We start from the raw sequence: 52,665 nt of genomic DNA, 5'->3' as shown, positions 1-52,665 counted from the left end.
GCCCCCGCCCCCGTCCATCTGCGCCTCCCCCCCGGCCCCCGCCCGGTTTTATCGCTAAAAGGTCAGGTGGTCGGTACCCCGGGGTACCGACCACCTGACCTTTTACCGATCACCCGCGAACAGGCCGTCAGGCGGCACGACCGCCGACGCGCAGCCGATAGGGTCCGGGGGTGCGATTTGTCCATGGCTTCATCTCAGTAGTGCTCTGGATCATCGCGATCCCCTTGCTGGTCGTGGCGGTGGCCAGGGCCCTCCCGTTCGACAACGTCGTTCCCCTGCCGCATCTCGTCGTGTTCACGCCGTGGGCGACGCTGGTGGCCCTCCCGCTCCTGATCGTGGCGCTCTTCTCCCGGCGCTGGGTCCTGACGCTGCTGCTCGCGCTCTCGCTGGCCGGCTACGTGTACTGGATGGCTCCCTTCTTCGTGCCTCCGGACACGTCCACGGTGGCCGACCCCGCGGACCCCGGCACGCTGCGGGTCATGACGGTCAACGCCCAGTACGGGCGGGCCGACGCCGAGAGCATGGTCGACCTCGTGGAGTCCCAGCACGTCGAGGTGCTCGCGGTCCAGGAGCTGACGCCCTCCTTCGAGGAGGCGCTCGCGAACGCCGGCCTCGACGAGCTGCTGGCGCACAGCTTCACGGTGCCCGCTGACGACAGCCCCGCGGGAAGCGGCCTCTGGGCGTCCACGCCGCTCACCGAGGAGGACCAGCTGCGCGGCACGAGCTTCGCGATGCCCTCGGCCCTGGTCGGCGCGGGTGGCACCGACGTGCGCTTCACCGTGGTGCACCCCCACCCGCCGCTGCCCACGGAGGTCGTGACGTGGCGCACGGAGCTCGTCGAGCTCACGGAGGAGGTCCATGCGGACGACGCGCCGCAGATCCTGGCCGGCGACTTCAACGCCACCTACGACCACGCCGGCTTCCGGGACCTGCTCGGTTCGCGGTTCTCGGACGCGACCCGCGAGTGGGGCGCCGGACCCGCCGTGACCTGGCCGGAAGGCAGTCAGGTGCCCGCGCTGTTCGCGCTGGACCACGTGGTGGTGGAGAAGGACATGCCCGTCTCCGACGTCGTCACCATGCAGGTTCCGGGCACCGACCACCGGGCGTTGCTGGCCACCGTCGTCGTCGAATAGCACAGCGACGCCGCGCGGGGAGCGCGGAACCGGCCTATGTTCGCAGTTGTGCCGATTCGTCAGATGCGCCTCGCGCCCGCCGCCCCCGACGATGTGAGCAGTGCCCTCGCGGCGCTCCGCGCCGAGGTCGGCCTGCCCGCGATGTTCCCGCAGGATGTTCTCGAAGAGGCGCGTTCGGCCGCCGAGCAGGACTTCTCCGCCGGCCGGGCCGACCGCCGCGGCATCGAGTTCGTCACCATCGACCCGCCGGGTTCCATGGACCTGGACCAGGCGGTGCACGTGGAACAGTCCGGCGAGGGCTACGTGGTGCACTACGCGATAGCGGACCTGGGCGCCTTCGTGGTGCCGGGTGGCGCCGTCGACGAGGAGGTGCGCAGGCGGGGGATGACCGTCTACGGGCCGGACGCCCGGACGCCGCTGCACCCGAAGATCCTGTCCGAGGGGGCTGCGAGCCTCCTGCCAGGGGTGGACCGCCCGGCCGTGCTCTGGACGGTCACCCTGGACGCGCGCGGCATCATCACCGGCGCCTCGCTGGAGCGGGTGCTGGTCCGCAGCCGTGAGCGGCTCACCTACGCGGAGGTGCAGTCCGGCCTCGACGCGGGCACGGCGAGCGAGTCCCTGCAGCTCCTGGCCGACGTCGGGCGGCTGCGCCAGTCGCTCGAGCTCGCGCGCGGGGGTGTCTCGCTGGAGGTGCCCGAGCAGGAGGTGGAGCGCGGCGAGGACGGCACGTACACGCTGTCGTTCCGTCGCAACCTGCCGGTCGAGGAGTGGAACGCGCAGATCTCCCTGCTCACCGGCATCGCGGCGGCACACCTCATGCGGGAGGCGGGGGTCGGGATCCTGCGCACCCTCCCCGAGGCCGACCCGCGCGACCTGGCACGCCTCCACCGCACGGCACGCGCGCTCGGTATCGACTGGCCCGACAGCCTCCCGTACGCGCGCCTCGTCCCGACGCTCGTCTCGCGGATCCCGGAGCACGCCGCGTTCCTCAACGAGGCGACGACGCTGTTCCGTGGCGCCGGGTACGTCGCGTTCGGCATGCCGGGGCCCGACGGTGTCCCGGTGCCGCCGCCCGAGAACACCCGGCACTCCGCCATCGCCGCCGACTACGCGCACGTCACCGCGCCGCTGCGGCGTCTGGTGGACCGGTACGCGACCGAGGCCTGCCTCGCGATCTCTGCCGGGGCCGCCGTGCCCGGATGGGTGCTGGAGGCCCTGCCCGCCCTGCCTTCCGTCATGGCCGAGACCGGTCGCCGGGCCTCGTCGTTCGAGCGCGAGTGCGTCGACATCGTCGAGGCGTCGCTCCTCGCCGACCGCCTGGGCCAGGAGTTCGACGGCGTGGTGGTCGACGTCGACGACGACACCAAGGCGGAGCAGCGCGGCCAGGTGGTGCTGCGCGAGCCCGCCGTCCGCGCACGCGTGACCGGCCCGCGGCTCCCGCTGGGCGATGCCGTCCGGGTCACGCTCGCCGAGGCCGACGTGTCCGAGCGCCGCGTCATGTTCACCCTGCCGGGAGGCCGGCCGACCGACCGGACGGCGGACGCCGCTGCGTCGACCGGCTCGACCGGCTCGACCGGCTCGACCGGCTCGACCGGTGACGGCAGTGCGCGCCGATCCACTGCCGGACCGCGTTCCGCCGCCGGTGTGGCGCGCCGTGCGGCCCCTCCAGCGCACTTCGGAGCCCTCGCCGCCGACGGACCGGTCCCCGCGCACAGGAGGATGCGCTCGACGCCCGACCCGCAGCCTGGTCCGCGGCCGAGCCCGAGCCCGAGCCCGCAGCCGAGCCCGAGCCCGCAGCCGAGCCCGAGCCCGCAGCCGAGCCCGACTCCGACGCCGACGCCGACGCCCGCTCCGGAGCCGCAGCCGCTGCCCGACGGCGATGCCCGGTCCTCCGCCGCGTCGCCGTCCGCCGCGCAGCACCTGGACCACGGCGTCGGCTACCCGCCGGTCCGGCGGCCGGTGCGGCCACAGGTGCGGGACGAGGTTCCGCTGTCGCAGCCGTGGCCGCGGCACGCTGTCCCGGCGGCCTCGCCGCGACGGCTCGCTCCGCAGTCGGAGCCGGTGCCGGCCGTACGAAGGGACCACCTTCCGGACGGCATGCAGGTGGCGGAGTATCCGGCCGTGGCCTCGCTCGAGCTACCGATGGTGGTGGCGGCGGACCTGCTCGCGGTCGAGGGGCAGGCCACGGAGGTCTACCGCTTCTGAGCCGGCGGTCCGTGATACTGGCCCCATGATCGACGCAGCTCACGATGTCCTGGCGGTGCGGTAGTGCCCCCGCGGCGCAGGACGGATCCCGCGGCCGGGCGAGCCGCGGTCGCCGCCTGGGTACGGGGTGAGGCGGAGCGGCGTGACGTGACCACCGCCGTCCGGTACACGCTGGAGGAGCTCGCGGACGGCACCCCCGGTAACTCCGTGGAGGTGCGGGTGCCGCCGTCCGGTGCCGTCCAGGCGGTGGCCGGGCCGCGGCACACGCGCGGGACGCCGCCGAACGTGGTCGAGACTGATCCCGACACCTGGCTCGGCCTGGTCACGGGCACCCTCACCTGGGCGGACGCCGTCGCGGACGGGCGGGTACGCGCATCGGGCGAGCGTTCCGACATCTCCCACCTGCTGCCGCTGACGGCTGGGCGCCGGGCGGCGTCAGGCGCTCGCGGCGAGCCGGAGCCACCGGCCGTACCAGGGTGAACCGGGCACCGACAGCGTGTGCGGGGTAACAGATGTCAGGGACACCCGCTAGCCTCGGCGTCGACCTCGTGGCTCGGCTGCGGGCAGGTTCACCCGCTGCGGGGATGGCAGTTCTCCCGGCGGGTGTTCGGTCGTAACCGCCGGTTCACGATGTAGTGATTGGTTGGTGCGGCCCGTGCCGGACCGCCTGCGCAGCTGATGCGCGCCCGGCCGCGGCGATGCCGCCGAACAAGACGTCCACCAGCAGTGCACTCCAACCCGGTCTACAGGCCGGCTATTGCAGAAGGAGTCAGCGTGAGACCCAGCACGCTCCGGTCCCCCCGACCGCACCCCCGACACCGTGGGAGGGCCGCGGTCGCGGCTGCTCTCTCCGCAGCGCTCGTCGTGCCCGCGACGGCGGCTTTCGCCGCGCCGGCGGCCACCGAGGACGGCCCGGACTCCGGGCACGTCGTCATCAGCGAGGCCTACCTCGTCGGTGGAAGCTCCGGCCAGCCGTACCGGAACAAGTTCGTGGAGCTGTACAACCCGACCGACGAGCCGGTCAGCGTCGACGGCTGGTCGGTCCAGTACAAGTCCGCGACGGGCTCGTCGTTCTCCGGCGTCACCGCGCTGAGCGGCACCATCGCCGCGGGTGGCCACTACCTGGTGCAGGGCGGCTCGAACGCCGCCAACGGTGAGCCGCTGCCCGCCCCCGACGTCGTCGGCAGCCTCAACCCGAGCGGTACGGCCGGTGTGGTCGCACTCGCCTCGCAGGCCACCGCCGTCACGCCCGCCAAGGGCTCCGTGCCGGCGGAGGGCGCCGCGGGCGTCGTCGACCTGCTCGGCTACGGCACCGCCGACACGTTCGAGACCGCCCCGGGCCCGGCAGGCCAGGGCACCCGCGTGGTCGGGTCGCTAGAACGCACCGGCGACGCGGGTGACAACTCGGCGGACTTCGTGTTCACCGCAGAGGTGACGCCCACTGGTGGCGAGGGTTCGGAGCCCGAGCCGGACCCCACGCCGTCGGAGCCGACCGAGCCCGGTGAGGTCACCCCGATCGCCGAGATCCAGGGTACCGGCGACGCCTCGCCGCTCGCGGGCGAGACGGTGACCACCCGTGGTGTCGTCACCGCCGTCTACGCGACGGGCGGGTTCAACGGCCTGTACCTGCAGACCGCCGGCACGGGCGGCGGCGAGGACCCGACGCCGGGCGCGTCGGACGGCGTCTTCGTGTACTCGGAGGCGGCCGCGGCGGACCTGTCGGCCGGCGATCACGTTGAGGTGACCGGCGCGGTCTCCGAGTACAACGGGCTGACCGAGCTCACCCCGTCGTCGGGCGGCTGGACCGTCCTGGACGAGCCCGCGACGGTCACGCCGACGGCGACCGCCTGGCCGGCTACCGCGGCGGAGCGCGAGGCGCTCGAGGGCATGCTCCTCGCGCCCGAGGGCGACTTCACGGTGACCGACAACTACGACACCAACTACTACGGCTCGGTGGGGCTGGCCGCAGGTGACAGCCCGCTGGTGCAGCCCACCACCGTGGGCCGGCCGCTGTCGGCGGAGTACGACGCGCAGATCGCGGACAACGCGGCACGCGCCGTGCTGCTCGACGACGGCTCGTCGGTCAACTTCAACTCGTCGTCGAACAAGTCGAAGCCGCTGCCCTACCTGACCGGTGGCGAGCCGCTGCGCGTGGGCGCGGCGGTCACGTTCACCACACCGGTGGTCCTCGACTATCGCTACGACGCGTGGGGCTTCCAGCCGCTGACCCATCTGACGCCCGACGTCGCCGAGACGGTCCAGCCGGCCACGTTCGAGAACACGCGCGAGGACGCCCCCGCCGAGGTCGGTGGCGACCTCCAGGTCGCCACGTTCAACGTCCTGAACTACTTCAGCACCACCGGTGACGAGCTCACCGGCTGCACCTACTACACGGACCGTGCGGGCGACCCCGTGACGGTCCGCGGCGGCTGCGACGCACGCGGTGCGGCCGAGGAGGAAGACCTGCAGCGGCAGCAGGTCAAGATCGTCGCCGCGATCTCGGCGCTCGACGCCGACGTGGTGGCGCTCCTTGAGATCGAGAACACCGCCGCGTTCGGCGGCTCGCGGGACCAGGCGCTGAGCGACCTCGTGGACGCCCTGAACGCCGCGGAAGGTGCCGGGACGTGGGCCTATGCGGCTTCTCCCGCCGAGGTGCCCTCCGCTGAGGACGTCATCCGCAACGCCTTCATCTACCGGACCGCCACCGCCGAGCCGGTTGGCGACTCGACCATCCTGGTCGGCGACGAGGCGTTCCAGAACGCCCGTGAGCCGCTGGCCCAGACCTTCCAGCCCGTGGGCGGGGACGCGGCTGCCGGTGACGACGTCGTCGTGATCGCCAACCACTTCAAGTCGAAGGGCTCGGCAGGTCCGTGGCCCGGCGACACGGACCAGGGCGACGGCCAGGGCTCCTCGAACGAGTCCCGCACGCGGCAGGCGACCGCGCTCGCGAGCTTCGCCGAGGCCCAGGCCGCGGCGGCGGGCACGGAGAACGTCCTGCTGGTGGGCGACTTCAACGCCTACGAGCAGGAGGACCCCATCAAGGTCCTGACCGACGCTGGCTACACCGACCTCGGACCCGCCACGGGCGAGTACACGTACAACTTCGGCGGCATGGTCGGCTCGCTCGACCACGTGCTGGCCTCGCCGACCGCGGCGGAGATCGTGACCGGCACCGACATCTGGAACATCAACGCGTACGAGCCGGTGGCGAACGAGTACAGCCGGCACAACTACAACGCGACGATCCTCTACGACGAGACGCCGTTCCGGTCGTCCGACCACGACCCCGTCCTGGTCGGCCTGGACCTCGGTGGCACGACGCCGGAGCCCGGCTCCGTCGACGTCGACCTCGTGGCCATCAACGACTTCCACGGCCGCGTCGACGAGAACACCGTGAACTTCGCGGGCACCGTGGAGGAGCTGCGGGCGCAGAACCCTGAGGGCACGGCCTTCATCTCGGCCGGCGACAACATCGGTGCCTCCCTGTTCGCGTCCGCGCTGCAGCAGGACCAGCCGACCATCGACGTGCTCAACGCGCTGGACCTGACGACCTCCGCTGTGGGCAACCACGAGTTCGACCAGGGCGTGGCGGACCTCACCGGCCGGGTCAGCGACGCTGCCGACTGGGACTACCTGGGCGCCAACGTCTACGACGTGGCCACCGGCGAGGCCGCGCTGTCCGAGTACCAGGTGGTACCGGTGGGCGGCGTCGACGTCGGCTTCGTCGGTGTCGTCACGCAGGAGACGCCCACGCTGGTCACGCCCTCTGGCATCGAGGGGCTCGAGTTCGGGGACCCGGTCGAGGCGGTCAACCGCGTCACTGACGAGCTGCTCGACGGCGACGCGGCGAACGGCGAGGCTGACGTGGTCGTGGCCCTCGCGCACGACGGCGCCGGTGCGGGCACGCCCGACGGTGCCACGCTGGAGGAGGAGGTCGCCGCCGGCGGCACCTTCGCCGAGCTGGTCCAGGACACCGACCCGCGCGTCGCGGCCATCTTCACCGGCCACACGCACAAGCAGTACGCGTGGGACGCTCCGGTCCCTGGCGCGGAGGGGGAGACCCGGCCGATCATCCAGACCGGCAGCTACGGCGAGTTCCTCGGCCACGTGTCCCTCACCGTCGACACGGAGTCGGGCGCCGTCACGGACTACGCCGTGGAGAACGTCCAGCGCACCGAGACCCCCGCTGCCGAGCTCATCGAGACCTACCCGGCGGTCGCAGAGGTCGACTCGATAGTCTCCGCCGCGCTGGCCGAGGCCGAGGAGATCGGCGCACAGCCCATCGGTGCGGTGACCGGGGACGTCACGACGGCGTTCTCGGGCGGCACCTACACGGACGGCGTCTACACGGGCGGCGACCGGGACGACCGTGCGTCGGAGTCGGCGCTCGGCAACCTCGTGGCGAACTCGCTGCGCTCGTCGCTCGCGAGCGACGAGCGGGGCGGCGCCGACATCGGCGTCGTGAACCCGGGTGGTCTGCGCAACGAGCTCTACTTTGCTGGTTCGGCGGATGGTGAGGCCGACGGTGTCGTCACGTACGCCGAGGCCAACGCTGTCCTGCCATTCGTCAACAACCTGTGGACGATCACGCTGACGGGCGAACAGCTCGACACGCTGCTCGAGCAGCAGTGGCAGACGGACGCGAACGGCGACCGTCCGTCGCGTCCGTTCCTCGCGCTGGGGTTGTCGGACAACGTGTCGTACACCGTGGCCACGGCCGACCCGAACGCGACGCCCGGCGACAACGTCTCGTCGATCACCATCGACGGTGTGCCGGTCGACCCGGCCGCCGAGTACCGGATCGCGACGTTCTCGTTCCTGATCTCCGGTGGTGACAACTTCCGGGTCTTCACCGAGGGCACCGACGGTCGCGACTCGGGCCTGGTGGACCGCGAGGCCTGGATCGACTACCTCGAGAACGCCTCGCCGATCACACCGAGCTTCGCCCGTACCCGCACGGTCGCCGAGACCCTGCCGGGTGCCGTCGAGGCCGGCGCCTCGACCGAGGTCAGCCTGTCCGGCCTGGACCTGACCTCGCTCGGCGCGCCGCGGAACACCGCTGTGGAGACCTTCCTCGTCCCGACGGGGGGAGCGGCAGCGGACGGTGTCTCTCTCGGCACCGGCACGGTCACCGACGGCGCCACGACCGCCTCGGTCACCGTGCCGGCCGACACGGCACCTGGTGCGTACCAGCTCCTGGTGCAGACGTCGCCGTCGGGCACGACCGCCCGGCTGCCGCTGACCGTCGAGGAGGCGGCTCCCCAGGAGCCGGAGGCGCCCGCGTGGCAGCCGTGGAAGCTGTACTGGTGGGGAGACACGGTCTCGTACCGGGGTGAGGTCTACGTGGCGTCCCGTCCGACGATCCTGCAGATCCCGGGCGCGTGGCGGCACAGCCCCTGGAAGCTGGTCGACTGACCCACCCCCTCCGCCGAGATAGAACTGTGGCGAAGTAGAACCGCAGCGAAGTAGAACCGCAGCGCAACCCTCGACGGGTGCGCTGCGGTTCTACTTCGCCACAGTTCTACTTCGGCACTCCGGGCGGCGCGTACCCTGGTTTCGTGAGTGAAACCCAGACATCGAGCGACTCCTCCGACGACGTCGAGGTGCGCGACGTCATCGATCCGGCGAGCGTGCGCCGGGCTCCGCGGTACAAGGCGTTCTTCTGGACGGGTGCTCTGGTCGGGATCGTTCTCGGGCTGGCCCTGTCGCTCTACCTCGTGAGCTCGCCCTCCGGCGCGGCCATGATGAAGCCCGGCGTGTACGTCACCGTGCTGACCGGGTTCGTCACGATGGTGACGACCCTGCTGGCCGGCCTGTTCGCGGTGATCGCGGACCGCCGGAGTCTGCGCGGGCGCTGACACAGAGGTCACAGGCCGGGCTGACACCGTCGATCCGGTCGCATGGGATACTCGGAACATGCCTCTGCGCGGAGATGGCCGCCTCAACCACGACCTCATACCCGGCGAGAAGGGCCCCCAGGACGCATGTGGCGTCTTCGGGGTCTGGGCACCCGGCGAGGAGGTCGCCAAGCTTGCGTACTTCGGCCTGTACGCACTACAGCATCGCGGGCAGGAGTCCGCGGGTATCGCCACCAGCAACGGTGAGCAGATCCTCGTCTACAAGGACATGGGACTCGTCTCCCAGGTCTTCGACGAGACGGCCCTGAACGCTCTGACCGGCCACATCGCCGTCGGGCACTGTCGATACTCCACCACTGGTGGAGTGACCTGGGAGAACGCCCAGCCGACGCTCGGCGCGACGGCGTCCGGCACCGTGGCCCTCGGGCACAACGGCAACCTGACCAACTCGGCCGACCTGGTCAACCTCGTGGCCGAGCGCTACGGCGCGCAGCGCCGGGGCGAGCTCGCGCGCGGCAACACCACCGACACCGCGCTGATCACCGCCCTGTTCGCGGGTGACGCGGATCACACGCTGGAGGCCACGGCGATGGAGGTGCTGCCGCGTCTGCGCGGAGCCTTCTCCCTGGTCTTCATGGACGAGAACACCCTGTACGCGGCGCGCGACCCGCAGGGTGTGCGCCCGCTCGTGCTCGGTCGGCTCGACCGTGGCTGGGTGGTGGCCAGCGAGACCCCCGCTCTGGACATCGTCGGCGCCTCCTACGTGCGTGACGTCGAGCCGGGCGAGCTGATCTGCATCGACGCCGACGGCATGCGCTCGGCACGCTTCGCCCCGACGGAGCGGGCAGCCTGCGTCTTCGAGTACGTCTACCTGGCCCGCCCCGACAACACCATCAACGGCCGCTCCGTGCACTCGGCGCGCGTCGAGATGGGACGGACCCTGGCCCGCGAGCAGCCCGCCGAGGCCGACCTGGTGATCCCGACGCCGGAGTCCGGCACGCCGGCCGCCGTCGGGTACGCCGCGGAGTCCGGCATCCCGTTCGGGCAGGGCCTCACGAAGAACGCCTACGTGGGCCGTACGTTCATCCAGCCGTCCGACACCCTGCGACAGCTCGGCATCCGGCTGAAGCTCAACCCGCTGCGCGAGGTGATCAGGGGCAAGCGCCTGGTGGTCGTCGACGACTCGATCGTGCGCGGCAACACCCAGCGCGCTCTGGTCCGCATGCTGCGCGAGGCCGGCGCGGCCGAGGTGCACGTGCGCATCTCGTCGCCGCCGATCAAGTGGCCCTGCTTCTACGGCATCGACTTCGCGTCGCGCGCCGAGCTCATCGCCAACGGCCTGGGCGTGGAGGAGATCGGCCAGTCCCTCGGCGTGGACAGCCTCGGCTACATCTCCACCGAGGGCATGATCGCCGCGACCGAGCAGCCCAGCTCGCAGCTCTGCGCCGCGTGCTTCACGGGCAAGTACCCGATCGAGCTGCCCCCGGACGACCAGCTGGGCAAGCACCTCCTCGAGCAGGCGGAGCTCCCGCTCGGCCAGCCCGAGGACGGGCTCAAGCAGCTCGCCGTGCGCACCGGCGGCTCGACCGCCCTCGACCACCCGTGACGACTTCCCGTCTCACCAGCACCGACCACTCCATGGAGCACCAGTGACATCCGAAGGCCTGACGTACGCCGCCGCCGGCGTCGACACCGAGGCGGGCGACAAGGCCGTCGAGCTCATGAAGGACGCCGTGCGCCGGACGCAGGGTCCGGCCGTGCTCGGCGGTGTGGGCGGCTTTGCCGGCCTCTACGACCTATCGGCCTTCCAGGGCTACCGCGCACCCCTGCTGGCGACGTCGACGGACGGCGTCGGTACCAAGGTCGCGATCGCACAGGCGATGGACAAGCACGACACCATCGGGTTCGACCTGGTCGGCATGGTCGTGGACGACATCGTCGTGATGGGCGCCAAGCCGTTGTTCATGACCGACTACATCGCCACCGGCAAGGTGGTGCCCGAGCGGATCGCTGACATCGTGCGCGGCATCGCGCAGGCCTGCGAGGTGGCGGACACCGCCCTCGTGGGTGGCGAGACCGCCGAGCACCCGGGCCTGCTGGAGCCGGACGAGTACGACGTGGCCGGCGCCGCGACGGGCATCGTGGAGGCCGACAAGGTGCTGGGCCCGGACCGCGTGCAGCGCGGCGACGTGCTCATCGCGATGGCGTCCAGCGGGCTGCACTCCAACGGGTACTCCCTGGTGCGCGCGGTGATCAAGCAGGCAGGCTGGGCTCTGGACCGCCACGTGGACGAGCTGGGACGGGCCCTGGGCGAGGAGCTGCTCGAGCCCACGCGGGTCTACGCGGCTGACTGCCTGGCGCTGGCCGACGACGAGGCGGCACAGGTGCACGCGTTCACCCACGTGACCGGCGGCGGGCTTGCCGCCAACCTGGCACGCGTCCTGCCCGCCGGACTCGTGGCCACGGTCGACCGTGCGTCATGGGACGTGCCGGCCGTGTTCCGCATGGTGCGGGACCTCGGTGGCGTGCCCGACCGCGACCTGGAGAACACCCTGAACCTCGGGGTGGGCATGGTGGCGATAGTGGGTGCCGGTGGCGCAGACGCGGCACTGACCCGACTGTCCGCGCTGGGCGTGCCCGCGTGGACGCTGGGAAGCGTCGACACCCTGGATCCGGCTGCAGCGCGCGATGACCTCGTCGCAGGCACGAAGGGTGTGTCTGGTGGTGCGGTCCGGCTGGTGAACGACTACCGCGGCTGACGCGGTGGCAGGGCCTGGCCGAGGACCGGGCGCGGGGCCGGCGCAGACGCGCCGGCACCCTCAGCGCGTGTTGCCGTCCTGCTCTGCCCAGTCGGAGTACCTGTTGTCGTACTCCTCGTCCTCCGGGGAGTCCCACCGCGACTGTGTCGCCACATCGGTGCGAGAGTCCCCCGTGAGTTCCTGCTCGAGGGCGTGATAATTGGTGTCCGGGCTGTAGTACTTCAGCGCGCGAGCAACCTTGGTCTGCTTTGCCTTCTGACGGCCGCGGCCCATGGCTCCGACCCCCTCTACGTAGGAGCGGGGCGGCACCGTGCATAGACGTGCGGCCCCGTGGCGTTTCGTCTGTCCAGGTTCCAACGTTACATGCTGGTACGGCGTTTCTTCCAGTCCGTGAGCGTGATTCGTCCCATCCTCTGATGTGACATTCGGATCTGCCCGAGTTCGTCACCACGTGCAGACACATCCGGGCACTTGGCTGTAACGTGGTGAAGGGTTTGCCATCAATGGACCTTCGCTGCGGCGCCGACCGGGAGCGCCGACCGACGGCCGCGCCTCGGGTTCACCTGTCCAGGGCAACCTTCTCCGGCACTTTGCCGACACCTGGCTGATGTGTGGAGGTCTGCCGGACGCGGTCAGGGGATGCGTGCCGAGCACCGGTGCTCAAGTGGTGGATAGCGCCGTCGGCGTGTCGCACGTGTCCGAGACTCGCCCGAAACGGGCGCGCGTGGCGCACAGGGGAGAAAGTGAGGAAATAAACCCCGTCCCCAAGTCGCCTAAATCCCGTTTGCTGCTAACAATGGTGCAAGAGCGGGTGTCGTCAACCGCCTGGTACGGCCAGGCCGGCACCGTTCCGGAGGAGGTGCGGGGATGTCCATCCACGGAGAATCCGAGGTCCTGCTCACGCCTGCCGAGGTAGCGAGCTTGTTCCGTGTTGACCCAAAGACAGTAACGCGTTGGGCAAAAGCGGGAAAGCTCTCGTCGATCCGGACACTTGGCGGTCACCGCCGCTACAAGGAGTCCGAGGTTCGGGCGCTGCTCGGTGCGGCAGCGGACAGCTCGGGCGACTCTGACAACTAGTCGGACGTCGTTGACAGATTGGTCGGCAAGCAGGACGAAGGCGCGCCGGGTGCTGCCCCCCAGCTCAGCCCCGCGCGCGCCTGAGTACAGCGGTCACGGCAACAGCCGTACCGAGGACCACTAGACCGAGCGTGGCACCTATCAGGACTTTGGCGTTGCGGGCCCGGCGCGGATCTTGCGCCGGGCCGTTCTTGTCGCCGAACTTCCCGGTCGCCATGGCGCCGGCGTCGCTCGCCGCCTGCTTCGCCTCGTGCGCGATGCGGGAGGCCTGGTAGCCAGGGCTCAGGCGGGTCGTCAGCTCATCGATGGCCGCAGCGAGGTCCGCACGGGTGCGGAGTACCTCGGCCTCGAGCGCATGGCTGCTGGGCGGCGGGATCTGAGTGCTCATCGGTGCAGCCCCTCCTTGATCGACGCGATATCGTCCTTCACGCGCTGGACGCTCTCCGGCTGGGTCGTGCCCTTCTTCAGCAGCTGCACACCCACCAGCGCGAGGATGATCGTGACGAGCAGCATGAAGCCGCCGATGGCGAGCGCGGAGAGCCAGAGCGGCCACACCGTCCCCAGGCCGTACACGGCTGCCAGGAGCAGCACCCCGGCGGCGTAGGCGAGGATCAGCAGCGCGACGACGAGCAGTCCGATCCCGATGCCGGACTTCTTGGCCCTGTCGGCGAGCTCGGCCTTGGCGAGCGCGATCTCCGCACGCACGAGCCGGGAGGCCTGCTCGGAGATCTGTTCGACGAGCTTGCCCAGCGAAGCGGGCTTCCCGGGCTCCGGGGTGACTGCCGGGGTGCCACGTGGCACCTCTCTCTGGCCGTCGATCTTCACGTCCTCGATCATTTGCCCTCCCGTGCCGCCGGTTCGGCCTGTGCCGCTGAGGACAACTCAACAGGCCATGAGCGCATGGGGCAATTCCTGGGGCGGCGTGGCCCCGAGGAATATGAGATGAAGGAGACCGATCGTGAATACGCAAATACTGGAAGGAATTGCCTCGGCGGTCGCTGAGAGCGATGTTCCCGCAGGCAGAGAAGTGCGGTTACCGGGTGATCCGTGCCGGTGGCCGGAAACGCCGATGGGCCGCACTTCCGATGAAGTGCGGCCCATCGAGATCGCAGGATCCTGCGATCCTTTTTGCTGTGGCTCCGACCGGCGTCGATCCGGTGACCTTTCGATTTTCAGTCGAACGCTCTACCAACTGAGCTACAGAGCCCTAGCGCGAACGCCCGGATAGTCGAGACCGACCATCCGGGCGCCTCTCGCGCGACCCTGACGGGACTTGAACCCGCGACCTCCGCCGTGACAGGGCGGCGCGCTAACCAGCTGCGCTACAGGGCCTTGGACGCTACCCGCGACCGGGGGGCTCTTTCGAACCGTGAGGATCTTAACCCACCGTGGGCCCGAATCTGAAATCAGATTCGGTCTCCGGGAGGATGACCTGCCTCACAGCCGTCAGAACGTGGCTCTGACGAGCCACTGCGTACCCCCAACGGGATTCGAACCCGTGCTACCGCCGTGAAAGGGCGGGGTCCTAGGCCGCTAGACGATGGGGGCTGGGACCTGGCAAGTCTACAGACGGTTCGGGGCTCCGCTGGCCAGTCCGAGGAGTGGTCCGCGCGACACCCCCACCTGGCCGGCGTCAGGGATGATGTGCGTGTGGTGGAGATGACGCGCGAGGACTTCGAGACAGCTGTCAGCGAGGGGCTGGACCTCGTTCCGGCCGACCTCGCGGCGCAGATGGACAACGTGGTGGTGCTCGTCGAGGACGACGCGCCGGCGGACGATCCAGACCTGCTGGGCCTCTATGAGGGCGTCCCGCTCACGGAGCGTGATCACATGTGGGCCGCCGGTGCCCTGCCGGACCGCATCACCATCTTCCGGAACCCGACGCTCGCGTTCTGCGAGTCCCGCGAGGACGTCGTCGAGGAGGTGGCCGTGACCGTGGTGCACGAGATCGCCCACCACTTCGGGATCGACGACGACCGGCTGCACGAGCTCGGCTGGGCGTGACGAAGCCGGCCCCGCGAAGCAGCGCTTCACGGGGCCGGCTCGGGCAGGAGGGTCAGTACGAGGTCCCGTACTCCCAGTGCCAGGCCTCCGGCTTGCTGCCGCCGGCCTGTGCCCAGGCTGGCAGCTTCCAGCCGTACTTGCCGGCGTTCGCGACCATCCAGGCGTGCTCGGCCGTGCCGAACGACTGGATGCCGCCCGACAGGTCGACCGCCTGTCCGAGCCCGTGGTTCGAGGTGCCGGGCACGGCGGCCAGGCCGCCCTTGGACGCGGCGACCGCGAGCTGCGCGGCGTAGGAGCGGTAGCCGTCCGTCAGGTCCAGGTTCCGGCCGAACTCCGCACGGTAGGCGTCGTTCAGGTCCTCGAGCGACGCCGCGGCGTCACACCGCAGCTGCTCGCCCTTGGCCCAGCTCAGGTCGCAGAGCACGTTCGACGGGATCTGACCGTTGCCGTAGCGCTCCGCGGCCTTGGCCATCTCCTTCGCCTCAGCGGCGCGGGCAGCGGCGGCTTCCTGCGCCCTGTCGGCCTTGCGCTCTGCGGCTCGTGCCGCGCGGGCCTCGGCCCGCTCTTTCGCGGCCTCCTTGGCGGCGGCGATCTCCGCCGGCGTCGGGCCCGCCTTGACGGACACGACCGCGTCACCGTCGGTTTTGGTGATGAGCCGCTGGAGCGACGTCGTCACCTTCTCGATGTCGGCGGCCGACGGCGTTGCCGTGGCGGCCGACGCCTTCTTGCCCGACTTCTTGCCCGACTTCTTGCCCGACTTCTTGCCTGCTTCCTTCGCGGACTTCTCGTCCGCTTCCTTCGCCGCGGCGGTGGAACCGACCGACAGGGCGAGCGGGGTGTCGAGGACAGGGAGGCCGGTGGCGTCCTGCTCGCTGATCGCGGTGCTACCCGTGGCGGTTCCGGCCAGGTTGGTCGGCTCGGTGGCGGCAGCCTCAGGCGTGGGCTCGGCGGCGCCCGCCGGGGCTGCCTTCCCCGCGCCGTCCGCCACCCGCTCGTCGAGCGGGGTGCGCTCGGCGTTCCGGGAGGCGGCTGTGGCCGGCCGGGCCTCGGCGACGGTGGTGCCGGCGGCATCGCGAGCCAGCTCCAGCATCGTCCGCAGGTCCCGGGCTGCCGCCCGGACCCGCTTGCGCTCCTTGGCGCCGAGGTCGCCCTCGCGAGCCACGTAGTCGGCGTCCGTCAGTACCGCGTCCGCCTTCTCGGAGGCGGACCGCACTTCCGGGTCGGTGACGACAGCACTACCGACGACCACGCCACCGGGCTGTGCGGTCCGCTCAGCGGCGGCCGCGGCGCCCGGGGCGCCGTCGTTCCCGGTGACGCTGACCGCCGCTGTGGTGGTCAGCGCTACCGAGGTCAGCGCAGCGGCCACCGCGAAGGACGACCGGCGGACCATGGCGTGGGGGACGTGTCCTGCAACGGCCGCATGTGCCCCGCGTGTGCCCGGGCGTCGCGTACGACGAAGGGCGAGGGCGTGGTCGCCGCGCGTCAAGGAAGCTCCTGACACTCGGGGGCTGGGACAAAGCGCGCCGTACGGGGCGCGACGGGGTTCGGCGTCTGGGGCACGCTGAGCTTCCGTTCTGCGGCTGGGCACGGGCGCCACCGTGAGGGCTTGTTCCCTCGGACGGACGGTGACGGGATGCGCCGGCTGCTGTCGGGCCACGGTGCGCGACAGGTCGCGGCGGTCATGGCGATCGCCGCAGAGAACCGGCGCGAAGGCCCAGGGGGATGGTTCTCTGCGGCAATATTCAATGCTGAACGTCTGTCCAAGTGTTGCGAAACCCCCTCCACGGAGGCGTGCCTCACAATTACTGAGCGCAAACCGTGGCGTAGCCGTGAAGGGCCGACAACCTGGGGTGTGCGCGCTCACATTGAGGGTCGCGAGGCCATGCGTGAGACTTCGAGCATGGCCCACCACGACCAGGCCGCGAACGGATCCGTGCCCACCCCCGCCGGACAGTCCGTCACCGTGTCCATCCATCGCATCGTCCGTCCCGAGCACATCCCCGAGGTCACCAGCTGGGTGCAGTCGGGCGTCAACCTCGCCAACCGGTGGCCCGGGTTCCTCGGCTCGGGCTGGATCCGTGCCGCCGAGGGCTCCCGCGACTGGCACATGCTCTACCGCTTCGCCGACGCCGACCGGCTAGCCGCCTGGGAGCAGTCCGCCGAGCGTCGCGAGTGGCTGGCGCGGGGCACCGGGCTCGTCGAGGAGCTGCGGTACCAGCAGCGGACGGGCATCGAGGGCTGGTTCGACGATCCGTCCCGTACCGACGAGCCCGCCGACGTCGCGGCCGCCGTCGTACCGCCACGGTGGAAGCAGGCGGCGAGCATCTGGCTCGGGTTCTTCCCGGTGAACCTGCTCTTCACCGCGCTGTTCACCTACCTGGTGCCAGGGTGGGGCGACGTGGCGCTCGTGCTCAAGGTGCTGATCTCGACACTGATCCTGACGCCGATCATGGCGTACTGGGTGCTTCCGTGGGTGACCCGCCGCCTGCACGGCTGGCTGCACCGGACGTAGCGGTCAGGCAGTGCCCGCGACGACCCGCTGCGCGGGCCCGCGGCGTCGGCGCAGCCGGATCCCGCCGCGACCTGGCACCGGCGGGGCCACCGGGTGGTCGGTCCGGCCGGTGAGCCAGCCGGCGAGCCGCTCCGGACGGTCGGTGATGACGGCGTCGACGCCCGCGCCGTCGTCGGTCGATACGAGGGTGGTCCACGCCGCCGCGTCGTTCGCCGTCCAGGACATGACCCGCAGGCCCGCGGCGTGCAGGCGGGACACCAGCCGCGGGCTGCCGGCGACCGTCGAGACCGACGGGTTGCACGCGACGACGCGAAGACGCTCGCACAGGCGCAGCAGGCCGGGCGGGTCGAACGAGACCAGCAGCCCGCCGGGCAGGTGCGGAGCGACGTCGCGGACCGTGGCGACCGTGCCGGGCCAGAAGCTCTGCACCAGCACCCGGTTGTCGAAACCCCCCGTGGCGATCGTGGTGGCCACCCGCTCGACCTGCTCGACGTTCCACGAGCCCTTGAGCTCGAGGAGCAGGTCCGTCTCCGGGTGCCGGGCGAGCACGCCCAGCACGTCGGCGAGCGTGGGCACGTGCTGTCCCGAGAACGCGGGAGCGAAGCGTGAGCCGGCGTCCAGCCCGAGCACCTCGTCCGACGTCAGTGCGGAGACCTTGCCGGTGCCGTCCGTGGTGGCGTCGACGGTCTCGTCATGGATCACGGCGCCCACGCCGTCGGCGGTGGGCTGCAGATCGATCTCGACGGCGTCCGCGCCTGCTCGGCACGCGGCCTCGACCGCGGCAAGCGTGTTCTGCGGGGCTACCGCGGAGTACCCGCGGTGGGCGATGACTGCGGGACGAGCGACGGTCATGCTGACCTCCGGGTCTGCGGTTCTGTCACCACGTTAGGCCGATGACGCGCCACTCCCCAGGGCAGGCGTACGAATTCTGGGACTGTTCCGGGACAGTTCACCGCCCGGCCCCAGGAACGCCGTGTCGGCCACTCGGGGGAAACCCTCCGGATGCGCGGATTCTCAGGGCCAGGTGGTTTCATGTGCGGCATGGTCCGACCTGTCATATCCGCCCCGGCCCGCCTCCGGGCCCGCACGGCTCTCGTCGCCGGCGTCGTCACGCTCGTCGTGCTCGCCGGTTGCTCAGGGGGCGGCGAGGCGGACGCCGGAGCGAGTGCGCCGCCGTCGGGCAGCGCGAGCGCCACGGCCTCCCCGCGGCCCGACCCCGGCGCGCCTCTCGACGCGAACGAGGCGTGCGCCGCCATGTACGTCAAGGGCGACAAGACGCTCGAGGAGCGCATCGGCACGGCGCTCGTCGGTGCGAGCGAGGGGCTCGACGGCACGTCCGCCGACCAGATGCACGCGATGGCGATGGAGCTCGGGCGGCTCGAGTCGCGTGTGCCCGAGGAGTTCCAGGGCCCGGTCGAGCAGATCCGGGTACCGTTCCTGCAGCTTCAGGAAGAGCTCGACCTCGGCACGGGCGCGGAGATCGAGCTCGACGTCGCCTCGACGGTCGAGGGCCTCAAGGAGTACCAGAAGCTCTGCTGACGGGCTCGAAGATGCCCTGGCCCGGTGCGAGCACGCGGCGTGGGTCGTACCGGGCCTTGGCGCTGCGCACGGCGGGCCAGCGGTCGGCGTAGTGCTCACGCCAGTCGGCCGGGCTCAGGTGCAGTGCGTTGACCGGGTAGCCCGTACCACCGACGGCACGGACCCGGGCGTACTGCGCGTCGTTCTCGGCGATGAGGCGCTCCGCCTCGGCGTCGTCGGGCGGGCTCACCGCGCGGAGCAGCGCGAGCAGGAAGAACACCGGGCCCTCCGGCACCACGACCTGAGGTCGGGTGATCAGCGACCGGTTCGTCGGGTAGAGCAGCGCGACGCCGCCGGCGTCGGCCGGGGTGAGCGTCGTGAGGAGCTCCGTCACGACCTCGTCCGTCGTCGCGTCCGGGATGAAGACGTTCAGCCACGGACTGGGCAGCCGGAGCGCCTCGATCTGCTCCACGGTCTCGTAGATGCGGTTCAGCCACTCGAAGTAGGTGACGTCCACGACGTCCACCCCCGACGGGGCGAGGCCGGCCAGCAGGACGTCGTCGTCGGGTGGCGCGCTGGTGAACCAGGCCCCGCCCTCCAGGACGAAGACGAAGCCGTCGTCGTCCGTGGGGACCAGCTGGCCCTCCAGGTAGTCGAAACGGCCGTCGGCCAGGACGGTGCGCTGGGCGGCCGTCAGGTCGGTGACCCGCGGGTACGTCAGCGTGTAGACGCGGGCCATGGTGGGTGCGGTGACGAGCCGGACCGTGGCCCGCACGATGACCGCGAACTGGCCCAGGCCGCCGAGCACCGCCTCGAACAGGTCGCGCTCCTGGTCGGCGGAGCAGGTCACGAGGCGGCCCTCGCCCGTGACGACCTCCAGCTCGAGCGCGTTGTCCACGAGGAGGCCGAAGTGCTGGGAGGCGCCGCCGATGCCGCCGACGCTCAGCGTGCCGCCCACCGACAGGCCGAGGTAGTCCGTGCTGACGGGTGGCGCGACACCCTCGGCCAGGGTCGCGCGGACCAGGTCGAGCCACTGCACCCCTGCGTCGACCACCGCGCGGTCGGGTGCGACCTCGTGGATCGTGGCGAGCGTGCGGAAGTCGATCACGACGCCGCCGTCGGTCTGCGCCTGGCCGAACGTCGAGTGGCCCTGGCCGCGCGCGGCGATCGTGAGGCCGTGCTCGTTCGCGAAGCGCACCACGGTGGCGACGTCGCGGACCGACCCGGGCCGCAGCACCGCCCGGGGGCGCCGGTGGGCCAGATGCCCGTAGTCGGTGGCCGCCTCGGTGAGGGACTCCTCGTCCGTGACGAGCTCGCCGTCGAGGTGCGGGATCTGGATCGCCGCGGTGTTCTCGGGGAAGCTGGTGAGCCAGTGTGATGTCACCGGGTCGAACGCGACGACGGCAGCGCCTGCCAGAAAGGTGCGGCGATCGAGCTGTGCCATGTGAGCCCCTCAGCTTCGGGTGGGCGTCCACGGTACCGGTCGCGGTCCTTGCGATGGTGCTCGTTCCGACGTGCTGTCGGGACGGGCGTGCGGAAGGATGTGCGGCAAACTGCCTGCAGGCCGGATCTCCGCAAGCAGCCACATACCAGGCACGCCATCCTCCGCGAGGGAAGCCATCGTCCGTGAGGGACGCCATGGTCCACCTATCCGGGCTGATTCCGCGGACTATGGCGTGCCACGCAGAAGATGGCGTGGCTGACTGCGGCACGGCACTACCAAGGTGGGCCCCCCGGGGATCGAACCCGGAACCCGCGGATTAAAAGTCCGCTGCTCTGCCAGTTGAGCTAGAGGCCCGCGCACCCGGCATCCGGGCGGCGCGAGAGGAAAGCCTACCGGTCCGGTCCGTCGCCGCCGTAGATCCCGTCCAGCGGGGCACCGTAGGGCCTCAGCGGCCGGCTGTCACGTGCTGTCTCACCCATCGGGAGATATCGGGCCAATCGCGTCTCACGCTTGCGGTGAGCCGGTGGGCTTGGTTCGGTGGACGGGACCGCGGAGAACCAATGTGAGGAGCTCAACGTGCTCACCGTGACCGACAATGCCCGTACGGCCGTCCAGGACCTCGCCCAGCAGGCAGGCGTGCCGGTCGAGGGTGGCCTGCGCATCGCGCAGGCGTCCGGCCAGCCGGGTAACTTCGAGCTCGCGCTGGTTCCGGCCCCGCAGCCCGACGACCAGGTCGTCGACGCCTCGGGTGCCACCAACGTGTTCGTCGAGGCGCAGGCGGCCCCTGCTCTGGAGACGCTGACCCTGGACACCGACCCCGGTGCTGAGGGCCCAGGTTTCGTGCTCACGCCCAAGGCGTGACTCCTGGCGTCCTTGACCGGGCGCCGACATCGTCGAAGAGCCCCCGGGACGCTGCCGACCAGGCAGCCTCCCGGGGGCTCTCCGTCGTCGGTGCGCCTCCACCCAGCGATCGGGTCCGGAGATCGCGTGAGTCCGGGCCCGATCGCTGGGTAGGCGGCCTAGAGCGCGACCCCCAGGATCCACGACCCGCCGAGCACCAGCGCACCCAGCGTGACAAGCAGGAACATCGCCACCCAGAACAGGCCGGCGACCCCGGTCAGCCGGGCGAGCATGTCGGCGTCGGACGTCCGGGCCCGGCCACGGGAGCGCTGCACCTGCAGCTCGAACACGGGCCGCACGGCGCCGAGCAGGAGGAACCACGTGACGGCGTAGGCGACGGCGCTCTGCACAGTGGGTTCGAGGAACCACGTGACGAACACGAGCGCGGTACCGCTGACGAGGATCGACCAGAGCCCGAACCAGTTCCGGATCTGCAGGAGCAACAGCGCGAGCAGGACGACGAGCAGCCACAGCAGCCCGACGGCGTAGCCGAGCTGGAGGAGCCACGCGGCGCCGAGGCCGATGAGGCCCGGCCCCACGTAGCCGGCGAACGCCGTGATGACCATGCCGGGGCCGCGAGGCTTCCCCCGCGAGACCGTCAGGCCGGAGGTGTCGGAGTGCAGCCGGATGCCCTCGAGCTTGCGGCCCGTGAGCAGCGCGCCGAGGCCGTGCGACGCCTCGTGGGCGATGGTGATGACGTGCCGCGTCACGTGCCACAGGGGCCGGAACAGCACGACGACCAGGGCGACCGCGCACATGCCGAGCACCATGAGCTGCGGAGGCGCCTCGACCGGGGTGACCGCGTTGGTCCAGATGGTGCCGAGCACGTCGCCGATGGCGGCGAACGGTCCGGCGGAGCTGGTCGCTGCGGGAATCATGCGCCACATAGAACCACACCGAACGTGACGTGCGCCGCAGCCACTGCCCCGCGGACGTGAGAGACTGGGCGGTCGTGGGCGGTTTCAGCTGCCCGACGTCGTGGCCCCGGCCCGGGTTAGCACCCCAGCCGCCGGTGTGAGCACGGCGGACCACCGGCGCGATGTGCGCCGCCACCGAGCCCGAGAGGCCCATCCCCTTGACTACCTTTGCCGACCTCGGTCTGCCCGCGCCCGTTCTGCGCGTTTTGACAGACCGCGGCATCACCTCGCCGTTCCCTATCCAGACGGCATCCCTGCCGGACTCCCTCGCCGGCCGTGACGTGCTCGGCCGCGGCCGCACCGGCTCCGGCAAGACCCTCGCGTTCGCGCTGCCGGTCGTGACGCGCCTGGCGACGTCCGGTGCCCGTGCCACCGCGGCAGGGCAGCCGCGTCGTGCTGCGGGCCGTCCCCGCGCACTGATCCTTGCCCCCACGCGTGAGCTCGCGAACCAGATCGACGAGTCGATCTCCCCGCTCGCGCAGGCCCTGGGCCTGAAGACCACCACGATCTTCGGCGGCGTGGCGCAGTCGCGCCAGGTCACCGCGCTGAACGCGGGCGTCGACATCGTCATCGCCTGCCCCGGCCGGCTCGAGGACCTGCTCGGCCAGCGCCACCTCGCGCTCGACGACGTCGAGATCACCGTGCTCGACGAGGCCGACCACATGGCCGACCTCGGGTTCCTGCCCGGCGTGAAGCGCATCCTCGACCGCACGTCCTCGCAGACCCAGCGCCTGCTGTTCTCGGCGACACTGGACAACGGCGTGGACGTGATCGTCAAGCGCTACCTGCACCAGCCGGTCACCCACTCCGTGGACGACGCCGCCGCGCCGCCGCCACTGATGACCCACCACATCCTCGCCGTGGCCGACAAGGACGCGAAGAAGAACGTGGTGCACCAGCTCGCGCAGGGCACCGGCCGCCGCGTGCTGTTCATGCGGACCAAGCACCAGGCCAAGAAGCTCGCCAAGCAGCTCACCGCCGCGGGCGTGCCCGCCGTCGACCTGCACGGGAACCTCGGCCAGGGCGCGCGTGAGCGCAACCTCGCGGCGTTCTCGTCGGGCGACGTCCGGGTGCTGGTGGCGACGGACATCGCCGCGCGCGGCATCCACGTGGACGACATCGAGCTCGTGGTCCACGTCGACCCGCCCGCCGAGCACAAGGCGTACCTCCACCGCTCCGGGCGGACGGCGCGTGCCGGTTCCGGCGGCGACGTCGTGACCATCATGCTGCCCGAGGAGCGTGGGGACGTCCGTGACCTGACCCGCAAGGCGAAGATCACCGCTCGTCCCCAGGACGTTCGTCCGGGCGACGCGACCGTGACCAGCCTGGTCGGGGAGGTCGCGCCGTACGTGGAGTACGTGGCGCCGGCCCCCCAGCCGCAGGGCCGCCAGGGCCAGCCAAGGAAGCAGGGTGGGCGCTCGCGCTCCGGCGGCCAGGGCACCGGCCAGACCAGCCAGGGCGGCGGCCGGCAGAGCCAGCCGCGCAGCCAGGGCACCGGCCAGTCGACCGGGCAGCGCTCGGCCGGGCGTCCGGCGTCGGGCGGCGGTCGTGCCGCTGACCACTTCCCGAGGCCCGACGCCGCCGGTGCTCCCCGGCGCCGTCGGCGTGGCGGCCGTGGCCGCGGCGCGGGCACGAACGCCTCGGCCGCGAGCTAGTCGCAGAAGCGAGCCAACCCGTCTCACGTGTCAGGCCCACAGGTCACTCAGGTGGTCTGTGGGCCTGACGCGTGAGTGGCGGGAACACCCTGAGCCGGTGGAAGGTTGGTATGCGCGGAGGTGTCGATATGACGTACAAGGTCTCGAAGTCCGACCAGGAGTGGCGTGAGCAGCTCTCGTCCCAGGAATATGCCGTGCTGCGGCAGGCTGGCACCGAGCGGGCGTGGACCGGCGAGCTGCTCGACGAGAAGCGCGCCGGCGTCTACCGGTGTCGGGCGTGTTCCGCCGAGCTGTTCCGGTCGGACACCAAGTTCGACTCGCACTGTGGCTGGCCGTCGTTCTACAGCCCGCTCGCGGGTGACACCGTCGAGCTGATCGAGGACGGTTCGCTCGGTATGGTGCGCACCGAGGTGCGCTGCGCCGCCTGCGGCTCCCACCTGGGCCACGTCTTCGACGACGCGCCGCAGACGCCGACCGGCGACCGGTTCTGCATGAACTCGGTGAGCCTCACGTTCGAGGAGAGCTGAGGATCCGCAGACCGGTTCAGCGACCGCTCTGCTTCCACGCCACGATGTCCGCCGAGTAGCGGCCCAGGAGCCTGGCCAGCTGGGCGACGTCCTCCGTCTCCCAGGTGGCCAGGGCTCCCTCCAGCATGGCGACCCGGCTGGTGCGCGCCTGGTCGAACCGCGCGGCGCCGTCGGGTGTCAGGGTGATGCGCTGGCCGCGGCTGTCCTCCGGGTCGACGGTGCGTTCGACCAGCCCGAGCTCGGCCAGGCGGCTGAGCTGGCGTGACACGGTGGCGCGCCCGACGCCGAAGAAGGTCGCGAGGTCCGAGCCGCGTGCACCGGGCCGTTCGGCGATGTGCGCCAGGATCGGGTAGGCGCTGGCGTCGAGCTCGGGGTGAACCCTTCGGGCGATCGACGCTCCGGACGACTGCGCCCGGCGGATGAGCAGCCGGATCTCACGTTCCAGGCCCTCGAACGGCCCTGGGCCGACGCCGCTGTCGCCGACCACCTCGTCCCCGGCGCCGCTGCCGGGGACGGGGCCTTCGGACGTGTCCGTGCTGGATCTGCCTGTACTCGGGAGCATGCGCCCATGATGACGGGTCAAGCGCCCTGAACACAGCCCGGGGCCGCGAAATCCCCCGCGTGCCGCGCCCAGGCGCACCCGGTCACGCCTTGGCGGGTTCCAGGTCCTTGAGCTGGTCGATCCCCGAGCGGTGGTCCAGCGGGACCTCCTTGATGAGGGACACGCAGATCAGCGCGATGACGGCGAGCGGGACGGCGGCGAGGAAGATCTCCGCGATCCCGTTCGCGTACGCCTTCTCGATCACCTCGACCAGGATCGGCGGGAGCACCGACAGGTCCGGCAGCGCGCCGCTCCCCGACTGCAGCGCGGAGGTGTCGACGCCCTGCTCCGCCAGCTGCGGTGCTATCTCGGTGATGCCCTCCTTGAGGCTGCCCTGCACGCTGTGCCCGAGGATGGCGCCGAGCGCTGAGACGCCGATCGCGCCGCCGAGCGACCGGAAGAACGTCACCGTGGACGTACCGCTGCCCGAGTCCTTGATGTGCAGGGTGTTCTGCGTGGCCAGCACCATGTTCTGCATCAGCAGGCCCACGCCGGCACCCAGGATGAACAGGTAGATCGACACCAGCACGAACGAGGTGCGGTAGTCGAGCGTCGACAGGAGCAGCAGGCCCGCCGTCAGGGATATGGCGCCGCCCACCATGTAGGGCTTGTACCTGCCGGTCCTGGAGATGAGCTGCCCGCCGACCGTGGACGACAGGAACAGGCCGACGACCATCGGGATGGTGTAGAGGCCGGACTCTGTGGGCGTCTTGCCGCGCGAGAGCTGCATGTACTGGCTGAGGAACACCGACGAGCCGAACATCGCGACGCCCACCGCGACCGAGCCGATGACGGCGAGCACCAGGGTCCGGTTCTTGAACAGGTACATCGGGATGAGCGGGGTCTTGACCCGCAGCTCGACGAGCACCGCGATCGCGAGGACCAGCAGCGCGCCGCCGGCCAGTGCCGCCGTCTGCCAGGAGATCCAGTCGAACTCTGTGCCGGCGAACGTGATCCACAGCAGCAGGGCGGCGATGCCCACGGAGATCAGCGTGGCACCGGCGATGTCCAGCTTCTCGGTGCCGCGCGGCCGCTTCGGCAGCCGGAGCGTCATCTGCAGCACGATGATCGAGGCGACGGCGAACGGCAGGCCTACGAAGAAGTTCCAGCGCCAGTTGATGGCGTCGGTGAGGAAACCACCGAGTACCGGGCCGCCGACCATGCCGATACCCATGATCGAGCCCATGAGACCCATGTACCGGCCACGCTGCCGCGGGCTGATGATGTCGGCGATCAGGATCGCGGACAGGGACTGCAGGCCGCCCGCGCCGATGCCCTGGAAGGCGCGGAACGTGATGAGCTGGCCGGCGTCCTGCGCGAACCCGGCGGCAGCGGCGGACAGCACGGAGATGATCAGCGCGATCTGGATCAGCGTCTTGCGGTTGGTGAGGTCGGCGAGCTTGCCCCAGATCGGGGTGGAGATCGTCGAGGTCAGCAGGGTGGCGGTCACGACCCAGGTGAAGGCGGACTGGTTGCCGCCCAGGTCGGTGATGATCTTCGGCAGCGACGACGACACGACCGACATCGCCAGGACCGAGACGAACATGCCCAGGAGGATCCCGGACAGCGCCCGGAGGACCTCGGGATGCGTCATGGCGGGCGGCTCGCCCTGGAGGTGCTCGGGTTCGCGCTCGGGTTCCGCCACGAGCGCGGGGGTGTTGGGGCTGGTCATGCAAACTCCTGCTGGTTCTGGGGCGATCTCCGGTGCGCGGTGTCCGCACCGATGGTGTCGACGAGGCGGTTCAGCGTGCGCGTCGCTGCGGCGAGGTCTTCGGGTGACCAGGCGCCGAACGCCCGGTCGATCAGGTTCGTGTACGCAGAGGACGCTTCGGCGGCGAGCGCGCGCCCTGCCGCCGTCAGCTCCACCGTGCGGACCCGGCGGTCCTCGGCGTCGACGGTGCGGACGACGTATCCGGCGTCGGCCAGCGTGCTCACCTGACGGCTCGCGACGGAGAGGTCGACACGCAGGTGCGCGGCGACGTCCGTGAGCGAGACCGGGCCACACCTGGCGAGCAGGTGCAGCACGGGGACGCCGGACCGGGGCCAGTCGAGCTCCTGGGCGATATGTGCTGCCGCCTCCCGCTGGGCGCGCGACAGGCTCTGGAGCGCGGAGACCAGGGCGACGGCGGGGGCTTCGGTGCCGGACGGGGTCCGGCTCGAGTGGGAAGTCATCATGCCTCGCGATTGATTTGCCTCGCAGTACTGTTCCTCGCAGTAATTGCTTAAGGCAACTATATCGTGATGGTTGCTGGATGCAAGCGTTTTCGGATCGAGGATCCGGGGAGCTAGGTGTGACCTGTATGACACGGTTCCGGCACGTGTGCCGGGCCGGAGGCGAGGCGCCGGGGGGTCAGGCCTTGGTGTGGCTCTTCTCGCCCATGTCCTCGAGCTCCATGCCCTTGGTCTCGGGCACCTTGGTGAGCACGAAGAAGAAGCTCAGCGCCGCGAAGGCCGCGTACATGAGGTACGGCACGCTGGCGCCGAAGGCGGCGAGCATGGGCGGGAACGTCATGGTGATGGCGAAGTTGGCGATCCACTGCATCGCCGCGGCGACGCCGAGGGCGGCTGCCCGGATGCGGTTCGGGAACATCTCGCCGAGCAGCACCCACACGAGCGGCCCCCACGAGGCGCCGAAGAAGACCACGAACGCGTTGGCACAGACCAGTGCGGTCACGCCCCAGGGCCCGCTGAGCGAGATTTCGCTGCCGGTGCCGGTGGCCTGTGTGAAGGCGATGGCCATGAGGCCCAGCGACACGGTCATGCCGGCGGAGCCGATGAGCAGGAGCGGGCGGCGGCCCACCTTGTCGATCAGCGCGATGGCGATGAAGGTGACCGCGACGTTCGTGAGCGCAGTGATGGTAGAGACCAGGAACGCCCTGCTCTCGTCGAACCCGACGGCCTGCCACAGCGTCGTCGAGTAGTAGAAGATCACGTTGATGCCGACGAACTGCTGGAAGACGGACAGCAGGATGCCCACCCAGACGATCGGCTTGAGGCCCAGCGCGCTGCCGCGGAGCGAGCCCTGGGACGCGTTGGTCTCGTCGATCTCGATGCTGCGGTGGATCTGGACGAGGCGGTCGTCGACGTCCTCGTCGGGGCCGAGCACGCTGGTCAGGACCGCGCGGGCCTCGTCGTCGCGCCCAGTGGCGGCGAGATAGCGGGGAGATTCCGGGATGCGCAGCGCGAGAATGCCGTAGACGGCGGCTGGGACGACCGCCACCAGGAACATCCAGCGCCAGGCCTCCCACCCGAGCCAGAGCTCGTTGGCGGCCCCGCCTGCCGAGTCGGCCAGGATCTGGTCCGAGAGCAGTGCGGCGAAGATACCGACGGTGATCGCGAGCTGCTGCAATGAGCCGAGCCGGCCACGCATCGCCGCTGGCGCGATCTCTGCGATGTACGCCGGCGCGATGACCGACGCGATGCCGATGCCGACGCCTGCCATGAAGCGCCAGAGGCCGAGGTCCAAGGCCGAGAACGCGATGGCCGACAGGATGGACGACACGAAGAACAGGATGGCGCCGAGCACCATGACGCGCGTGCGGCCCCAGCGGTCCGCCAGCCGCCCGCCGGACCATGCGCCGAGCGCACAGCCGAGCAGCGCGATGGCCACCACGATGCCGGTGACTGCGGGGTCCAGGGAGAACTGGCCCTCGATGGCGTTGACGGCTCCGTTGATCACGGAGCTGTCGAAGCCGAACAGAAAGCCGCCCACCGCGGCGGCGATGGCGAGCGCCGTTGCCTTGCGGTGGGCTGATCTCGCGCCGGCGTTCGGCGCCGTAGGTCCGCTGCTCATAGGACCGATGCTAAGCAGCGTGTGCCGTCAGTCGCGCGCCGAGCCGTCTGTGGTGACTGGCACCCGCGGTCCGGCCCGCCCAGGTGCGGCGGGCCGGGTCAGGCCAGTACCGGCCAGAGCGCCCACGTCGCGACCGCGGCCACGAGGCCCGCCGCCGGGATGGTGAGGACCCACGCGACGGCGATGTTCTTGGCGACGCCCCAGCGCACCGCTGACAGCCTGCGGGTGGCGCCGACGCCCATGATCGCCGACGTGATCGTGTGCGTCGTGGAGACCGGGGCGTGCAGCGCGAACGCGTTGACGTACAGCACGAGGGCCGAGACGGACTCGGCCACGAAGCCGCGCGCCGGGTCGAGCTCGATGATCTTGCGGCCGAGCGTGCGCATGATGCGCCAGCCGCCGGAGTAGGTGCCCGCCGAGATGGCCGCGGCGGCGGAGAGCTTGACCCAGAGCGGGATGCCCTCGTCCGCGTTGGCCCAGCCCACGGTCAGCAGGGCCAGGTAGATGACGCCCATCGTCTTCTGCGCGTCCTGGAGGCCGTGGCCCAGCGCCATGGCGGCCGCCGACGCGGTCTGCGCGATCCGGAAGCGGCGGTTCGTCTTGGCCGGTGCCGCGTAGCGGAAGAGCCACATGACCCCGACCATCACGGCGAAGGCGAGGCCGAAGCCCACCAGCGGCGAGATGATCATGGGCAGGACCACCTTGTCCACGATCGCGGACCAGTAGACGCCCATGCCGCCGGCGACCCCGGCGCCGACCAGCCCGCCGATGAGGGCGTGGGTGGACGACGAGGGCAGGCCGAACCACCAGGTGATCAGGTTCCACACGATCGCGCCGAGCAGCGCGCACAGGACGACGGTGAGCTCCGCGTGCGTGCCCGCTCCCGTCAGGTTGACGATCGAGGTCGCGATGGTCTCCGCGACCTCCGTGCCCAGCAGCGCGCCGGCGAAGTTCATGGTGGCCGCCATGATGAGCGCGACGCGCGGGGTCAGCGCCCGGGTCGAGACCGAGGTCGCGATCGCGTTGGCGGCGTCGTGAAACCCGTTGGTGAAGTCGAAGCTCAGGGCGAGCGCCACCACGAGGACGACGAGAGCGACCTCCAACTCAGGACTCCTTGAGGGCGATGGTCTCGACCATGTTGGCGACCTTCTCGAAGCTGTCCGCGGCGTTCTCGAGAACCTCCACGATCTCCTTCAGCTTCATGAGCTGGACCGGGTCGTTCGCCAGGTCGTCGAAGAGCTGCGCGATGAGCTTGCGGTGCAGCTTGTCCGCCTGGTTCTCGAGGCGGTTGACCTCGACCCAGTAGTCGGCCAGCTTGTCCATCGAGCGCAGGCGGGGCATGGCCTCGGCAGTCAGCTCCGCACACCGCTGCAGCACCTGGACCTGGTCGGAAACACGGTCCGGCAGGCCTTCGACCTTGTACAGGACGATGAGGTCGGCGGCCTCGTCCATCTCGTCCATGCAGTCGTCGAGCGCCGAGGCCAGGCCGGAGATGTCCTCGCGGTCGAACGGCGTGACGAACGTCTGGTTGAGGCGGCGCATGATCGAGTGCGTGGCGTCGTCCGCCAGGTGCTCGACCTCGTGCATCTCTTCAGCGAGCTTCTCCCGTCCCGCCTTGTCCGCGCCGAGCAGCTCCGCCAACAGGGACGAGCCCCGGACGAGGTGCTGGGCCAGGGCGGCGAGAAGATCGAAGTACTTGGTGTCGCGCGGAGTAAGGCGCACGAGTGCTCCCGTTCTGAGGGCTCTGGAACAGGCTCAGCGTAGAGCTGTTGCCGACTATCGCCAATTTGCAAGGTTGCGCTTTGGTGACCCGTGACAATCGGCACAGATGCCGGAGCAGAGCTCAGCCGCCGGTCCATGCCGGTCAGGAGAGGGAAGTGAGAGCGACGCCGAACCGGGAGCGCCTCTCGGCGCGGGGCCGCTCGTAGCGGCTTGAGGTGGAGCCCGGGGCTACCGCAGCCCGGCGTCGCCTGCACCATCCTAATGGCGTGTGGGGATCTGCCAAGGGGGTCGGACGTCACAACGCTCCCGCGCACCATCCGCTTGACAGCGCGCGGGCCTACTCGAGGGAACCGGTTCGCCACAGGCCACCGGCGTGTTCCAGCTCTTCCGCGGTGCGCAGCAAGGAGCTGGCGCTACGTGTCATCCGCGTGGCGCCGGTGGGATCAGCGACCTCGCGGGAGTCGGCGTCGAACGCGGCGCCGGTCGACAGGATGCGGCAGAACGCACCGGCCCGCTCGAGAGCGACGGCGAGGTCGCCCGTGAAGACGCCGGACAGCACGGCGTCGGCCAGGATCTGCAGGTCACCGGGTTCCGGAGGGCTCGGGACACCCGCGACGGCCTCCTGGACGGGCGCGGCTTCCACACCCAGCCGATACCTGAGCATGACGGTAGGCATGTCCCGGCGCACCCACTCGCGCAGCACGTACAGGCGCCAGAGCGCGCCGGGCAGCGAGACGGGGGCGGCGTCCGCCCACAGTCCGGCGACCGTGTCGAGGCCCTCGTTCTCGACCAGGTGGATGAGCCGTTCCACGACGGTCGGGTCCTCGGTGGTGCGTGCCCTGTCCACGAGGGCACGTGCAGTCGCATGCGCGACCTCGTCACGCAGGGCAGGGTCCACCTCGCCCGGGAGCGCCTCGGCGTCCCGTGGGTCCAGCATGGCCGGCCGTCTGGGCGGTCGTTGGTCGCTGCTCATGGTGACCGATAGTGCGCCCGAAGTCGGGCGCGTGTCTACCACGACGCTCACCAGACCGGCGGGTTCACCTTCTCGATGGCCACCACTCGTGCTCCCGTCGCGGTGTCCGCGACGTGCGCCACCAGCACCTCGCCCGGTTCGAGGAACGGGTCTGTCGTCGGCAGGCTGTCCGCCACAGCTCGTGGGGCATGCTGGCCCAGCACGTCCAGCACCGTGGGCAGGACCGGGCGGTGGGTGCAGATCACCGATGACTCGGTGGTCTCCTCCAGGAGGTCGCGCACTGTCGCGGCGACGCGCGACGGCGACCGCTCGTGCTGCGCCTCGGTGAGGTACTCGCTGTAGCTCGGGCGCAGTCCGGCGGCCCGGACGTACGGGTCGATGGTGGTGGCGCACCGTTCCCACCGGGAGCTGATCACGTGCTCGACGCCGTAGGCCGCCAGCACCGGGACCAGCGCGGCCGCCTGCCCGTGCCCGAGCGGGGTGAGGGGGCGGTCCCGCTCCGAGCCGTGCCACGCGGTGCGCGGTACCGCCCGGCCGTGCCGCGCGATGACGAGGGTCCGGGTGTCGAGCAGACCCTCGGACTCAGCGGCCACCAGGGCGTTCAGGGGGCCGCGGTCCGACGGCCGGGTGAGTCGCCGCTCTGCCTCGGCCACGTCGATCCACTCGGTCCGGTCGACCTCAGAGCGATCGACCGGCGCGACCGGCGCCCGCGCGGTGAGGGCCGCCGAGTCGCGCCCTTTGCGGGCGCGCCGCGACGCCCAGTAGTGCACGCGCTTCACGCGGCCGTCGGGCGTGAGGTACTGCAGCCCGGGCAACGGCCGGCCGAGCACTATCTGCTTTCCCGTCTCCTCGCAGACCTCGCGGATCGCGGCACCCTGGAACGACTCCCCGGTCTCGAGCTTGCCCTTGGGCCATGACCAGTCGTCGTAACGGGGGCGGTGGACCAGCTGCACCTGGAGCCCGCCACCACGGCGCCGCCAGACGAGCCCACCCGCCGTCATGACGACCGGGGTGTGCAGTTCCGCGGTGGGGGAGGGGGCCGCCGTCGGACCTGTGCCCACCACCGACCGGCGCCCGGTCACCGGGCAGGCTCGAGCCGGCGTCGCTGCCGCTGGATCAGGACCGCCTGCAGGTCGCGGAGACCGGCGCCGTCGGGGCCGGAGGACGGCCGCTCCCACCGGCCGTCGGGCAGCAGATGCCATGCCGCCGTCGTGTCCGCCATGGAGTCGTCCAGCAGGCCGAGCAGCTCGTTCACGTGGTTCGGGTCGGAGATCCGGATCAGCGTCTCGACCCGGCGGTCGAGGTTGCGGTGCATCAGGTCGGCCGAACCGATGAAGACCTCCGGCCCGGAGGCCGGCCCCTCGGCGAGGGCGGGGCCCACCGAGTTGGCGAACGCGAAGAGGCGGGAGTGCTCCAGGAAGCGGCCAAGGATGGATCGCACGCGGATGTTCTCGCTCAGCCCCGGGACGCCCACCCGGATCGCGCAGATGCCGCGTACCACCAGGTCCACCCGCACACCGGCCTGGGAGGCGCGGTAGAGGGCGTCGATCACGGTCTCGTCGACCACCGAGTTGATCTTCATCTTGACCCAGGCCTCGTGGCCGGCGCGGGCGGCGGTCGCCTCCCGTTCGATGCGTTCCACCAGGCCAGAGCGCACGGCGCGCGGCGCCACGAGCAGGCGGTGGAACGTCGACTTCGGTGCGTACCCGGAGAGCTGGTTGAACAGGCGCGTCAGGTCCTGGCCGACGTCCGAGTCGCAGGTCAGCAGACCGTGGTCGGTGTAGATGCGTGCGGTCTTGGGGTGGTAGTTGCCCGTGCCGACGTGGCAGTAGCGCAGGAGCGAGCCGTCGGGCTCCTGGCGCACCACGAGCGACAGCTTGCAGTGCGTCTTGAGGCCGACGATCCCGTACACCACGTGCACGCCGGCCTCCTCGAGCTTGCGCGCCCAGGAGATGTTGGCCTCCTCGTCGAACCGGGCCTTGATCTCGACCAGGGCGAGGACCTGCTTGCCCGCCTCCGCTGCGTCGATGAGGGCGTCCACGATGGGGGAGTCGCCGGACGTCCGGTAGAGCGTCTGCTTGATCGCCAGCACGTTCGGGTCCGCGGCGGCCTGCTCGAGGAACGTCTGAACGCTCGTCGAGAAGCTGTCGTAGGGGTGGTGCAGCAGGATGTCCCGGCGCCGGATCGCCGCGAACACGTCGGTCGGCTTGGAGCTCTCCACCTCGGCGAGGTGACGGTGCGTGGACGGCACGAACGGCGGGTAGTGCAGCGGCGTCAGGTCGAGGTCGGCGATGAGGGTGAGGCCCGTGAGGTCCAGCAGCGCGGGCAGCTCGTAGACCTCCTCCTCCTTCACGCCGAGCTCGCGGACGATCAGGTCCCGGATGCGCGGGCTGATGTCCTTCTCGATCTCCAGGCGCACCGGCGGCCCGAACCGGCGCCGGAGGAGCTCCTTCTCCATTGCCTGGAGCAGGTTCTCCGCGTCGTCCTCCTCCACGTCCACGTCCTCGTTGCGGGTGACCCGGAACGTGTGGTTCTCCCGCACCTCCATCCCGGGGAACAGGTAGTCGAGGTGCTGCGCGATGACCTCCTCGAGCGGCACGAACGAGAGCGGCCCACGCTGCGGGTCGGCCTTCTTCGTACCGGGGCGCCGCGGCTTGCCCGAGGCGTCCACCGCGATGAAGCGCGGCAGCAGCGGGGGCACCTTGACGCGGGCGAAGTGCTCCTTGCCCGTCGTGGGGTTGGCGACCACCACCGCGAGATTGAGCGAGAGGCCCGAGATGTATGGGAACGGGTGGGCCGGGTCCACCGCGAGCGGCGTGAGCACCGGGAAGATCTGCTTGCGGAAGAACTTGTGCAGGCGCTCCTGCTCCCTGGTGTCCAGCTCGTTCCAGTGCACCAGGGTGATGCCCTCGCCGGCCAGCGCGGGCTGCACGTCGTCCTCGAACACGCGCGCATGCCGCTCCATGAGCGAGTGCGCCTCCTCCGAGATGCGCGACAGTGCCAGGCGCGGGCTGAGGCCCGAGGCGCTCGTGACCGCGATGCCGGTCGCGATGCGACGCTTCAGGCCGGCCACGCGGACCATGAAGAACTCGTCCAGGTTCGACGCGAAGATGGCCAGGAAGCGCACGCGCTCCAGCAGCGGGATGCGCGGGTCCTCAGCGAGCTCCAGCACGCGCCGGTTGAACGCGAGCCAGCTCAGCTCCCGGTCCGCGAACCGGTCGACGGGCAGCGGCTCACCGAGGTGTGGCTCCAGCAGGGTGGTCCCGCCAGGGCTCTCCGCGATGTGCTCGGCGATGTGCGCGGCCAGGCTCTGGTCCAGCGAGTGCGGGTCCAGGATCTCCTCTGCCGAGGCCTCGCCCGGCTTGGGCGTCGCTGCCTTCTGGGCTTTGGTGGCGACCCCGGTCGCCATCGCATCGCGGTCAGCGCTGCCGTTGCCGCCGCCGGACCGTTCTGCCCGGTCGCGGTGGCTGTCGGGCGCGCCGTTCATGGTCTCTGCGCTTGCCGTGCGGGGATTCTGCTTCATGAATCGGCCGTTCTTGTCCCGGGTCCTGGCGGAGGTGTGCCCAGCGCTGTCCTTCATGTCCTTCATGGTGTCACCGTTCGGTACACGGTGGGTGACGCTCTCGGAGAGCATTCGTCACGAGCGGGCATACTGAACGTGTACGGCGGCCCGTGTGAAACCGGCCCGCTCGTACGTGGCCAGAGCCGGCGCGTTGTCGCCTTCCACGTACAGCACGGCGCGCGTGGCACCGGCGTGCGCGAGGTGCGCCAGCCCGACGTCGGTCAGCAGCCGGCCCAGGCCCTCGCCCTGATGGTCCGGGTCCACACCGAGCACGTAGATCTCGCCGTCGCGCGCCCCCTCCGGCTGGCCCGGCTCCGTCTTGGTCCACAGGAACGCGGCAGGGTCCACGCCGTCCGTCCCACCGGGAGCATCCTCTGCGTCGAGCAGGAAGAAACCCTCCGGGTCGAACCAGGGCTCGCTCAGCCGCGCCCGCAGATCGTCGAGAGTCATGCGGCCCTGCTCCGGATGGGTGGCGAACGCGCGGGCGTTGACGCGGAGCCAGCCGGCGTCGTCGGCGCCGGGGCGGAAGGTGCGCAGGCGGTAGCCCGCGGGCGCCACAGGAAGCTCCGGCGCCGCCGCGAGCGGTCGTGCGAGGAAGCGGAGCTCGCGCACCGGGCGCAGGCCCGCCGCCCGGGCGAACCCACGGGCGGACTCGAGATCGCCGTGCGCCCAGACGCGCAAGGGCTTGCCGTGCTGGCCGGGCTCTCCCGAACGGGACGGGAGCGTCGCGTCGCGCTCGGCGGTCTTGAGCAGCATGCGGCCGTGTCCGTTCCGGCGGTGCTCCGGGTGGATCACCAGCTCGGCGCTCGCGGTGTCGCCGGAGCGGTCGACCTGCACGTAGCCGATGGTGCTGCCCGCCTTGGTGTGCGCGACGACGTGGGTGATCCACTCCGCGTCGGTGCCCAGGTTGAGCAGTGGCTGCTCGGAGAGCGGCGCGACGCCATCGTGCGACTCGGCGGCCGCGGCCAGGGTTCGGACGGCCTGCTGGGCGTCGGCGTCGAGCGGGCCGATCTGAATGGGTGCAGCGATACGCATACCCCCATCCTCCTGCACACCGCGTTGAGTGCTGGCTATTTGTGAGTTCCCGGCTGGATCAGCCACAAATACCCAGCACTCAACGGGGCAGGGGGTCAGTCTTCTGTCGAGGCTGACGGCGTCGCCAGGCCCGCGGTGATCAGGTCCATCACCGAGGAGTCGGCGAGGGTCGTGGCATCGCCGACGGTCCGGTCCTCGGCGACGTCGCGCAGCAGGCGGCGCATGATCTTGCCGGACCGCGTCTTGGGCAGCTCCGGGACCACGAGGATCTTCTTGGGCTTCGCGATCGGGCCGATCTCCTTGCCCACGTGGTCGCGCAGCTCCTTCTGCACCGCGGCGGCGCCCTCCGGGGTCGCCGCCCGGTTCGCGTGGTCGCCCCGCAGGATCACGAAGGCGACGACGGCCTGCCCGGTCGTGTCGTCGGCGGCGCCCACGACGGCGGCCTCCGCCACGATCTCGTGCGACACGAGGGCCGACTCGATCTCCGTGGTGGACAGCCGGTGGCCGGACACGTTCATGACGTCGTCCACCCGGCCGAGCAGCCAGATGTCGCCGTCGTCGTCCTTCTTGGCGCCGTCGCCGGCGAAGTACAGGCCCTCGAACCGCGACCAGTACGTCTCCTTGTAGCGCTCCAGGTCGCCCCAGATGCCGCGGAGCATGGCCGGCCACGGCTCGGACAGGACGAGGTACCCGCCGCCGCCGTCGGGCACGGGCTTGGCCTCGTCGTCGACGACGGTCGCCGCGATGCCGGGCAGCGGGACCTGCGCCGATCCGGGCTTGGCAGCGGTGACGCCAGGGAGCGGGCTGATCATGATGGCGCCGGTCTCCGTCTGCCACCACGTGTCGACGACCGGGGTCCGGTCGCCGCCGATCACGCGGCGGTACCACATCCACGCCTCGGGGTTGATGGGCTCGCCCACCGAGCCGAGGACGCGCAGGGAGGACAGGTCGAACTCGCCGGGGATGTCGTCGCCCCACTTCATGCAGGTGCGGATCGCCGTCGGGGCCGTGTAGAGGATGGAGACCTTGTACTTCTGGATGAGCTCCCACCAGCGCCCGCGGTGCGGGGTGTCAGGCGTGCCCTCGTACAGGACCTGCGTGGCGCCGTTCACGAGCGGCCCGTACACCACGTAGGAGTGCCCGGTGACCCAGCCGACGTCCGCCGTGCACCAGTAGACGTCGGTCTCCGGCTTGAGGTCGAACACGTACTTGTGGGTGTAGGCGGTCTGCGTGAGGTAGCCGCCGGTGGTGTGCAGGATGCCCTTCGGCTTCCCGGTGGTGCCGCTCGTGTACAGGATGAACAGCGGGTGCTCCGCCTCGACGGCCACCGGCTCGTGCACCGGGTCCGCGGCGGCCAGCGCCTCGTGCCACCACACGTCACGGCCCTCTACCCAGTCGACCTCCTGCTCGGTGCGCCGGACGACGAGCACCTTCTGCACCGAGGTCTCCGGTGCGCCCTCCTTGGGGGCGAGGGCCTCGTCGACGGCAGGCTTGAGGGCCGACGGCGCGCCGCGGCGGTATCCGCCGTCGGCCGTGACCACCAGGGTGGCCTCGGCGTCGGCGATCCGGCTGCGCAGGGCGTCGGCGGAGAAGCCGCCGAAGACTACGGAGTGCGGTGCGCCGAGGCGCGCGCACGCCAGCATGGCGACTACCGACTCAACGAGCATCGGCAGGTAGATGACCACGCGGTCACCGGTCCGGACGCCCAGCGTGGCGAGAGCGTTCGCCGCACGGGACACCTCCTGCTGCAGGTCGGCGTACGTGACCGTGCGGGTGTCGCCCGGCTCGCCCTCGAAGTGGATGGCCACCCGCTCGCCGTGACCCGCCTCGACGTGCCGGTCCACCGCGTTGTACGCGGCGTTCAGCGTTCCGTCCCCGAACCACCGGGCTACCGGGGCACCGCTCCAGTCCAGGGTCTCGGTGAACGGGGTCTGCCAGGTCACGAGCTCCCTGGCCTGCTCGGCCCAGAACTCCTCGGCGCCTGCCGCCGCCTTCTCGTACAGGTCGGGCTTCGCGTTGGCCTGCGCCGCGAACTCCTCGCTCGGGGGGAAGCTGCGGGTCTCGTGCAGCAGATTTTCGAGGCTGGGGCCGGATGCCGGATCCGACGTCGGGTTGGTGTCTGTCACGGTGACCTCCGGTGCGCGTCTTCGCGTTTCGTTCGGGCAGGCACTTGGCGCTGCCTTGACGTTCTCTCTGCCCGGTGAGTGTAGTCCCGCACGGTGACAGTCCTCACAATCCCGTGTCACGTCCTGAGATTCGGGCCGGCTGCCTCGGAATGGCGCGGTGACCGGCCGCGTTGGTGGGTTTCGTGAGCCTCCTCTTCGACCCGATCACCCTCCGCGACCTGTCCGTCCCCAACCGGGTCTGGCTGGCACCGATGTGCGAGTACTCAGCGTCCGACGGGATACCGAACGACTGGCACCTCGTGCACCTGGGCGCCCGCGCTGTCGGTGGGTTCGGGCTGGTGCTGACGGAGGCGACCGCCGTCGTGCCCGAGGGCCGTATCTCGCCCCAGGACACCGGGATCTGGAACGACGACCAGACCGCCGCCTGGAAGCGCATAGTCGACTTCGTGCACGAGCGCGGGGCGCGCATCGGTATCCAGCTCGCGCACGCGGGGCGCAAGGCGTCCACCTTCCGGCCGTGGTCCCCGGAGCAGGGCACCGTGCCGGTGGCCGACGGCGGGTGGCCGACCCTTGGTCCATCGGCCGCTGCGTTTCCCGGGTACGCCGCCCCGGCGGAGATGACGGCCGCACAGGTGGCGGACGTTCCCGAGCAGTTCGCCGCGGCCGCCCGCCGCGCACGGGCGGCCGGGTTCGACGCGGTCGAGGTGCATGCGGCCCACGGGTACCTGCTCCACCAGTTCCTGTCACCGATCGCGAACCACCGCACGGACGAGTACGGCGGGTCCGCGGACGCCCGCGCGCGGCTCGTCGCGGAGACGGTGGAGGCGGTGCGGTCCGCATGGCCGGCCGAGCTCCCCGTGCTGGTGCGGATGTCCGCGACCGACTGGCGCGACGACGGTCTCGGGGTGGACGACGTCGCGGCGGTCGCCGGTCGGCTGGGCACGCTCGGTGCGGATCTGATCGACGTGTCCACGGGCGGTGTCGCACCGGCGTCCATCGCCGTCGGACCGGGCTACCAGGTGCCGCACGCACGCCGGATCCGGGAGGCGACCGGGCTGCCGGTGAGCGCGGTCGGTCTCATCAGCGAGCCGGCCCAGGCCGAGCAGATCCTGGTGGAGGGTTCGGCGGACGCCGTCCTGCTCGGCCGTGAGGCGCTGCGTGATCCGTACTGGCCGCTGCGCGCCGCACACGCGCTGCGTGCGCAGATCGGCGTGCTGCCGGTGAGCTCAGGGGTGGGAATGCAGCCGCAATACACGCGTGCGCCGTGGCGGTGACCGGCGGGGTGGCGGTGGGTGCGACGAGCGCGATTCCTGTTACCTGCGGCGTTTGGCGCCGGGAGGAATGTCGAGCACGGTGATTCTTTTTCAGCCGAGTTGCATTCCGCGAAACGATTCGCCGTGCGGCCGGGCTCCTCGCATTTTCCGTTCGCGATCCGGAAGTGCGAGGGCCCGGCCACTGCGGTGGCGAGATCTCGGTCTACGAGTACGACGCCCGGGAGTATCCTCAAGCCGGATGCCGCTCTCACCAGCTGGGTGGGGTGACCGTGCACTTCGCTTGCTGCCCGATCGGGTCAACACCCTTTCGGTCCCCAGGGCACGGTCCCTTCCGCCCTGAATGCTTGCTGTGAACACAATCACACTGCCTTCTGCTAACAAAAGCAACTGGAGCGGACTCATCTTCACAATTGCCAATTCCTGTCATGTCGGCAATTGGCTGGGAAAATCTTCGGCCTTGCCTTGGCTTGACCTGAAGCGGTAGATCGGTCGACCGGGACGTGCGCGTTCAGTGGTTCCCGAGCCGTCGTCGGGACCGGCGTCGGGCAGCTCGCCAGATCAGCCAGACGGTGACTCCGAGCGCGGCCGCGCCGACCACCGCGATGACCGGGGCGGGCTCGATGCGCGGGCGCAGCGCGATCGGACGGGTGAACGCGAGGACGCCCCAGCCGGCCTGCGCCGCCCTCCGCCGCAGCCCCCGGTCCGGGTTGACCACGTATGAGTTGCCGACGGCCTCCAGCATCGGGGCGTCCGTGATGGAGTCGGAGTAGGCGAAGCTCTGCGCGAGGTCGTACTGCTCGCGTGCGGCGAGCCGGTGGATACCCACGGCCTTGTTGTCGCCGTAGTTGTAGAAGTCGATCTCGCCGGTGAAGCGGCCGTCGTCGACGGTCATCTGCGTCGAGAGGACGTGGTCCGCGCCCAGCACCGCGGCGATGGGTTCGACCAGCACGGCGGCCGACGCCGACACGACCACCACGTCCCGTCCTGCCGCGTGGTGGCCGGCGATGAGCTCGACCGCCTCGGCGTAGACGTACGGGTCGATGAGCTCGTGCACCGTCTGGGTGACGATCTGCCGGACCTTCTCCACGTCCCAGCCGGTGACGAGTGACGACAGGTGGGCACGCATCCGTTCCGTCTGGTCGGCGTCGGCATTGCCGATCATGAAGACGAAGTGGGCGTACGCGCTGCGCAGCACGTCGGCGTGCGAGAGGAGCCCGCCCGCGAGGAACGGCTTGGAGAACGCCGCCGACGAGCTGGTGGCGATGATCGTCTTGTCGAGATCGAAGAACGCGGCCGTACGCGGGGCGTGCGACAGCGGTCGAGTGGCGATCTGAGGAGCCTGCTCGGTCACGCGACGAGCCTAACGGGGCAAGCCTGTCGACGACCGTCTCCTCCGGGGGTTTCCGCACTCGGGATGAAATTCGTCGGGCCGGCTCGCAGACCCTCCTCACGGCGGCGCGGTCGAAGGAACCCGACCACAGGCACCACTTTCCCCAGCCTGTGCACAGCCGCGCCGGAGGGCCGCGCCGGCGCGGCGCCGAACGCCCAACCTGGTTCCGGAGCCCGGGCAGTCCGCCCGGGGTGGAGACCGGGCAGCGTGCCCGGCGTAGGTCCGGGACAGCCGGGCGGGGGAGGCGGCGATGGTCAGCACAGCGGGCGGCACGGCGTCGGAGCAGGGGCGGATGATCGGCGTGGTCGGGGCGTGCGGTGGGGCAGGTACGTCAGTGGTGGCCGCGTGCGTCGCCCACGGTCTGCGTCGGGGTGGTGAACGCGCCACGCTCGTGGACCTCGACACGCACGGACCGGGTACCGACCTGCTGCTGGGGGCCGACGGCGGGCGCGGGGCACGGTGGCCGGACCTGATCGGGGCACGCGGCGAGGTCGAGGGCACGGGCGTGGTGGCGGCGCTGCCCCGCTGGGGCCTCGTGCCGGTCCTGAGCGGCACGGCATCGGGTCCGCCGCCGGACGACGACGTGGTGCTCGACGTCTGCCGCGGGCTCGTCCGGGCGGGCGAGACCCTGGTGCTCGACCTGCCCCGGCCGGGCGGCTGGGGCACCGCCACGCGCCGCGGCGTCGGTGCTGCGGCCGAGGCGCCCGCCAGTGCCGGCCAGGCGGTGCCTACCCTGCTGGCCCGCTGCGCGACGGCGCTGCTCGTGGTCCCGCTGACGCTGCCGGCGACCGTCGGCGCCCAGCGGGTGCGCGACGCGCTGCGGGGCGCCGGCGTGCCGGACGTTCGCGTGGTCGTGCGCGGCCCGGCGCCGGGATCGGTCGACGAGGACGACGTGTCGGCCGCCCTGGGCCTGCCGGTCATCGCGGCGATGAGCAGGGACGCGGGGCTCGCCCGGGCGATCGAGCGCGGCGAGGGGCCGGCGATGTCCCACCGGGCCACGCTCGGCCGGTTCGCGACCGACGCGGCAGGTGTGCTGTGAGTGCTCCGGCGGGTGCGGCCACGCTGCTCGACGACGTCCGTGCCCGTCTCGCGACGGGTCGTACCGGTGCCGACGCCGCCGTCCGCGACGCGGTACGGGACTCCGGCCGGGTGCTCGGGTCCGATGCGCTTCGGGACCTGGAACGCGCGGCCCGCGCCGAGCTCACGGGCGCCGGCCCGCTGCAGACGCTGCTCGACGCACCGGACGTGACCGACGTGCTGGTGAACGGACCCGACGACGTGTGGGTCGATCGCGGTGCCGGGCTCGAGCAGGTGCCGCTGCGCCTCGGGACGCCCACCGGTGTGCGGGCGCTCGCGGTCCGGCTCGCCGCGCTCGGCGGCCAGCGGCTCGACGACGCCTGCCCGACCGTGGACGCCCGGCTGCCCGACGGCACCCGGTTGCACGCCGTGCTGGAACCGCTCGCCGAGGCGGGCGCGGTGATCTCGCTTCGGGTACTCCGGAACCGCGCGTTCACGCTCGACGAGCTCGTCGCCGGTGGCGCGCTGCCGAGCCAGTGGGCGGGCCTGCTGCACTCGCTCGTGCTGCGCCGGGCGAACGTGCTGGTCAGCGGTGGTACCGGCACCGGGAAGACGACGTTGCTCGCCGCGCTGCTCTCTCTGGTGCCCCACAACGAGCGCGTGGTGACGGTCGAAGAGGCGCGTGAGCTGCGGCCCGCGCACCCGCACGCGGTGCACCTCGCTGCCCGACGAGCCAACGTCGAGGGCGCAGGCGCGGTCGACCTCGCGGACCTCGTCCGGAACGCGCTGCGCATGCGGCCCGACCGGATAGTCCTCGGCGAGTGCCGGGGCGCCGAGGTGCGTGAGGTCCTCATGGCGATGAACACCGGGCACGACGGCGGGTTCGCGACCCTGCACGCCAACGCCGTCGCCTTGGTGCCGGCCCGGCTGGAGGCGCTCGCCGGGCTGGCCGGGATGACGCGCGAGGCGGTGGCCGCCCAGGCTGCCGGCGCGCTGGATGTGGTGCTGCACCTCCGGCGGTCGCACGGTGCTCGGTACCTCGCGGAGATCGGGCTGGTGGGGCGCGCGCCGGGCGGGGAGCTCTCGGTCCGGACGGTCGCATGGTGGGACGGCAGCGGCGGGTGCGAGGTCGAGCCGGACGGGTGGGCCGAGCTGGCGGGCAGGTACGGGCCGTGGTGAGGGCGGTGGAGTCGCTCGGTGTGGGGCTGCTGGTCGCGATCGGTGCCTGGCTGGTGCTGGCACGCGGTGCGCGTCGCCTGCGCGAGGTGCTCGGTCCTTCGGGCCAGGGGCCCGCCCCGGCCGGCGGAATGCCGGCTGGTGCGGCGCTGGCGCACGGACGCGCGTCCGCGGCACGGCAGAGTCGCAGGCTCCGGGCCGAACGCGGTCCTGGCAGCGACGTCCGGGTGCTCGTGATGCAGGTCGTCGCCCTGCTCAAGGCCGGTTCGTCGCCCGGGCTGTCCTGGTCCCGTGCCGCTGGGGTGACCGCGGATCTCACGGGTGTCCCGGACACCGAGGGGCTCGCCAAGGTGCTCGGGGTCCGGCATGCGGAGGCCGTGGTCGCGGCGACCCGGCTCGCGCTCGACGTCGGCGCGCCGCTCGGGCGGGTCCTCGAGCAGGTCGCAGGGACCCTTGTCGCGGAGGCAGAGTCGAGGGCGGAGCGGGACGCGGCGCTCGCTGGGCCGCGGACGACCGGGCGGCTGCTCATGTGGTTGCCGATCGCCGGAGGCTTCCTCGGCTGGGGGCTCGGCGCCGACCCGGTGGCCACGGCGACGGACGGCGGCATCGGCACCGTGGCGGTGAGCCTCGGGCTGGTGTTGCTCGTGACCGGTCGGGTCTGGTCGGACCGGCTGGTGGCTGCTGCCCGGGGCATCGATCAGCCCGGTGTGGACATCCAGGTCGTCCTGGAGCTCGTGGCTGCCGCCGTGCGGTCCGGAGCCGGCGTGCCGAGGGCGCTGGAGGCGACCGGTGTGGCGGTCGGCGGGGCCGACGGTGCGGCGTTGACCCGGGCCGCCCACGCGCTGGTGCTCGGAGCGGCCTGGGAGCGCGCGTGGGCCGGCACCCCGGCGGCGCTCGAGCCGATGGTCCGGGCGCTGCGCGGCGCCTGGCTGGACGGCGCGGCGCCGGGCGCGGCGCTCAGGGCTGCCGGCGAGGAGGTGCGGCACGAGCGGAGGGGTGCGGCCAGGACGGCTGCCGCTCGGCTCGGCGTGCGACTCGTGCTCCCGCTGGGGACCTGCTACCTGCCCGCGTTCGTGCTGGTGGGCCTGGTCCCAGTGCTGCTGGCGCTGGGGATCGGCCTGCTCGCCGGCTGAGTCGGCTGCGCCCGCAGCGCCTGCTGCCCCGCTGCACCTGCCGCGTCGCGCGGCAAAGAGAGAGCTTCGGCGTGCTGTCGTGCGCCGACGCCGTCCGCCACACGGCGGCCGGGGCCCGCTGGAGCGGGCCGTACAGATGGCCCGCGTGCGGGCCGGGATGCCCGGACACGGGCGGAGATGGAGGAGACATGACGATGACGACGGCGGTGGCCTGCCCTGACCCGGAGGACCGGTCGCAGGCGGAGGTCGACGAGCGCGAGTCGGAGAGAGGACTGGCGACCGCCGAGTACGCGATCGCGACGCTCGCCGCTGCCGGGTTCGCCGGTGCGCTGCTGGCCATCCTGAAGGGCGGCGACGTGAAGGCGATGCTGACGTCGCTGGTTCAGTCGGCGCTCTCGATCGGCTGACCCATGGCGGAGCGTGAGTCGGAGCGGGGGACGGTCACGGCAGAGCTGGCCATCGGGCTGCCCGTCGTGATCCTCGTGCTCGTCGCCGTGCTCACCCTCGCGGCCGCGTCCACGGCACAGATGCGTGCCATGGACGCGGCCCGCGCGGGGGCGCGGGCGGTCGCGATCGGCGAACAGGAGGCGGTGGTGAGCGCGGTCGTCGCGAGGGTCGGTGGTCCGGAGGCGGAGGTGGTGCTCGCGCACGACGGCGAGTGGGTCCGGGTCACGGTCACGCGGCCCGTCGCGGGTGGCTGGCTGTCCGGGCCGCTGCGGGCTACGGGGACGGCGGCGGCATGGGTCGAGCCATGAGGGCCGGACGACGCGCGGCCGGGCGTGACTCCCGGCGCGGCTCCGCGTGTGAATCCCGGCGTGATCCCGAACGTGGCGCCGGAAGTGACCCCGAACGTGGCGCCGGCACGGTCCTGGTCCTGGGGATCGTCGCTGCGGTCCTGCTGCTCGCGGTCGGGATCGCGGCGCTCGGCGCCGCCCAGAACGCCCGTGGGGTGGCGCAGGCCGCCGCCGATCTCGGTGCCCTTGCCGGGGCCACCGCCCTGCGGGACGGATTCGATTCGTGCGGCACGGCGGGTGGCGCCGTGGCACGCAACGGGGCCGAGATCGCGTCGTGCGAGGTGCTCGGCGGAGGTGTGGTGCGCGTCGTGGTGACGCGAGAGGCGAGCGGTCCGGGAGGCGTGCTGGGGAAAGCCGGAGCGTCCGCACGGGCCGGGCCACGGGCTGCTGGACCACCGGCACCGACCGGAGAAATGGGATGACATGCCTCCGCTACGAAACGTAGTATCACTGCTATGAAAAGTATGGAGGATGCGATGAGCGCACCGGAGGTGCCCCCGCCGTCGGGCGATGTGGCGCTCGACGTGCGTGACCTGCGGATGCGATACGGGACGAAGGACGTGCTCACCGGGGTCTCGTTCACGGCCGGCCGGGGCGAGGTGCTTGCCCTGCTGGGCCCCAACGGCGCCGGTAAGACCACCACCATCGAGATCCTCGAGGGCTTCCGTATGCGGTCGGCCGGCGAGGTGGCGGTGCTCGGAGAGGACCCGGCACATGCCGGAGAGGCGTGGCGTGCCCGGCTGGGCGTCGTCCTCCAGTCGTGGCGGGACCACGGCAGATGGCGGGTGCGGGATCTGCTCGGCTACCTCGCGCGGTTCTACGGCCCCTACTCGACCGCCGAGGTCAGGCGGCCGTGGGACGTGGACGAGTTGATCAAGGTGGTCGGTCTCACGGAACACGCTCGCGCGAAGGTCCAGACGCTCTCGGGCGGGCAGCGCCGGCGCCTGGACGTGGCGATCGGGATCGTCGGGCGGCCGGAGCTCGTCTTCCTCGACGAGCCGACGGCAGGCTTCGACCCGCACGCCCGGCGGGAGTTCCACGACCTGGTGCACCGCCTGGCCGACTTCGAGAACACGACGGTCCTGCTCACCACGCACGACCTCGACGAGGCCGAGAAGCTGGCCGACCGGATCCTCGTGCTCGACGAGGGCACGATCGTCGCCAACGGTTCCGCGGAACAGCTCGCGCGCGAGCTGACCACCCAGGCAGAGGTGCGCTGGACGGCCGAGGGGCGCAGGCACGTCCACGCCGTGACCGAGGGCGACCCCACTGGCTTCGTCCGTGAGCTCCTGGCCCACAACGACGGCGTCATGGACCTCGAGGTCAAGCGGGCCAGCCTCGAGGACACCTACATGTCACTCGTGCACCGGGCCGAGACGAGCCGGGCCACGACGAACCAGCCCGAGCAGAACGAGGAGGTGCCGTCATGACCACGACCACACAGACCGAGGCGCGCTGGGTGGCCGTCCGTGCCGGACTGTCCCGCGGCTGGCTCGAGACGAAGTACTCGCTCAAAGAGCCGGGCGACCTCGTCTGGAACTTCGCCTTCCCCCTGATCTACATGGTGGTCCTCCTCTTCATGCGGGGCAGCACCGTCCCAGGAACCGACTTCGCGCTGGGCGCCATGGTGCTGCCGAGCCTGGTCGGCATGTCGATCGCCTTCGGAGGTCTCACGGGCCCGGCCAGCACCATCGCGGTCGACCGGGAGGACGGCACGCTCCTGCGGGCCAAGGCGACGCCCAACGGCATGATCGGTTACCTCGTCGGCAAGATCCTCATGTTCGCGCTGACGACGGCGGTCAGCCTGGTCTTCCTCGTCATCCCGGCCTTCGCCGTGGCGGGTGACCTGCGGCTGGACGCTCGTACCGTCGTGCTGCTCATCTTGCTCTTCGTCGTCGGGATGCTCGCCACCGTACCGATCAGCGTCGCGCTCGGCTCGCTGCTGAAGCGGGCCTCGCAGTCCGGGCTGCTGTTCCTCGGCTCGATGCTGCTCATCGTGCCGTCGGGCATCTTCTACCCGATCACCGCGCTGCCCGAGTGGCTGCAGTGGGTGGGGCAGGCGTTCCCCTACTACTGGCTCGGGCTGGGCGCCCGGTCCGCGATGCTGCCGGACGCCATGGCCTCGGTGGAGATCGGCGAGTCATGGCGCACGCTCGAGATGTTCGCCGTGCTCGGTGCCTGGGCGGTCCTGGGTATGGTGCTCGCGCCGATCGTGCTCCGCAGGATGGCCCGGAGGGAGTCGGGCTCCACTGTGGCGGCGGCACGAGAGCGCTACATGAGCCAGGGGTACTGAGTTGGTGGCAGAGCAGTCCGACGTCGTCCACAACCGCATAGCGATGCTGCGTGCCGAACGCGGCGTCTCGCGGCGTGAGCTGGCGGACGCGCTCGGGGTGCACTACCAGACCGTCGGGTACCTCGAGCGGGGCGAGTACAGCCCGTCGCTGCACCTCGCGCTGCGGATCGCCGAGTACTTCGGCGTCGCCGTCGAGGTCGTCTTCTCGACCACCCCGTTCAAGCGCCTCGGCGAGTAGTGGTTGTGGGCGCGATGGTTGCGCGCAGGTGTCCCGGACAGCGCGACGATCGCGCCCACAACCCAGGTGATCAGCGCGGGACCGTCACCGATTCTTCCGGGAGCAGCGAATCCCGGCTCACCTCGTCGGCGGCCGGCACCAGGCTCCGGCCCGGCGCGAAGCTCGTCATCGGTCCGGACACCGGCAGCTGCAGGCTGGTCCTGCGGAGGTCGATCGAGTACGGCGTGGCGGCGCGGTCCACGGTCACGGTCGCGCCCCGGTCAGTACCCATGATCACCAGCCCCAGCTGGTGCCCCGCGGGCACCACCACGTCGTTGGTCTGCATCTCGACGGTCAGGGTGTGGGTCCCTGCGCCGTCCAGCCTGGCCCAGCCGCGCCCGAGCACCTGCAGCTCGGTGGACCCGATGTTCCGGATGACGTCGCGGTAGCAGGCGTCGTCGATCCCGGCCGACTCGCCGTAGCACGACTCGGTCGGGAGGGTGATTGCCCCGTCACCCGCGCCGAGCACCCGGTCCAGCACGCCGTAGTCGACGAGCCCCACGGTGATCTGCCCTGTCGGCGCCCCGTGGGTCACGGTGGTCGTCACCGCCGCCGCCCCGGACAGACGCAGGTCCGACGTCAGCGTTCCGGTACGGAACAACAGGCGGTTCGGGTTGGCGCCAGCGGTCAGGGCGGCATTGAAGCTCTGGCGGGGAGCGTTCACCCAGCCGACGTCGGCCCTCCGACCGCGCGCGCCGAGCGCGAGGCTGCCGTCGGCGCCGGGCCGCAGCCGCGCCGTGCGGTCGGTGACCGGCCACGTGTCCGAGGTGACCACCTCGTTCGGCGTCACCTCGACCCGCACGGCCGGCTCGTCGGTGATCCCGTTGTCCACACCGAGCAGCTCGTGGTCGAACCAGCGGTGCAGCGTGTCCACCCACTCGGCGCGATCCGAGTCGAACGGGTCGACGTGCCCGAGCCGCGTGAGCCAGAGCTTGCGCTCCACGCCTTGCTCACCGAGCGCCGTCCACCAGCGGGAGAAGTTCGGCGTGTCCACGTTGGTGTCCTGTGCGCCGTGCACGACGAACACGCTGGCCGTCACCTGCGACGCGTCGAAGACCGGGCCGGAGCGGTAGTCACGCTCGTCCCAGAAGGCGTTGTGCGCACCGGAGGCGTCGTCGGCCGCCGCGTTCAGCTCCTCCGTGATCGCCGCGCAGTCCGTCGGGACGTGCCGGTTCCTGGCCACGTAGCTCATCAGGAAGCGCGGGTAGTTCGCCGAGAACGGCAGACCCTGGGCGCGGTCGTAGTCGTACCAGGAGCTGATCGCGCCGATCGGCACTATCGTCTCCAGCCCCTCTGCCCCGGTCGCGGCCACACCGTTGGCGAGCGTCCCGTCGTAGGACTTGCCGAGCATTCCCGTCTTTCCGGTGGTCCAGTCCGCGACCACCGGTTCTCCGGTATCCGGGTCGACGGCGCTCGCGTTCCCGTTCAGCCAGTCCACGACTGCCTTGACCGACAGCACGTCGGAGCGCCCGCCGTGGTCCGTGCAGCCCGTGGACCAACCGGTCCCGGCCATGTCGACCGCAACGTAGGCGTACCCACGGGGTACGAAGTAGTTGTCGTAGTACAGCGGGAACAGCGTGGGGTCACCTGATTCGTCGTACTGCTTGAGCTCGCTCTCGTTGCCCCGGCCACAGCAGGCGTAGTACGGGCTGGCGTCCATCACGACGGGCACCTCGGCGACGCCGTCGAGCTCGGCCGGCCGGATGATGTCGGCCCGGATCTCCTCGAGGTCGCCGTCACCGTCGAGGTCCGGGGCGATCACGTTCACCGACTCGCGGATCGCCCCGGCGTAGTCGTAGACGGCCCTGGTGGCGCCGTCGTCGCCAAGGGCAGCGGCGTCCCCGCCGGCTTCGGCCCCAGTTCCGATCCCGGCCCGGGGCTCGGCCTCGACCCTCGGGCCAGGCTCGCCCGCCGCGCGGGGCTTCGCCGCGCCGGGCTCCGCCGCCGCGAGCGGTACCGCGCCCGCAGCGGCAGCTGTGGACGGGGCGGCTCCGGCGGGGACAGTTCCCGCCGCCAGTGCGAGCCCGGTGAGTGCGGTGACGACGAGTGCGGCGACCCGCTTCGCCCGGACGTGGTGGACTCGCATGGCGTGCTCCTTCGCGACGGACGGCCTGGCCAGAGGCACCGTATCGACTGAATGCCACCTGGGGAATACCGTTCCGTTACCTTCCGGTAAGGAATTCTTGCCCGGTGGCGGTCAGCGGGCGTCGGTGAGCGCGGCGCTCCGCGGGTCGTGGGAGAGCACGGCGTCCAGGAGCCGCACCGCGGCTGCCTTGTCGAGCGGCGCGTTGTAGGAGCCGCACTTCGGCGACTGCACGCACGCCGGGCACCCGTCGGCGCAGGGGCAGGCGGCGATCGCGTCGCGGGTGGCCCGGAGCCACGTCGCGCCCAGGTCGTAGGCGCGTTCCGCGAAGCCCGCACCGCCTGGATAGGCGTCGTAGACGAACACCGTCGCCTCGCCCGTGTCCGGGTGCAGCTCCGTCGACACCCCGCCGAGGTCCCAGCGGTCGCACGTCGCGAGCAGCGGCAGCAGACCGATCGACGCGTGCTCGGCGGCGTGCAGCGCACCCGGCGTCTCCTCGGGGGAGATGTCGGCGGCCCGCAGCACGAACTCTGGTACCGACCACCACACCGCGACCGTGCCGAGCGTGTGCTCGGGCAGCTCGAGCTGTTCCGTACCCAGTACCTGCATGTCCGGGACGCGGCGCCGCTGAAAGCTCACCACCTGCGAGGTCACCTCGACCGGCCCGAGGCCCCACGTGACCGGCCCCCACTCCTGCGTGACCAGGTCATGGCCGGGGCCGTCCCCGCGCTGCGTGCCGGCGTCGGCCTCCTCTACGTCCTCGCCCCAGCCCTCGATGGCCACCGACATGACCGAACGGGACCAGGTGCCGTAGTCGAGCCGGCGCCGCTGCACGACGGCGGTGTGGTCGGTCAGGTCCAGGTGCGCCACCACGTAGGTGGTGCCCTGGTGCACGTAGACGGCACCGTCGTGGACCTGGCCGTCCGCCGACGCCGCGTCGACGGTGCCCAGCATGCGGCCGGTTCCCTGCTCCACCACCCGTACGGGGGTCCCGCCGGCTCCGCGCAGGTCGGTCAGGCCGGCGGCGGCCTGGTGGTGGGTCCAGTACCACCCGGACGTCCGACGTCGGAGCGCTCCCCGGGCGACCAGCACCTGCAGGATCTCGCGGACGTGGGCGGGATCGCCGAACGCCACGAGATCCTCCGCGCGCAGGGGTGCCTCCTGGGCCGCCGCGCACAGGTGCGGTGCGAGCACGTGCGGGTTCGCGGGGTCGAACACCGTCGCTTCGAGCGGGGCGTCGAACACCGCCTCGGGATGGGTCACGAGGTAGGTGTCCAGCGGGTCCTCGCGTGCGACGAAGGCGACCAGGCCGTCCGCGCCCGCCCGCCCGGCCCGGCCCGCCTGCTGCCACAGCGACATGCGGGTGCCCGGCCATCCGGCGATGAGGACCGCGTCCAGGCCGGAGATGTCCACGCCGAGCTCGAGGGCGTTGGTCGTCGCCAGGCCGAGCAGGTCGCCGCTGCGGAGCGCCTGCTCCAGCTCGCGGCGCTCCTCGGGGAGGTAGCCGCCCCGGTACGCGGCGATCCGGCGGGCGGCGTCGGGGGCGGCGTGCCGCAGGTGGTCGCGGGCCTGCTGCGCCACCGACTCCGCGCCGCGACGGGACCGGGTGAACGCGAGGCTGCGAGCCCCGGCCGCGGACAGGTCGGCGAGCAGGTCGGCGACCTCGGCGGTGGCGGACCGCCGGGGGTGCTCCGGCGGGGCCTCGGTGGCGACCGCCTCGGCCTCGGGGTCCGGCTCCGCGGCGGGCAGGGCCCAGGGGTCCGGTTCGGTGAGGTCGGCTCGTTGCATCGAGGTCGGCACATCACTGGACCGATCTCGGTGCAGACTGCCGACCTCGGCGCTGGTGTCGCCGTCGGCCGGGGGGCGCCAGCCCGTGATCTCGGGTGGTTGCCACAGCAGCACGGTGCGACGCCCGGAGGGTGAGGCGTCGTCGGTGACCGCGGTGACGTCGTCGGGCGATACGCCGATGAGGCGGGCCGCGCTGACCGCGGGCTCCGCCGTCGTCGCCGAGGCGACAACGAAGGTGGGCGAGCCCTCCCCGTACCGCGCCGCGAGGCGCGCCAGCCGCCGCAGCACCAGGGAGACGTGCGCGCCGAAGACACCGCGGTAGGCGTGTCCCTCGTCGACGACGACGTACCGCAGCCCTTTCAGGAGCCGCGACCAGCGGCGATGGTTCGGCAGCAGGGAGTAGTGGAGAAAGTCCGGGTTGGTGAGGACGACATCGGCGTGGTCCTGTACCCAGGAGCGCTCCTCACGCGAGGTGTCGCCGTCGCACGTCGCGACGCGGACGTCACGCGTACCCGCTGCGTCGAGGACACGTTCGAGCGCGCTCAGCTGGTCGGCGGCCAGCGCCTTGGTGGGACTGAGGTAGATCGTCGTGGGGCGGACGTGCGCCGACTCGATGTTGCCCGGATCGAGCGTGGCGGCGGCCGCGGCCGTCCGGACGGCGGACAGGGCCGGCAGCCAGAACGCCAGCGACTTGCCCGATCCCGTCGACGTCGCGAGTGCGGTGTGCCGACCCTGGTGGACGAGGTCGGCGGCGACCGCCTGGTGGGTCCACGGCCGGTCCACCCCGAGCCGCCGGTACCCCTGCACCACCGTCGCGTCTGCCCAGCGGGGCCAGTCCAGGTGCTCCGCCGTGCGCTCCGGGAACGTGCGGGACGCCGTCAGCCGCTCGGCGCGCGCGCCGCCGGCGAGGAGCACGTCGAGAAGCGGGTGGATGGGGGCGTCGGACACGCTGGACAGTCTCGCACCCGGACCGGCGCCCCGTGCAGGCCGGGGTCTGCCAGCAGAGGTCCGCTTCGAGAATGACTTCGGGTACCGTAGCCAGATGATTTGGGGGCAGGAGTTATTGTTGACGGTTTCGAAGAACCCGGGCGGGGGCCGTCTGAGTACCGGGCTGTGGGT

The 52,665-nt window shown here is 71.3% G+C and carries 45 protein-coding genes and 4 tRNA genes; 24 read left to right on the top strand and 25 right to left on the bottom strand.

The genetic code is table 11. From position 1 onward, the window contains the following. Positions 1–170 precede the first annotated feature (170 nt). The 7 genes from AB0F40_RS17665 to purM all read left to right on the top strand — a co-directional run bounded on the left by AB0F40_RS17665 (position 171) and on the right by purM (position 11,955). Positions 171–1,133: an endonuclease/exonuclease/phosphatase family protein gene (locus AB0F40_RS17665; RefSeq protein WP_357470185.1), complete on the top strand. Its 963-nt coding sequence runs from the start codon at positions 171–173 to the stop codon at positions 1,131–1,133. Positions 1,134–1,181: 48 nt separating this feature from the next. Then, positions 1,182–3,338: an RNB domain-containing ribonuclease gene (locus AB0F40_RS17660; protein ID WP_357470182.1), complete on the top strand. Its 2,157-nt coding sequence runs from the start codon at positions 1,182–1,184 to the stop codon at positions 3,336–3,338. Positions 3,339–3,401: 63 nt separating this feature from the next. Continuing rightward, positions 3,402–3,818 (top strand): sterol carrier family protein, encoded by a 417-nt coding sequence (locus AB0F40_RS17655; protein ID WP_357470179.1) that lies wholly within the window; start codon positions 3,402–3,404, stop codon positions 3,816–3,818. A gap of 294 nt (positions 3,819–4,112) precedes the next feature. Then, positions 4,113–8,753 carry an ExeM/NucH family extracellular endonuclease gene (locus AB0F40_RS17650; RefSeq protein WP_357470176.1) on the top strand — a complete coding sequence of 1,547 codons (4,641 nt, stop codon included), beginning with the start codon at positions 4,113–4,115 and terminating at the stop codon, positions 8,751–8,753. Positions 8,754–8,896: 143 nt separating this feature from the next. Continuing rightward, a complete protein-coding gene (locus tag AB0F40_RS17645; RefSeq protein ID WP_357470173.1) occupies positions 8,897–9,196 on the top strand; it encodes a hypothetical protein in 300 nt (99 codons plus the stop codon). 58 nt (positions 9,197–9,254) lie between these two features. Then, positions 9,255–10,802 (top strand): amidophosphoribosyltransferase, encoded by a 1,548-nt coding sequence (gene purF / locus AB0F40_RS17640; protein ID WP_357470170.1) that lies wholly within the window; start codon positions 9,255–9,257, stop codon positions 10,800–10,802. 43 nt (positions 10,803–10,845) lie between these two features. Next, a complete protein-coding gene (purM, locus tag AB0F40_RS17635; protein WP_357470167.1) occupies positions 10,846–11,955 on the top strand; it encodes a phosphoribosylformylglycinamidine cyclo-ligase in 1,110 nt (369 codons plus the stop codon). 60 nt (positions 11,956–12,015) lie between these two features. Here the strand turns inward: purM and AB0F40_RS17630 are convergent, their stop codons facing one another. Next, positions 12,016–12,228 (bottom strand): DUF3073 domain-containing protein, encoded by a 213-nt coding sequence (locus AB0F40_RS17630; protein ID WP_357470164.1) that lies wholly within the window; start codon positions 12,226–12,228, stop codon positions 12,016–12,018. 594 nt (positions 12,229–12,822) lie between these two features. On the opposite strand from AB0F40_RS17630, the gene AB0F40_RS17625 reads away from it, so the two are divergent. Continuing rightward, entirely contained in the window at positions 12,823–13,032 is a 210-nt protein-coding gene (locus AB0F40_RS17625) for a BldC family transcriptional regulator (RefSeq protein ID WP_108495333.1), read from the top strand. 64 nt (positions 13,033–13,096) lie between these two features. On the opposite strand, the gene AB0F40_RS17620 is transcribed toward AB0F40_RS17625, so the two are convergent. From AB0F40_RS17620 to AB0F40_RS17600, 5 genes are all read right to left on the bottom strand, one after another. Then, positions 13,097–13,420, bottom strand: coding sequence for a DUF3618 domain-containing protein (locus AB0F40_RS17620; protein WP_357470161.1), 324 nt, complete (start codon positions 13,418–13,420; stop codon positions 13,097–13,099). Beyond that, entirely contained in the window at positions 13,417–13,869 is a 453-nt protein-coding gene (locus tag AB0F40_RS17615) for a phage holin family protein (protein ID WP_357470158.1), read from the bottom strand. Before AB0F40_RS17615 ends, AB0F40_RS17620 begins: the two co-directional genes overlap by 4 nt. 297 nt (positions 13,870–14,166) lie before the next feature. Next, a tRNA-Phe gene (locus AB0F40_RS17610) sits at positions 14,167–14,239 on the bottom strand. Between the two features lie 51 nt (positions 14,240–14,290). Further along, positions 14,291–14,364: transfer RNA gene (locus AB0F40_RS17605), tRNA-Asp, on the bottom strand. A gap of 143 nt (positions 14,365–14,507) precedes the next feature. Next, positions 14,508–14,580 (bottom strand) — tRNA-Glu (locus AB0F40_RS17600). Between the two features lie 111 nt (positions 14,581–14,691). Here AB0F40_RS17600 and AB0F40_RS17595 point away from each other — a divergent pair. Further along, positions 14,692–15,036 (top strand): metallopeptidase family protein, encoded by a 345-nt coding sequence (locus tag AB0F40_RS17595; RefSeq protein ID WP_357470191.1) that lies wholly within the window; start codon positions 14,692–14,694, stop codon positions 15,034–15,036. A gap of 52 nt (positions 15,037–15,088) precedes the next feature. Here the strand turns inward: AB0F40_RS17595 and AB0F40_RS17590 are convergent, their stop codons facing one another. Beyond that, positions 15,089–16,426, bottom strand: coding sequence for a M15 family metallopeptidase (locus AB0F40_RS17590; protein WP_357470155.1), 1,338 nt, complete (start codon positions 16,424–16,426; stop codon positions 15,089–15,091). 510 nt (positions 16,427–16,936) lie between these two features. On the opposite strand from AB0F40_RS17590, the gene AB0F40_RS17585 reads away from it, so the two are divergent. Continuing rightward, positions 16,937–17,548, top strand: a complete 612-nt coding sequence (locus tag AB0F40_RS17585; RefSeq protein ID WP_357470152.1) for an antibiotic biosynthesis monooxygenase — start codon at positions 16,937–16,939, stop codon at positions 17,546–17,548. A gap of 3 nt (positions 17,549–17,551) precedes the next feature. Here the strand turns inward: AB0F40_RS17585 and AB0F40_RS17580 are convergent, their stop codons facing one another. Continuing rightward, complete coding sequence (locus AB0F40_RS17580) at positions 17,552–18,400, bottom strand: glycerophosphodiester phosphodiesterase (protein ID WP_357470149.1); 849 nt, start codon at positions 18,398–18,400, stop codon at positions 17,552–17,554. Between the two features lie 189 nt (positions 18,401–18,589). Between AB0F40_RS17580 and AB0F40_RS17575 the strand changes: the two genes are divergently transcribed. Continuing rightward, positions 18,590–19,087: a hypothetical protein gene (locus tag AB0F40_RS17575; RefSeq protein WP_357470147.1), complete on the top strand. Its 498-nt coding sequence runs from the start codon at positions 18,590–18,592 to the stop codon at positions 19,085–19,087. On the opposite strand, the gene AB0F40_RS17570 is transcribed toward AB0F40_RS17575, so the two are convergent. Both AB0F40_RS17570 and AB0F40_RS17565 read right to left on the bottom strand, forming a co-directional pair. Next, entirely contained in the window at positions 19,062–20,510 is a 1,449-nt protein-coding gene (locus AB0F40_RS17570; RefSeq protein WP_357470144.1) for an FAD-binding protein, read from the bottom strand. The two genes, AB0F40_RS17575 and AB0F40_RS17570, sit on opposite strands and share 26 nt — an antisense overlap. A 281-nt stretch (positions 20,511–20,791) precedes the next feature. Beyond that, positions 20,792–20,864 (bottom strand) — tRNA-Lys (locus AB0F40_RS17565). 222 nt (positions 20,865–21,086) lie between these two features. Here AB0F40_RS17565 and AB0F40_RS17560 point away from each other — a divergent pair. Further along, positions 21,087–21,371 (top strand): iron-sulfur cluster biosynthesis family protein, encoded by a 285-nt coding sequence (locus AB0F40_RS17560; RefSeq protein WP_129782914.1) that lies wholly within the window; start codon positions 21,087–21,089, stop codon positions 21,369–21,371. Positions 21,372–21,529: 158 nt separating this feature from the next. On the opposite strand, the gene AB0F40_RS17555 is transcribed toward AB0F40_RS17560, so the two are convergent. Beyond that, entirely contained in the window at positions 21,530–22,288 is a 759-nt protein-coding gene (locus AB0F40_RS17555; RefSeq protein WP_357470141.1) for a M50 family metallopeptidase, read from the bottom strand. 161 nt (positions 22,289–22,449) lie between these two features. Here AB0F40_RS17555 and AB0F40_RS17550 point away from each other — a divergent pair, with 161 nt between their 5' ends. Both AB0F40_RS17550 and msrB read left to right on the top strand, forming a co-directional pair. Continuing rightward, positions 22,450–23,982, top strand: coding sequence for a DEAD/DEAH box helicase (locus AB0F40_RS17550; RefSeq protein WP_357470138.1), 1,533 nt, complete (start codon positions 22,450–22,452; stop codon positions 23,980–23,982). 128 nt (positions 23,983–24,110) lie between these two features. Continuing rightward, positions 24,111–24,509, top strand: a complete 399-nt coding sequence (gene msrB / locus AB0F40_RS17545; RefSeq protein WP_357470135.1) for a peptide-methionine (R)-S-oxide reductase MsrB — start codon at positions 24,111–24,113, stop codon at positions 24,507–24,509. Positions 24,510–24,525: 16 nt separating this feature from the next. On the opposite strand, the gene AB0F40_RS17540 is transcribed toward msrB, so the two are convergent. The 11 genes from AB0F40_RS17540 to acs form a co-directional block, all read right to left on the bottom strand. Continuing rightward, positions 24,526–25,071, bottom strand: coding sequence for a MarR family winged helix-turn-helix transcriptional regulator (locus AB0F40_RS17540; protein WP_357470132.1), 546 nt, complete (start codon positions 25,069–25,071; stop codon positions 24,526–24,528). 82 nt (positions 25,072–25,153) lie between these two features. Beyond that, positions 25,154–26,782 (bottom strand): MDR family MFS transporter, encoded by a 1,629-nt coding sequence (locus AB0F40_RS17535; protein ID WP_357470130.1) that lies wholly within the window; start codon positions 26,780–26,782, stop codon positions 25,154–25,156. Beyond that, positions 26,779–27,282 carry a MarR family winged helix-turn-helix transcriptional regulator gene (locus tag AB0F40_RS17530; protein ID WP_357470128.1) on the bottom strand — a complete coding sequence of 168 codons (504 nt, stop codon included), beginning with the start codon at positions 27,280–27,282 and terminating at the stop codon, positions 26,779–26,781. The genes AB0F40_RS17535 and AB0F40_RS17530 overlap by 4 nt, the downstream gene beginning before the upstream one ends. A gap of 178 nt (positions 27,283–27,460) precedes the next feature. Then, positions 27,461–28,903 carry a sugar porter family MFS transporter gene (locus tag AB0F40_RS17525; protein ID WP_357470125.1) on the bottom strand — a complete coding sequence of 481 codons (1,443 nt, stop codon included), beginning with the start codon at positions 28,901–28,903 and terminating at the stop codon, positions 27,461–27,463. A 98-nt stretch (positions 28,904–29,001) separates the two neighbouring features. Next, a complete protein-coding gene (locus tag AB0F40_RS17520; RefSeq protein ID WP_357470122.1) occupies positions 29,002–30,006 on the bottom strand; it encodes an inorganic phosphate transporter in 1,005 nt (334 codons plus the stop codon). Position 30,007: 1 nt separating this feature from the next. Next, positions 30,008–30,625: a DUF47 family protein gene (locus tag AB0F40_RS17515; protein ID WP_357470120.1), complete on the bottom strand. Its 618-nt coding sequence runs from the start codon at positions 30,623–30,625 to the stop codon at positions 30,008–30,010. Positions 30,626–30,962: 337 nt separating this feature from the next. Next, on the bottom strand, positions 30,963–31,562 hold the full coding sequence (locus AB0F40_RS17510) for a hypothetical protein (RefSeq protein WP_357470117.1): 600 nt from the start codon (positions 31,560–31,562) through the stop codon (positions 30,963–30,965). Positions 31,563–31,645: 83 nt separating this feature from the next. Then, complete coding sequence (locus tag AB0F40_RS17505) at positions 31,646–32,599, bottom strand: NUDIX hydrolase (RefSeq protein WP_357470115.1); 954 nt, start codon at positions 32,597–32,599, stop codon at positions 31,646–31,648. Positions 32,600–32,676: 77 nt separating this feature from the next. Beyond that, positions 32,677–34,935 (bottom strand): RNA degradosome polyphosphate kinase, encoded by a 2,259-nt coding sequence (locus tag AB0F40_RS17500; RefSeq protein ID WP_357470187.1) that lies wholly within the window; start codon positions 34,933–34,935, stop codon positions 32,677–32,679. Between the two features lie 300 nt (positions 34,936–35,235). Then, the gene (gene mshD / locus AB0F40_RS17495) at positions 35,236–36,195 is read right to left on the bottom strand and encodes a mycothiol synthase (RefSeq protein WP_357470112.1); all 960 of its coding nucleotides are present in this window, start codon (positions 36,193–36,195) and stop codon (positions 35,236–35,238) included. Between the two features lie 95 nt (positions 36,196–36,290). Further along, a complete protein-coding gene (gene acs, locus AB0F40_RS17490) occupies positions 36,291–38,321 on the bottom strand; it encodes an acetate--CoA ligase (protein WP_357470110.1) in 2,031 nt (676 codons plus the stop codon). A gap of 182 nt (positions 38,322–38,503) precedes the next feature. On the opposite strand from acs, the gene AB0F40_RS17485 reads away from it, so the two are divergent. Continuing rightward, positions 38,504–39,595 (top strand): NADH:flavin oxidoreductase/NADH oxidase, encoded by a 1,092-nt coding sequence (locus AB0F40_RS17485; protein ID WP_357470107.1) that lies wholly within the window; start codon positions 38,504–38,506, stop codon positions 39,593–39,595. A gap of 508 nt (positions 39,596–40,103) precedes the next feature. Here AB0F40_RS17485 and AB0F40_RS17480 read toward each other — a convergent pair. Next, positions 40,104–40,946: an HAD-IB family hydrolase gene (locus tag AB0F40_RS17480; RefSeq protein ID WP_357470105.1), complete on the bottom strand. Its 843-nt coding sequence runs from the start codon at positions 40,944–40,946 to the stop codon at positions 40,104–40,106. 289 nt (positions 40,947–41,235) lie between these two features. Here AB0F40_RS17480 and AB0F40_RS17475 point away from each other — a divergent pair, with 289 nt between their 5' ends. The 9 genes from AB0F40_RS17475 (at position 41,236) to AB0F40_RS17435 (ending at position 47,636) form a co-directional block, all read left to right on the top strand. Then, positions 41,236–42,024: a pilus assembly protein FlpE gene (locus AB0F40_RS17475; protein ID WP_357470103.1), complete on the top strand. Its 789-nt coding sequence runs from the start codon at positions 41,236–41,238 to the stop codon at positions 42,022–42,024. After that, the gene (locus AB0F40_RS17470) at positions 42,021–43,181 is read left to right on the top strand and encodes a TadA family conjugal transfer-associated ATPase (protein WP_357470100.1); all 1,161 of its coding nucleotides are present in this window, start codon (positions 42,021–42,023) and stop codon (positions 43,179–43,181) included. The genes AB0F40_RS17475 and AB0F40_RS17470 overlap by 4 nt, the downstream gene beginning before the upstream one ends. Further along, positions 43,175–44,311, top strand: a complete 1,137-nt coding sequence (locus AB0F40_RS17465) for a type II secretion system F family protein (protein ID WP_357470097.1) — start codon at positions 43,175–43,177, stop codon at positions 44,309–44,311. The genes AB0F40_RS17470 and AB0F40_RS17465 overlap by 7 nt, the downstream gene beginning before the upstream one ends. A 188-nt stretch (positions 44,312–44,499) precedes the next feature. Then, positions 44,500–44,718, top strand: a complete 219-nt coding sequence (locus AB0F40_RS17460) for a DUF4244 domain-containing protein (protein ID WP_357470094.1) — start codon at positions 44,500–44,502, stop codon at positions 44,716–44,718. Positions 44,719–44,721: 3 nt separating this feature from the next. Further along, the gene (locus tag AB0F40_RS17455) at positions 44,722–45,066 is read left to right on the top strand and encodes a TadE family type IV pilus minor pilin (RefSeq protein ID WP_357470091.1); all 345 of its coding nucleotides are present in this window, start codon (positions 44,722–44,724) and stop codon (positions 45,064–45,066) included. Then, positions 45,063–45,527 (top strand): Rv3654c family TadE-like protein, encoded by a 465-nt coding sequence (locus AB0F40_RS17450; RefSeq protein WP_357470087.1) that lies wholly within the window; start codon positions 45,063–45,065, stop codon positions 45,525–45,527. The genes AB0F40_RS17455 and AB0F40_RS17450 overlap by 4 nt, the downstream gene beginning before the upstream one ends. 54 nt (positions 45,528–45,581) lie before the next feature. Further along, a complete protein-coding gene (locus AB0F40_RS17445) occupies positions 45,582–46,535 on the top strand; it encodes an ABC transporter ATP-binding protein (RefSeq protein ID WP_357470084.1) in 954 nt (317 codons plus the stop codon). Next, entirely contained in the window at positions 46,532–47,398 is an 867-nt protein-coding gene (locus AB0F40_RS17440) for an ABC transporter permease (RefSeq protein ID WP_357470081.1), read from the top strand. Before AB0F40_RS17445 ends, AB0F40_RS17440 begins: the two co-directional genes overlap by 4 nt. A gap of 4 nt (positions 47,399–47,402) precedes the next feature. After that, the gene (locus AB0F40_RS17435; protein ID WP_357470079.1) at positions 47,403–47,636 is read left to right on the top strand and encodes a helix-turn-helix transcriptional regulator; all 234 of its coding nucleotides are present in this window, start codon (positions 47,403–47,405) and stop codon (positions 47,634–47,636) included. Between the two features lie 70 nt (positions 47,637–47,706). Here AB0F40_RS17435 and AB0F40_RS17430 read toward each other — a convergent pair whose 3' ends face one another. Together AB0F40_RS17430 and AB0F40_RS17425 are read right to left on the bottom strand one after the other, a co-directional pair. Beyond that, complete coding sequence (locus AB0F40_RS17430) at positions 47,707–49,761, bottom strand: CocE/NonD family hydrolase (RefSeq protein WP_357470076.1); 2,055 nt, start codon at positions 49,759–49,761, stop codon at positions 47,707–47,709. Positions 49,762–49,872: 111 nt separating this feature from the next. Next, positions 49,873–52,494, bottom strand: coding sequence for a DEAD/DEAH box helicase (locus tag AB0F40_RS17425; RefSeq protein ID WP_357470073.1), 2,622 nt, complete (start codon positions 52,492–52,494; stop codon positions 49,873–49,875). Positions 52,495–52,665: the final 171 nt, after the last annotated feature.

The organism is Promicromonospora sp. NPDC023987 (assembly GCF_040639055.1).
In the GTDB taxonomy this organism is placed as follows: Bacteria; Actinomycetota; Actinomycetes; order Actinomycetales; family Cellulomonadaceae; genus Promicromonospora.
This window is presented reverse-complemented; position numbering and strand designations above follow the sequence as displayed.

Bases quoted from the DNA above. Each gene is read 5' to 3' on its own strand.
- AB0F40_RS17445 (WP_357470084.1), top strand. From the start codon at position 45,582: ATGAGCGCACCGGAGGTGCCCCCGCCGTCGGGCGATGTGGCGCTCGAC.
- msrB (WP_357470135.1), top strand. From the start codon at position 24,111: ATGACGTACAAGGTCTCGAAGTCCGACCAGGAGTGGCGTGAGCAGCTC.
- AB0F40_RS17460 (WP_357470094.1), top strand. From the start codon at position 44,500: ATGACGATGACGACGGCGGTGGCCTGCCCTGACCCGGAGGACCGGTCG.
- AB0F40_RS17570 (WP_357470144.1), bottom strand. From the start codon at position 20,510: ATGGCACAGCTCGATCGCCGCACCTTTCTGGCAGGCGCTGCCGTCGTC.
- AB0F40_RS17615 (WP_357470158.1), bottom strand. From the start codon at position 13,869: ATGATCGAGGACGTGAAGATCGACGGCCAGAGAGAGGTGCCACGTGGC.
- AB0F40_RS17590 (WP_357470155.1), bottom strand. From the start codon at position 16,426: ATGGTCCGCCGGTCGTCCTTCGCGGTGGCCGCTGCGCTGACCTCGGTA.
- AB0F40_RS17575 (WP_357470147.1), top strand. From the start codon at position 18,590: ATGGTCCGACCTGTCATATCCGCCCCGGCCCGCCTCCGGGCCCGCACG.
- AB0F40_RS17580 (WP_357470149.1), bottom strand. From the start codon at position 18,400: ATGACCGTCGCTCGTCCCGCAGTCATCGCCCACCGCGGGTACTCCGCG.
- AB0F40_RS17595 (WP_357470191.1), top strand. From the start codon at position 14,692: ATGACGCGCGAGGACTTCGAGACAGCTGTCAGCGAGGGGCTGGACCTC.
- AB0F40_RS17450 (WP_357470087.1), top strand. From the start codon at position 45,063: ATGAGGGCCGGACGACGCGCGGCCGGGCGTGACTCCCGGCGCGGCTCC.
- AB0F40_RS17475 (WP_357470103.1), top strand. From the start codon at position 41,236: ATGGTCAGCACAGCGGGCGGCACGGCGTCGGAGCAGGGGCGGATGATC.
- mshD (WP_357470112.1), bottom strand. From the start codon at position 36,195: ATGCGTATCGCTGCACCCATTCAGATCGGCCCGCTCGACGCCGACGCC.
- AB0F40_RS17505 (WP_357470115.1), bottom strand. From the start codon at position 32,599: ATGACGGCGGGTGGGCTCGTCTGGCGGCGCCGTGGTGGCGGGCTCCAG.
- AB0F40_RS17455 (WP_357470091.1), top strand. From the start codon at position 44,722: ATGGCGGAGCGTGAGTCGGAGCGGGGGACGGTCACGGCAGAGCTGGCC.
- AB0F40_RS17510 (WP_357470117.1), bottom strand. From the start codon at position 31,562: ATGCTGGACCCACGGGACGCCGAGGCGCTCCCGGGCGAGGTGGACCCT.
- AB0F40_RS17630 (WP_357470164.1), bottom strand. From the start codon at position 12,228: ATGGGCCGCGGCCGTCAGAAGGCAAAGCAGACCAAGGTTGCTCGCGCG.
- AB0F40_RS17625 (WP_108495333.1), top strand. From the start codon at position 12,823: ATGTCCATCCACGGAGAATCCGAGGTCCTGCTCACGCCTGCCGAGGTA.
- AB0F40_RS17555 (WP_357470141.1), bottom strand. From the start codon at position 22,288: ATGATTCCCGCAGCGACCAGCTCCGCCGGACCGTTCGCCGCCATCGGC.
- AB0F40_RS17430 (WP_357470076.1), bottom strand. From the start codon at position 49,761: ATGCGAGTCCACCACGTCCGGGCGAAGCGGGTCGCCGCACTCGTCGTC.
- AB0F40_RS17535 (WP_357470130.1), bottom strand. From the start codon at position 26,782: ATGACCAGCCCCAACACCCCCGCGCTCGTGGCGGAACCCGAGCGCGAA.
- AB0F40_RS17540 (WP_357470132.1), bottom strand. From the start codon at position 25,071: ATGCTCCCGAGTACAGGCAGATCCAGCACGGACACGTCCGAAGGCCCC.
- purF (WP_357470170.1), top strand. From the start codon at position 9,255: ATGCCTCTGCGCGGAGATGGCCGCCTCAACCACGACCTCATACCCGGC.
- AB0F40_RS17620 (WP_357470161.1), bottom strand. From the start codon at position 13,420: ATGAGCACTCAGATCCCGCCGCCCAGCAGCCATGCGCTCGAGGCCGAG.
- AB0F40_RS17530 (WP_357470128.1), bottom strand. From the start codon at position 27,282: ATGACTTCCCACTCGAGCCGGACCCCGTCCGGCACCGAAGCCCCCGCC.
- AB0F40_RS17525 (WP_357470125.1), bottom strand. From the start codon at position 28,903: ATGAGCAGCGGACCTACGGCGCCGAACGCCGGCGCGAGATCAGCCCAC.
- AB0F40_RS17585 (WP_357470152.1), top strand. From the start codon at position 16,937: ATGGCCCACCACGACCAGGCCGCGAACGGATCCGTGCCCACCCCCGCC.
- AB0F40_RS17440 (WP_357470081.1), top strand. From the start codon at position 46,532: ATGACCACGACCACACAGACCGAGGCGCGCTGGGTGGCCGTCCGTGCC.
- AB0F40_RS17550 (WP_357470138.1), top strand. From the start codon at position 22,450: ATGTGCGCCGCCACCGAGCCCGAGAGGCCCATCCCCTTGACTACCTTT.